Origin of the sequence: Photorhabdus sp. HUG-39, from assembly GCF_963878365.1 — a bacterium.
Classification (GTDB): domain Bacteria; phylum Pseudomonadota; class Gammaproteobacteria; order Enterobacterales; family Enterobacteriaceae; genus Photorhabdus; species Photorhabdus kayaii.
The window spans coordinates 1-57,671 of sequence record NZ_CAWNWY010000013.1; the positions used below are offsets into that span (position 1 = coordinate 1).

The 57,671-nt window shown below is 43.0% G+C and carries 56 protein-coding genes and 1 pseudogene (1 of these 57 running past the window's edge); 27 read left to right on the forward strand and 30 right to left on the reverse strand.

The window, feature by feature from the left end; translation table 11 throughout:
• Positions 1–194, forward strand: a pseudogene (locus AAC155_RS10405) (IS4 family transposase); the annotation flags it as partial.
• Positions 195–313: 119 nt separating this feature from the next.
• Here AAC155_RS10405 and AAC155_RS10410 read toward each other — a convergent pair.
• Positions 314–2,299, reverse strand: a complete 1,986-nt coding sequence (locus AAC155_RS10410) for a sigma 54-interacting transcriptional regulator (RefSeq protein ID WP_229015730.1) — start codon at positions 2,297–2,299, stop codon at positions 314–316.
• 304 nt (positions 2,300–2,603) lie between these two features.
• Here AAC155_RS10410 and AAC155_RS10415 point away from each other — a divergent pair, with 304 nt between their 5' ends.
• The 8 genes from AAC155_RS10415 to AAC155_RS10450 are packed head-to-tail and all read left to right on the forward strand — an operon-like array spanning position 2,604 to position 8,757.
• A complete protein-coding gene (locus AAC155_RS10415; protein ID WP_113042072.1) occupies positions 2,604–3,086 on the forward strand; it encodes an MSMEG_0572/Sll0783 family nitrogen starvation response protein in 483 nt (160 codons plus the stop codon).
• 29 nt (positions 3,087–3,115) lie between these two features.
• The gene (locus AAC155_RS10420; RefSeq protein WP_113042073.1) at positions 3,116–4,123 is read left to right on the forward strand and encodes a Nit6803 family nitrilase; all 1,008 of its coding nucleotides are present in this window, start codon (positions 3,116–3,118) and stop codon (positions 4,121–4,123) included.
• Between the two features lie 23 nt (positions 4,124–4,146).
• Complete coding sequence (locus AAC155_RS10425) at positions 4,147–5,259, forward strand: MSMEG_0568 family radical SAM protein (protein ID WP_113042074.1); 1,113 nt, start codon at positions 4,147–4,149, stop codon at positions 5,257–5,259.
• Positions 5,260–5,271: 12 nt separating this feature from the next.
• Entirely contained in the window at positions 5,272–5,835 is a 564-nt protein-coding gene (locus AAC155_RS10430) for an MSMEG_0567/Sll0786 family nitrogen starvation N-acetyltransferase (RefSeq protein ID WP_113042075.1), read from the forward strand.
• Positions 5,832–6,887 (forward strand): sll0787 family AIR synthase-like protein, encoded by a 1,056-nt coding sequence (locus AAC155_RS10435; protein ID WP_113042076.1) that lies wholly within the window; start codon positions 5,832–5,834, stop codon positions 6,885–6,887. The genes AAC155_RS10430 and AAC155_RS10435 overlap by 4 nt, the downstream gene beginning before the upstream one ends.
• Positions 6,875–7,165: an MSMEG_0570 family nitrogen starvation response protein gene (locus AAC155_RS10440; protein ID WP_113042077.1), complete on the forward strand. Its 291-nt coding sequence runs from the start codon at positions 6,875–6,877 to the stop codon at positions 7,163–7,165. Before AAC155_RS10435 ends, AAC155_RS10440 begins: the two co-directional genes overlap by 13 nt.
• A 12-nt stretch (positions 7,166–7,177) precedes the next feature.
• Entirely contained in the window at positions 7,178–8,509 is a 1,332-nt protein-coding gene (locus AAC155_RS10445) for an MSMEG_0569 family flavin-dependent oxidoreductase (RefSeq protein WP_113042078.1), read from the forward strand.
• An 8-nt stretch (positions 8,510–8,517) separates the two neighbouring features.
• Positions 8,518–8,757, forward strand: coding sequence for a hypothetical protein (locus AAC155_RS10450; protein WP_146748084.1), 240 nt, complete (start codon positions 8,518–8,520; stop codon positions 8,755–8,757).
• Here AAC155_RS10450 and dtpB read toward each other — a convergent pair.
• From dtpB to AAC155_RS10485, 7 genes are all read right to left on the reverse strand, one after another.
• Entirely contained in the window at positions 8,708–10,177 is a 1,470-nt protein-coding gene (gene dtpB, locus AAC155_RS10455; RefSeq protein ID WP_113042079.1) for a dipeptide/tripeptide permease DtpB, read from the reverse strand. The genes AAC155_RS10450 and dtpB overlap by 50 nt on opposite strands.
• 325 nt (positions 10,178–10,502) lie before the next feature.
• Entirely contained in the window at positions 10,503–11,021 is a 519-nt protein-coding gene (hpaC, locus tag AAC155_RS10460; RefSeq protein WP_112876798.1) for a 4-hydroxyphenylacetate 3-monooxygenase, reductase component, read from the reverse strand.
• 19 nt (positions 11,022–11,040) lie between these two features.
• The gene (gene hpaB, locus AAC155_RS10465) at positions 11,041–12,603 is read right to left on the reverse strand and encodes a 4-hydroxyphenylacetate 3-monooxygenase, oxygenase component (RefSeq protein WP_113042080.1); all 1,563 of its coding nucleotides are present in this window, start codon (positions 12,601–12,603) and stop codon (positions 11,041–11,043) included.
• A 430-nt stretch (positions 12,604–13,033) separates the two neighbouring features.
• Positions 13,034–13,774 (reverse strand): SDR family oxidoreductase, encoded by a 741-nt coding sequence (locus tag AAC155_RS10470; protein WP_113042148.1) that lies wholly within the window; start codon positions 13,772–13,774, stop codon positions 13,034–13,036.
• Between the two features lie 1,074 nt (positions 13,775–14,848).
• Positions 14,849–15,163 (reverse strand): hypothetical protein, encoded by a 315-nt coding sequence (locus tag AAC155_RS10475; protein ID WP_113042082.1) that lies wholly within the window; start codon positions 15,161–15,163, stop codon positions 14,849–14,851.
• Between the two features lie 227 nt (positions 15,164–15,390).
• Complete coding sequence (locus AAC155_RS10480; RefSeq protein ID WP_158536540.1) at positions 15,391–15,513, reverse strand: contact-dependent growth inhibition system immunity protein; 123 nt, start codon at positions 15,511–15,513, stop codon at positions 15,391–15,393.
• 45 nt (positions 15,514–15,558) lie between these two features.
• Positions 15,559–15,879, reverse strand: a complete 321-nt coding sequence (locus AAC155_RS10485; RefSeq protein ID WP_113042083.1) for a contact-dependent growth inhibition system immunity protein — start codon at positions 15,877–15,879, stop codon at positions 15,559–15,561.
• Positions 15,880–17,073: 1,194 nt separating this feature from the next.
• Between AAC155_RS10485 and AAC155_RS10490 the strand changes: the two genes are divergently transcribed.
• The 17 genes from AAC155_RS10490 to AAC155_RS10570 all read left to right on the forward strand — a co-directional run bounded on the left by AAC155_RS10490 (position 17,074) and on the right by AAC155_RS10570 (position 36,418).
• Positions 17,074–18,339, forward strand: a complete 1,266-nt coding sequence (locus AAC155_RS10490) for a DegT/DnrJ/EryC1/StrS aminotransferase family protein (RefSeq protein ID WP_205068547.1) — start codon at positions 17,074–17,076, stop codon at positions 18,337–18,339.
• Positions 18,340–18,362: 23 nt separating this feature from the next.
• Positions 18,363–19,016, forward strand: a complete 654-nt coding sequence (locus tag AAC155_RS10495; RefSeq protein WP_113027085.1) for a histidine phosphatase family protein — start codon at positions 18,363–18,365, stop codon at positions 19,014–19,016.
• A gap of 19 nt (positions 19,017–19,035) precedes the next feature.
• On the forward strand, positions 19,036–22,716 hold the full coding sequence (locus AAC155_RS10500; protein ID WP_113042084.1) for a hypothetical protein: 3,681 nt from the start codon (positions 19,036–19,038) through the stop codon (positions 22,714–22,716).
• A 7-nt stretch (positions 22,717–22,723) separates the two neighbouring features.
• Positions 22,724–22,855, forward strand: a complete 132-nt coding sequence (locus AAC155_RS10505) for a hypothetical protein (RefSeq protein WP_262405137.1) — start codon at positions 22,724–22,726, stop codon at positions 22,853–22,855.
• Positions 22,856–22,938: 83 nt separating this feature from the next.
• Positions 22,939–24,627, forward strand: a complete 1,689-nt coding sequence (locus AAC155_RS10510) for a hypothetical protein (protein ID WP_146748085.1) — start codon at positions 22,939–22,941, stop codon at positions 24,625–24,627.
• Positions 24,620–25,870, forward strand: coding sequence for an aminotransferase class III-fold pyridoxal phosphate-dependent enzyme (locus AAC155_RS10515; RefSeq protein ID WP_113042086.1), 1,251 nt, complete (start codon positions 24,620–24,622; stop codon positions 25,868–25,870). Before AAC155_RS10510 ends, AAC155_RS10515 begins: the two co-directional genes overlap by 8 nt.
• Positions 25,867–26,640 (forward strand): PIG-L deacetylase family protein, encoded by a 774-nt coding sequence (locus AAC155_RS10520; RefSeq protein ID WP_113042087.1) that lies wholly within the window; start codon positions 25,867–25,869, stop codon positions 26,638–26,640. The genes AAC155_RS10515 and AAC155_RS10520 overlap by 4 nt, the downstream gene beginning before the upstream one ends.
• Positions 26,625–26,900 (forward strand): DUF6137 domain-containing protein, encoded by a 276-nt coding sequence (locus AAC155_RS10525; protein ID WP_113042088.1) that lies wholly within the window; start codon positions 26,625–26,627, stop codon positions 26,898–26,900. The genes AAC155_RS10520 and AAC155_RS10525 overlap by 16 nt, the downstream gene beginning before the upstream one ends.
• Before the next feature lie 14 nt (positions 26,901–26,914).
• On the forward strand, positions 26,915–28,147 hold the full coding sequence (locus AAC155_RS10530; protein WP_113042089.1) for a 2-deoxy-scyllo-inosose synthase: 1,233 nt from the start codon (positions 26,915–26,917) through the stop codon (positions 28,145–28,147).
• Positions 28,148–28,305: 158 nt separating this feature from the next.
• The gene (locus AAC155_RS10535; RefSeq protein ID WP_113042090.1) at positions 28,306–29,217 is read left to right on the forward strand and encodes a radical SAM protein; all 912 of its coding nucleotides are present in this window, start codon (positions 28,306–28,308) and stop codon (positions 29,215–29,217) included.
• 16 nt (positions 29,218–29,233) lie between these two features.
• Positions 29,234–30,463: a glycosyltransferase gene (locus AAC155_RS10540; RefSeq protein ID WP_113042091.1), complete on the forward strand. Its 1,230-nt coding sequence runs from the start codon at positions 29,234–29,236 to the stop codon at positions 30,461–30,463.
• A gap of 36 nt (positions 30,464–30,499) precedes the next feature.
• Positions 30,500–31,207 (forward strand): radical SAM/SPASM domain-containing protein, encoded by a 708-nt coding sequence (locus tag AAC155_RS10545; protein WP_113042092.1) that lies wholly within the window; start codon positions 30,500–30,502, stop codon positions 31,205–31,207.
• The gene (locus AAC155_RS10550; protein ID WP_113042093.1) at positions 31,197–32,219 is read left to right on the forward strand and encodes a hypothetical protein; all 1,023 of its coding nucleotides are present in this window, start codon (positions 31,197–31,199) and stop codon (positions 32,217–32,219) included. The genes AAC155_RS10545 and AAC155_RS10550 overlap by 11 nt, the downstream gene beginning before the upstream one ends.
• 70 nt (positions 32,220–32,289) lie before the next feature.
• Positions 32,290–33,837 (forward strand): GMC oxidoreductase, encoded by a 1,548-nt coding sequence (locus AAC155_RS10555; protein ID WP_158536541.1) that lies wholly within the window; start codon positions 32,290–32,292, stop codon positions 33,835–33,837.
• 2 nt (positions 33,838–33,839) lie between these two features.
• Positions 33,840–34,844 (forward strand): ABC transporter ATP-binding protein, encoded by a 1,005-nt coding sequence (locus AAC155_RS10560; protein WP_113042095.1) that lies wholly within the window; start codon positions 33,840–33,842, stop codon positions 34,842–34,844.
• Between the two features lie 12 nt (positions 34,845–34,856).
• The gene (locus AAC155_RS10565; RefSeq protein ID WP_113027098.1) at positions 34,857–35,630 is read left to right on the forward strand and encodes an ABC transporter permease; all 774 of its coding nucleotides are present in this window, start codon (positions 34,857–34,859) and stop codon (positions 35,628–35,630) included.
• Positions 35,630–36,418 (forward strand): ABC transporter permease, encoded by a 789-nt coding sequence (locus AAC155_RS10570; protein WP_158536542.1) that lies wholly within the window; start codon positions 35,630–35,632, stop codon positions 36,416–36,418. The genes AAC155_RS10565 and AAC155_RS10570 overlap by 1 nt, the downstream gene beginning before the upstream one ends.
• 69 nt (positions 36,419–36,487) lie before the next feature.
• On the opposite strand, the gene phoA is transcribed toward AAC155_RS10570, so the two are convergent.
• The 18 genes from phoA to AAC155_RS10660 form a co-directional block, all read right to left on the reverse strand.
• The gene (gene phoA, locus AAC155_RS10575; protein WP_113042097.1) at positions 36,488–37,921 is read right to left on the reverse strand and encodes an alkaline phosphatase; all 1,434 of its coding nucleotides are present in this window, start codon (positions 37,919–37,921) and stop codon (positions 36,488–36,490) included.
• Positions 37,922–38,783: 862 nt separating this feature from the next.
• Positions 38,784–39,098 carry a hypothetical protein gene (locus tag AAC155_RS10580; RefSeq protein ID WP_113042098.1) on the reverse strand — a complete coding sequence of 105 codons (315 nt, stop codon included), beginning with the start codon at positions 39,096–39,098 and terminating at the stop codon, positions 38,784–38,786.
• A 77-nt stretch (positions 39,099–39,175) separates the two neighbouring features.
• Positions 39,176–39,346, reverse strand: coding sequence for a contact-dependent growth inhibition system immunity protein (locus tag AAC155_RS10585; RefSeq protein WP_158536543.1), 171 nt, complete (start codon positions 39,344–39,346; stop codon positions 39,176–39,178).
• A 126-nt stretch (positions 39,347–39,472) separates the two neighbouring features.
• Complete coding sequence (locus tag AAC155_RS10590) at positions 39,473–39,766, reverse strand: contact-dependent growth inhibition system immunity protein (protein ID WP_113042099.1); 294 nt, start codon at positions 39,764–39,766, stop codon at positions 39,473–39,475.
• 17 nt (positions 39,767–39,783) lie between these two features.
• Positions 39,784–40,653, reverse strand: coding sequence for an RNase A-like domain-containing protein (locus AAC155_RS10595; RefSeq protein WP_113042100.1), 870 nt, complete (start codon positions 40,651–40,653; stop codon positions 39,784–39,786).
• 2 nt (positions 40,654–40,655) lie between these two features.
• Positions 40,656–41,135 carry an Hcp family type VI secretion system effector gene (locus tag AAC155_RS10600; protein WP_113042101.1) on the reverse strand — a complete coding sequence of 160 codons (480 nt, stop codon included), beginning with the start codon at positions 41,133–41,135 and terminating at the stop codon, positions 40,656–40,658.
• A 270-nt stretch (positions 41,136–41,405) separates the two neighbouring features.
• Positions 41,406–41,717, reverse strand: coding sequence for a YjeO family protein (locus AAC155_RS10605; protein WP_113042102.1), 312 nt, complete (start codon positions 41,715–41,717; stop codon positions 41,406–41,408).
• A 606-nt stretch (positions 41,718–42,323) separates the two neighbouring features.
• Entirely contained in the window at positions 42,324–43,214 is an 891-nt protein-coding gene (gene hpaA / locus AAC155_RS10610) for a 4-hydroxyphenylacetate catabolism regulatory protein HpaA (protein ID WP_113042104.1), read from the reverse strand.
• A gap of 25 nt (positions 43,215–43,239) precedes the next feature.
• The gene (hpaX, locus tag AAC155_RS10615) at positions 43,240–44,616 is read right to left on the reverse strand and encodes a 4-hydroxyphenylacetate permease (protein ID WP_113042105.1); all 1,377 of its coding nucleotides are present in this window, start codon (positions 44,614–44,616) and stop codon (positions 43,240–43,242) included.
• Positions 44,617–44,835: 219 nt separating this feature from the next.
• On the reverse strand, positions 44,836–45,642 hold the full coding sequence (gene hpaI / locus AAC155_RS10620) for a 4-hydroxy-2-oxoheptanedioate aldolase (protein ID WP_113042106.1): 807 nt from the start codon (positions 45,640–45,642) through the stop codon (positions 44,836–44,838).
• An 11-nt stretch (positions 45,643–45,653) separates the two neighbouring features.
• The gene (gene hpaH, locus AAC155_RS10625; protein ID WP_049583187.1) at positions 45,654–46,457 is read right to left on the reverse strand and encodes a 2-oxo-hept-4-ene-1,7-dioate hydratase; all 804 of its coding nucleotides are present in this window, start codon (positions 46,455–46,457) and stop codon (positions 45,654–45,656) included.
• 4 nt (positions 46,458–46,461) lie between these two features.
• Positions 46,462–47,934, reverse strand: coding sequence for an NAD-dependent succinate-semialdehyde dehydrogenase (locus tag AAC155_RS10630; RefSeq protein WP_113042107.1), 1,473 nt, complete (start codon positions 47,932–47,934; stop codon positions 46,462–46,464).
• Positions 47,924–49,153 (reverse strand): Bcr/CflA family multidrug efflux MFS transporter, encoded by a 1,230-nt coding sequence (locus AAC155_RS10635; protein ID WP_191214828.1) that lies wholly within the window; start codon positions 49,151–49,153, stop codon positions 47,924–47,926. Before AAC155_RS10635 ends, AAC155_RS10630 begins: the two co-directional genes overlap by 11 nt.
• A 2-nt stretch (positions 49,154–49,155) precedes the next feature.
• Complete coding sequence (locus tag AAC155_RS10640; protein ID WP_113042108.1) at positions 49,156–49,542, reverse strand: 5-carboxymethyl-2-hydroxymuconate Delta-isomerase; 387 nt, start codon at positions 49,540–49,542, stop codon at positions 49,156–49,158.
• A 14-nt stretch (positions 49,543–49,556) separates the two neighbouring features.
• A complete protein-coding gene (hpaD, locus tag AAC155_RS10645; RefSeq protein WP_113042109.1) occupies positions 49,557–50,435 on the reverse strand; it encodes a 3,4-dihydroxyphenylacetate 2,3-dioxygenase in 879 nt (292 codons plus the stop codon).
• 64 nt (positions 50,436–50,499) lie between these two features.
• On the reverse strand, positions 50,500–51,966 hold the full coding sequence (gene hpaE, locus AAC155_RS10650; RefSeq protein WP_113042110.1) for a 5-carboxymethyl-2-hydroxymuconate semialdehyde dehydrogenase: 1,467 nt from the start codon (positions 51,964–51,966) through the stop codon (positions 50,500–50,502).
• Positions 51,966–52,727 (reverse strand): fumarylacetoacetate hydrolase family protein, encoded by a 762-nt coding sequence (locus AAC155_RS10655; protein WP_113042111.1) that lies wholly within the window; start codon positions 52,725–52,727, stop codon positions 51,966–51,968. The genes hpaE and AAC155_RS10655 overlap by 1 nt, the downstream gene beginning before the upstream one ends.
• The gene (locus tag AAC155_RS10660) at positions 52,724–53,356 is read right to left on the reverse strand and encodes a fumarylacetoacetate hydrolase family protein (RefSeq protein WP_113042112.1); all 633 of its coding nucleotides are present in this window, start codon (positions 53,354–53,356) and stop codon (positions 52,724–52,726) included. Before AAC155_RS10660 ends, AAC155_RS10655 begins: the two co-directional genes overlap by 4 nt.
• Before the next feature lie 507 nt (positions 53,357–53,863).
• Between AAC155_RS10660 and hpaR the strand changes: the two genes are divergently transcribed.
• Positions 53,864–54,316 carry a homoprotocatechuate degradation operon regulator HpaR gene (gene hpaR, locus AAC155_RS10665; protein WP_113042113.1) on the forward strand — a complete coding sequence of 151 codons (453 nt, stop codon included), beginning with the start codon at positions 53,864–53,866 and terminating at the stop codon, positions 54,314–54,316.
• Positions 54,317–54,357: 41 nt separating this feature from the next.
• On the opposite strand, the gene AAC155_RS10670 is transcribed toward hpaR, so the two are convergent.
• The 4 genes from AAC155_RS10670 to AAC155_RS10685 all read right to left on the reverse strand — a co-directional run.
• Complete coding sequence (locus tag AAC155_RS10670) at positions 54,358–55,101, reverse strand: 4'-phosphopantetheinyl transferase family protein (protein WP_113042114.1); 744 nt, start codon at positions 55,099–55,101, stop codon at positions 54,358–54,360.
• Positions 55,102–55,146: 45 nt separating this feature from the next.
• Positions 55,147–56,157, reverse strand: a complete 1,011-nt coding sequence (locus AAC155_RS10675; protein ID WP_113042115.1) for a fimbrial protein — start codon at positions 56,155–56,157, stop codon at positions 55,147–55,149.
• A 432-nt stretch (positions 56,158–56,589) separates the two neighbouring features.
• Positions 56,590–57,561 carry a fimbrial protein gene (locus AAC155_RS10680; protein WP_113042116.1) on the reverse strand — a complete coding sequence of 324 codons (972 nt, stop codon included), beginning with the start codon at positions 57,559–57,561 and terminating at the stop codon, positions 56,590–56,592.
• A 27-nt stretch (positions 57,562–57,588) separates the two neighbouring features.
• Positions 57,589–57,671, reverse strand: the 3' end of a protein-coding gene (locus tag AAC155_RS10685) for a fimbria/pilus outer membrane usher protein (protein WP_229015672.1). The gene runs 2,398 nt beyond the window's last position; 83 of the gene's 2,481 nt are visible here — the last part of the coding sequence; the start codon falls outside the window, past its right edge; its stop codon occupies positions 57,589–57,591.

A 57,671-nucleotide genomic window follows, 5' to 3' on the forward strand; every position in this document is an offset into this window, starting at 1 on the left:
AAGAAAAATGCCGTGTGCCGAAAAAAGCCCCGAGCTTGCATTGGGCCTTCATCAATCTGGGAAAACTGGCCGGCTGGTACGATTCCAAACGCACGGGTCGAGTCGGATGGGAACGACTTTGGGAAGGTTGGTTTCGGCTGCAAACCCTGATAGACGGCTATTTGCTGGCTAAATCAGTTGATTTGGAGATCTGATCAAGAGACAGCTTATATCCCCGCCCGCATTGAGTCCGCAGTTTTTTACGGGTTTTTGCCGCTAGTAAATAAGGTGCTAATACATATAAAACGTATTTTCCAAACTCAAGATAAGCTTTTTAATAATCAATACCCAATTTCTTTAAGCGTGAGATCAATGTCGTTGGGTTTATTCCCAATAATTTTGCTGCACCATCATCACCAAAAATTTTCCCTTTGCATTGTTTAACGGCAAGAGAGAAGTTTTTAATTTCCAAGTCTTTCAGTTGCTGCATGGTCAGCACGATTTCAATTTGTTGAAGTTTATTGTGAATATTCTGATGCGTAGTTTCATTTTGCTGTTGATCTTGTTCTAGCAAGTATTTAAAGGAAACAGTGCCTTGTTTCGCTATAATTAGGGCGCGTTCAATGACATTTTGCAATTCACGAATATTGCCAGGCCAGTCATATTGCAGTAATTCTAAAATATGCCTTTGTGAAAATGGGAGATAATTAATTTTACGCTTGTCACAAATCAACTTAGTAAAATGCGTAACCAAAAGTGGAATATCTTCTTTACGGTCACGTAAAGCCGGTGAATAAATCGGGAATACATTTAAACGGAAATACAGGTCTTCACGAAAGCGTTTGTGTTTAACTTCTTCTTTTAAATTGCGGTTGGTGGCGGCAATAATCCGCACATCCACATGTCGCGTTTTTTCTTCGCCGACTCGTTCAAAGGTCCCTTCCTGCAATACACGCAGCAATTTACTTTGTAGCTCGATAGGAATTTCACCAATTTCATCTAAAAACAGTGTGCCCTGATCCGCCAATTCAAAACGCCCGGCACGGTCACGCACAGCCCCAGTAAATGCACCTTTGACATGTCCGAAAAATTCACTTTCAAACAGTTCCGAGGGAATGGCGGCACAATTGACCCGAATAAGTGGTTGCTGTTTACGGTGACTGGATTGGTGAATAGCACGAGCAATCAGCTCCTTGCCTGTACCTGATTCACCATAAATCATCACATTGGCATCGGTTGAGGCAACCACCTTGATTTTTTCAATAATCTGTAAAATGGATACACTCCTGCCAATAATTTCATCATATTGATTTTCATGTAAAATTTCCTCTTGCAGATATTCATTTTGCTGTTCCAGTCGACTTTTTAAATCTTGTAGCTCTTCAAGGGCATGGGTCAATTGCCTTTCAGTATTCAGCCGATCGGTAATATCACGGAACACCACTACCGCGCCAATAATTTCACTGTCACGAATCACTGGGGTACTGGTGAATTCCACTGGAAAGCAACTACCATCACGACGCCAAAAAATTTCCTGAACCCCTTCATGCACAATACCGTCATGCACCGCTGCATAAATCGGGCACTCTTCTTCAGGATAAGGTTCGCCATTTTCATGGGTATGGTGATGAACCTTATGGATATTGTCACTCAATACATCTTCAGGTTGCAGCCCCAACATTTTAGCCCCGACAGGGTTAATAAAGGTACACAAACCTTGTTTGTTAATACTGTAAATACCGTCACCGACTGAACTCAGCAATAAATGCTTGCCTGTGTCAGAGTCAATAAACAGCTCTTGTAAGGCTTGCGATTCTTTTAAACCTGTACGAATGGCTTTATCGGTATTTTTATTGAGTTGGCGCAGTTCTAAATCTTTGACATCCACCAGCGACCATATCAGCAAGGTTTTATTTTTATAGGACAATGAAACAGAAGTAATATCCAATTGGATTTTTTCACCGTTTTTATCAAAGATATACAACTGATTGTTCCAGGCCCGACCTTTTGTCAAAGCTTCCTCGGTAAATACCACAAGGTACGGCAGTTGTCTGAAATGACCAAAAATGGAAGTCACCGTTTTTTGAATAATTTCATGACGTTCATATTGTAATAATTGGGTGGCGCTAATATTCACATCAATAAACTGGTTTTGATGTGGATCTAGCACAATTAATGCCTGTGACGTGTGTTCAAATACCAACGGGCGAATCGAGTCTTCATAAACTACCCAATCCGAGATAAAGTCAGTCGTATTCATACTATACCCGTCATCTTTCAAGTTGCCTCTTTGTTGGCTGCACTCACTCACCCCGGTCACATAGTTACCTATGCTCCCTAGGATTCACTCCCTGGCCGTCGCGATGCATCTTTAAATCCATAGGGTATATGAAATTTCATAATTTAAGCTATGAAATTTCATAATACTACGAAAAATCCTAATTCCCTAATAGTTCAATTTATCTCCATAGGAAATATTTTTATAAAAATTAAATGCTATTTTTCAATGTGATAAGAATTAACTTCCACGCCAAAATATAACTTGGCACAGCTCTCGCATTAATACAGTCAGACTAGACTACATGTTGGTTCATTCCCAAATAACATTGAACTAGGAGTTGGTTATGCCAAAGATTGATATCGAGCAATATAAAGACGGCGATTTTCTTGTTGATTATGAAGAAAAAGTGTTTGAGGACGTCAAAGCCCAACCAGGTGAAAAGGCATTGGTGATTTTCCATACTGTTGCATTTGAAGGATCAATTGGCTTGATCAATGTGTTACAGGCAAAACGTTTGTTGCGCAAAGGCTTTGAAACCAAAATTTTGCTTTACGGCCCAGGCGTGCAGTTGGGTGTACAACGCGGTTTTCCAACTTTAGGGGCGGAAGCTTTTCCGGGTCATTTAGCCGTCAACAATCAGTTGAAAGCCTTTATGGAAGAAGGTGGCGAAGTCTATGCCTGCCGTTTTGCGTTACAAGCGTTGTATGGGCAAACCGAAAAAGCGCTCATTCCAGGCATCCGTCCAATTAATCCACTGGATGTGATGGATTTAAAACTACTGATGCGTCGCGACAATGCCCTGATCATTGATACCTGGACTGTCTAAGTAAACATAAACTATGAGGGAATAAGGTTATGAACCGAATAATTAAAGCAGCCGCAGTACAATGTAGCCCAGTGCTTTACAGTCAAGCCGCAACAGTAAAAAAAATTTGTGACATTATTTTAGAGCTTGGAAAACAGGGAGTGCAATTCGCCGTCTTTCCTGAAACCGTCGTGCCTTATTACCCTTATTTCTCCTTTGTACAACCGCCATTTGCTATGGGTAAAGAACATTTAAAGCTATTAAATGAATCGGTGGTTGTACCTTCCGAAGCAACCTTAGCGATTGGTCAAGCCTGCCTTGAAGCCAACATGGTGGTATCGATTGGCATTAATGAACGTGCGGGCAGTACGATTTATAACGCGCAACTGTTATTTAATGCCGACGGTTCAATCATTCAGCATCGCCGCAAAATTACCCCAACTTACCATGAACGCATGGTATGGGGACAAGGTGATGGCAGTGGTTTACGTGCCATTAATTCTGCGGTGGGACGCATTGGTTCGCTGGCATGTTGGGAACATTACAACCCGTTGGCACGTTTTGCCTTAATGGCAGATGGCGAACAAATCCATGCTGCCATGTTTCCTGGCTCGTTGGTGGGGCAAGTCTTTGCCGATCAAATCCGCGCCACCATTCAACATCATGCTTTAGAGTCTGGCTGCTTTGTGATCAATGCCACCGCATGGCTGCATCCCGAACAGCAACAGCAGATTATGCAGGATACTGGCTGTGATATCGGCCCAATTTCAGGAGGATGTTTTGCCGCCATCGTTTCTCCCGAAGGCAAACTCCTGGCTGAACCGATCACACAAGGTGAAGGTTATTGCATCGCCGATCTGGACTTTAGCCTGATTGATAAACGTAAACGCATGATGGACTCGATTGGACATTACAGCCGACCTGAATTACTCAGCTTATTCATTGATCGTCGTCCAACACATGTATTACACGAACTGAAAGTTGAAACATCAGCTCAAAGTCATCTCGAAAAGCTCACAAAATTTAATCAAGAACATGCCGAAACCATATTGATGTAAACCCAATCGATAGGGGGTTAAAGATGTCTGCAATACAACGATTAACCAAACAACGATTAACCAATTTGCAATTATTAACCGATTTGCAATGTAATGGTCTGAAATGGGAAGGCAATTTTGGCTTATCCCGTAAAGGCGGCGCAGGGCCAAGCGATCATAAGGCACTGAGCCTTGACGGGCAGACCATGATGATTCCTGTGCTGAACCTTGCAGCACAAGATTCTCCCTACACCGCAAAGCCTGAACCGCACTCTGACAAGGTAATTGTCTTTAAAAACCGGATTCCCGTGGCGACCTTAACTGCACCAGCACGACCACGTTTTTATGATTTAAAAACCGCAGAAGGCATTGCCTATGAACAAATTGCGACCTTACATAGCCGTGATGTGTTGGCGACAACGGTATTACAGCATTGCATTCGTATGAAGGACAAAGCAACTGCCTGCCAATTTTGCTCAATTGATCAGTCTTTAAAAGAGGGTCGAACCTTGATCCGTAAACGCCCGGAACAATTGGCTGAGGTAGCGAAAGCAGCCGTTGAGCTGGATGGCGTCAAACAAATGGTGATCACCACAGGTACGCCAAATACGGGAGATCGTGGCGCCAAAATTTTATATGACTCAGTTAAAGCGATTAAGGCGCAAGTAGATTTGCCAATACAGGTACAGTGCGAACCCCCTGATGATTTTGCCTGGTTTCAACGTTTAAAAGATGCAGGAGCGGTGTCGATTGGCATGCACCTTGAGGCGGTAAGCGAGCGTGTACGGCAGAAAATGATGCCGGGCAAAGCCGAAGTATCATTGGAAAAATATTTTGCGGCATTTGAGACAGCCGTTGCGGTGTTCGGTCGAGGACAGGTCAGCACCTACATTTTGGCAGGTTTGGGCGATACCGAACTGGAAATCGTAGAGATGACCGCCAAACTGACTGAAATTGGGGTGTATCCATTTGTGGTGCCGTTTGTGCCGATTCGAGGTACACCATTAGAGCACCATCCTAAACCTGATCACACTTTTATGCAGTCGCTCTATCCGAAAATTGGACAACAACTCAAGCAACATGGTTTGAACTCGGAAAATACTCAAGCCGGCTGTGCCAAATGTGGCGCTTGCTCTTCGCTGAAAGCGTATGAATAAGGAGAATGTGATATGGAACTTTCTCACTATCCCTGGCTGCTTGAGCTAAATGCAGGGCTGAAACAATTTGTTAGCGATGACATTGCCATCAAAATTGTGTCGGAAGATTGGGAGCGTCGCCAATATTATCGTTTGCGTGAAGTGACCTTTCGCGATGAACAGAAAATCTTGCAAGAAGATCGTGACGAATACGATGTTAAAGCATTAGGCATTGTTGCCATTGAGAAAATGTTTGGTGAGCATGATCGAGTGATTGGCGCAGTACGGATTTTCCCGGATGGCGAACAGACGTGGTATGGCGGGCGTTTATGCGTAGAACCTTTATATCGACGTCGCCATATCATTGGTAAAGCGTTAATCAATACTGCGGTATCGACCGCCAAAAACTTGGGATGCCGTACTTTTTTAGCCACCGTGCAAAGTCAAAATGAACACTATTTCCAACGGTTGTGTTGGGATAGTTTACGTCAGTTGACCATTGCCAACATTCCACATGTGCTGATGCAGGCACAGATTGAAAACTATCCATTACCGCATGTCCCCATGCAAGCCTATATGCAAAAGGAGACGCGATGATGGAACTCAATCAATTACTCGAAATGTTAAAACATACACCTGCTATGCAGTCCAAGCAGGCGATTGCTCACCATGTTTCAATTAACACAACTTGCCATGTGGATTCATTGGATAGCTTATATGCCTATCCCGGAGATGACACGGCAGCAGTATCGCTAAATGGTCAATATGTATTGCACGCCTGTGAAGGCATGTTACCAAGCTTTGTTGCCAATCATCCTTATTTTGCCGGATGGTCAGCGGTCATGGCGAATATTAGTGATATTGCCGCAATGGGTGGTCGGGCATTGTCAGTGGTGAACAGTTTTTGGCATGCCAGTAGCGAACATGCCCAATTGTTAATGCAAGGCATGCAGGATGCTTGTCGTGCTTATGGTGTGCTATTGGTCGGCGGACATACCAGTATTGGGGTAGTTTATCAGCCCACTTTATCAGTTGCGATTCAAGGCATAGCACGAAAACTGCTCTCGGTGTTGCATGTCAAACCACAACAAAAAACTCTGATCGCTTTAAATCTAAAAGGGCAATTCCACCCCAATACCACTTATTGGAAATGCTTTGAGCGTGTGCCTGACCGCATTTTACAGTCACAAATTGCCTTGTTGCCGCAATTGGCGGAGGCAAATCTGGCTCATGCCGCCCGTGATATTAGCAATGCCGGCATTTTAGGCAGTTTATTGATGCTGCTCGAAGCTACGGCATTGGGGGCACACATCGACTTAGATGCTATTCCTAAACCTGAAAATGTGGGTTGGTTTAAATGGCTACAAATCTTCCCCAGTTTTGGTTTTTTACTGACTGCCGATGCAAATGAATGTGAAGAAATAATCGAGCTGTTTCACCGTCAGGGCATTGCCTGCGCGGTGATTGGTGAAACCAATGTCAGTGGAGTGGTTGCCGTGCAACAGCAACAGCGGCACGACATATTTTGGGATTTTAACCGCCAAGTATTTACCGGTTTTTGTTATGCCGATGCGTTAAAAAAGTTACAGGCTCAATCCGTACAGATTAAACCTAAAAATCAGCAGGAGTCGATGTTATGCCCAGTGTGAATTTTACTGTGAAATGGCCTAATGGGGAGCTGATTCAATATTACTCCCCCTCAACGGTGATTTATGAATATCTGTCCATTGGTCAGCGTTACCCAAGTATGCAGTTCTTGCATCAAGTTGAAAATGGTCTGCATGCCGCCTCAGAAAGAGTACTGGCACGTTATGGCTTTTTCTGTAGTTCGGCCGTGGACAATCTGGCGATAATCAAACGCCAAGCCAAATTCTTCGGGTTAAATCCAGAAGATCAAATTGAAGTTATTGAAATGAAGAATCAATGAGAGGGATATTCCATGTTAAGTATCCAAAATCAAATATTACAGCCAAATTATGATGTGGTGATTGTTGGTGGCGGTCAGGCTGGTTTATGTATCAGTCACTATTTGCAAAAAGCGGGCATTGACCATGTGGTATTGGAAAAAGAATCCGAGTTGACCCATAGCTGGCGCCATAAACGTTGGGACAATTTTACTTTGGTGACACCGAACTGGCAGTGTCTACTACCTGAACATCCTTATCAGGGGAACGATCCTGACGGCTTTATGAAAAAACCTGAAATTGTGGCATATCTTGACGAATTTATTGAAAAGATTAATCCTCCCGCCATTTTAAATATTCAGGTAAAACATGTGAAAAAAGTGGCAGCGCATGAGTTTGTCATTGAAACCAATCACGGTACAACCACAGCCAAACAGCTTGTCGTTGCAGCAGGCGGGTATCACACCCCGATTTATCCAAAACTAAGCGACTCTTTGCCTAAACATGTGAAAGTGTTGCATTCGGAAGAATATTTAAATGTAGATCAACTACCTAAAGGTGCGGTGCTGGTGGTCGGGTCAGGGCAATCCGGTGCACAGATTGCCGAAGATTTGCATCTGGCAGGCAAAAAAGTCTATTTATCGACAGGCAATGCACCACGTTGTGCTCGCTTCTATCGCGGCAAAGATGTAGTGAAATGGCTGTTTGATATGGGTTATTACGAAACGACTGTCAAACATCATCGTTATAGTGAAAAAGTACGTAACAGTACCAACCACTATGTCACAGGGCGTGACGGCGGGCGTGATATTGACCTGCGTAAATTTGCCTTAGAAGGTATGCAACTGTTTGGACATTTTGATGACTTCAAAGAGGGTCAATTCTGGTTTAAACCAAATTTATCAGAAAACCTGGACCTTGCCGATACCACTTATAATCGCATTAATGCCTCGATTGATGAATATTTAGAGAAAAACAAGATTGCAACCGACGAACCTGCATCGGTATATCAACCTGTTTGGCAGCCTGAGCAGGAAATCACACACATTGATTTAGTAAAAGAAAATATCACGTCAGTGATTTGGTGTATTGGTTTTAAACCAGATTATTCATGGATTGATTTAGATATTTTTCAAGCCAATGGTTATCCCAAACATGACCGTGGTATTACTATCGATCCTGATGTTACATTTATTGGTTTGCCGTGGTTATATACATGGGGTTCTGGACGTTTTCTGGGGATCGATCAGGATGCCGCCTATGTGGTGCAGCATATTGAGCAACAAGTAAATCAGCAAAATATACCTATACCCTATAGATTTCAAGATGTATCGCGACGGCAAGGGAGCGAGTCCCCGGGAGCATAGATAACTATGTGACCGGGGTGAGTGAGTGCAGCCAACAAAGAGGCAACTTGAAAGATGACGGGTATATGCCACCTATAATGGGTGCCCAGTTTTCTACAGTCATGAAGATGCCCCCACTATCACTGGTGATTGAGTGGTGGGAGCAAATCACACGAGCGGTATTTTCTCCTTTGGCGAGATTTTTTATTTTGGATCAAATCATATTTTTTGTTTTTCATTCATCATACGGTTTAGCCACGGCACGGTGACCGACATGATGATAGCGACAATGAAGGTAGCAATCCCAATTTTGCCAAATACGCTGGTATAAATTGGTAATGTTTGCAATGGGTCAGTAATACCTTTCGGTGCGGCGGTAAGGGCTGCGACATAGCCGCCGAGTAAGGAGGAAGTTGCTTGAGTTAAATACCACATCCCTAGAATAAAACCCATCAAGTACTGAGGAACAAGGGCCGCAATCATTGCCAGGCCCAATGCGCTGATCATCAATTCACCGATGCTTTGGAAGAAATAAACCAGAACAATAAACCAAGGGGAGGTCAAACCTTGTTCATCTGCAAACCACAAACCGGCAGCGGCGGCAGTGAGGAAACCTAAAGAGCACAGGAACATACCAACTGCAAACTTAGCTGGCATTGTGAGGTCTTTACCTTTAGCACCCCAGTGAGTATATAAGGCGGCGAGTATCGGGCTGGCAACAACGATCCAGAATGGGTTAAGCGCCTGGAAACTGACCGGATTAATGTCAAAACCAAGCAACTGATGATGAACGTTATGGATGGCAAAGAAATTGAGAGAAGTTGGCATCTGAGCATACAGAATGAAGAACACAATAGCTTGAAGCATCAAAATGAAAGCAACAAACATTTTGTTACGGCCAGCTTTATCCTGCTTTAATGCTTCACGGAAGAAGATAAATACCACGATAGCAGATAGAGTAATCAGCACAATATTGGCTATTTTCACGTTGTGCATCAGCCATGCACAGACGTAAACCATCACAACACTTCCTGCTAATACCATGGATAGGTTTTTATAGTTGATTCGTTGATGGTCAGGTTCAGAACCAATATGACGTACCGTATTGCGACAGAAAATATAGACTAACAAAGCAATAATCAGACCAATACCACAAATATTGTAGGTAACGGCATAACTAAATTTTTCCGCAATAACAGGAGCGAGAGCGAGTGAGAACAGCGAGCCGAGGTTGATTGACATGTAAAACAGCGTAAAAGCGCCATCCAGACGAGGATCTTTGGGTGGATAGCATTTAGACAGCAGGCTGGCTGGGTTAGCTTTGAACAGGCCGTTACCAACGGCAATCGTTCCCAATGCGTAGAAAATTAAATCAGGGTGTAGGATAGAAAGACCTGTCATAAAGTAGCCAATTGCCAGGACTATGGCACCCAACACAATGGTTCGTTTGGTTCCCAGTAAGTGGTCACCTACATAACCGCCAATCGAGATCAAACCATAAACTAACGCGGCAAATGCACCGAAGGTAATAAACGCTTGTTCCTGGGAAAATCCCAATTTTTGTACAAAATAGACAGCAAGAACGCCTTGTACACCGTAGTAGCCGAATCGTTCCCAAAGCTCGACGAAGAAAATCATAAAGAACGGCTTGGGTTGTTGTAATAAACCGATGGATGCGGGTTTATTCATAATTGATTGCCTCTGATTAGCATTATTGGTTGAAATACACTCGGAAATGTACAGTGACGTTCAGTGACATGATCTGTCGCTAAAGTGGTTTTTTTATGTACTTTATTCAAGTGATCGGAGGACAGTAGATTATTATATGGTTAAAATATGTTCTTGGTGGGCGATCACACTAATATAAAGATATTAGTATTGAATTTAATAGTATATTCATTAAGTGAATATCAAAAATAATCAGAAGCTTAATGGAAGTGTTGATAAAAAACGCTATTCAGGCCGTTTGGGGCCTGAATAGTGGAAGAACAATCACTGCCTGATGGAGAAGCAGTTAAACTGTGGCGGCTTCAATTTCCAACATAACTGGACGGAAATTACGCTTGAAATAGATGAGGCCGTGGCCCTGTTCGCTCACCGTGATATGTTTAATCTGAACCAGATACACGTTATGCGTTCCCACTTCTTGCACCTGTTCAATTTCACCTTCAAGGCTGGCGAGGGTGCCGGTTAACACCGGTTGGCCTAATGGCCCTGTCTGCCAGATATTCCAGCGAAAACGCTCTTCCATGCTGACTCCGGTCATACCGGCAAAGTGCCGTGCCATCAATTCTTGTTCATGGTTTAAAATATTGACACACAGGCGGCCATTTTCCTGAAAAACTGTATTCATAGCACTGCTGCGGTTAATGCATACCATCAGCGTGGGTGGCGTATCGGTGATTGAGCATACTGCGGTGGCAGTGATGCCACAGCATCCGGCATGACCATCGGTGGTGACGATATTCACCGCTGCTGATAGGCTCGCCATCGCATCTCTGAAACGCAGGCGATGTTCATTTTCTACAGACATATTGGCCTCCTGCTACCGATTATTTCAGCAGCGTATCTAACTGGTTAATATCGCTATTGTTGTGTAAATGTGGCCTACGCCAGCCATGCTGATCATAATCAGCAAGACAGCGATCAACCATATCCATCATTTTTTTCATATTGCCAGAGCCATGAGCATGGCGCAGACATTGCATCCGAATTTCATCCTGACTTCCGGCATAGTTGATTTCGTACAATTCGTGACGACCACCAAATTCACTACCAATGGCATCCCACATCAGTTTTAAAATCTTAATGCGTTCAACGTGATCGATACCGTTGGAACCCCGAACATACCGGGCGAGATATTTATCAATTTCTGGGTTATTCATATCACGTACACTGGATGGCAAATAAATTAGGCCGCTGGTAACGTTACTTTCAATAATATTTTTAATTTTCGTGTAGGCCATTGGTGCCATAACGCGATAAGTCTGTATTGCCTGAGTATCTGGCAGATAAGCGCCGCCTTTCCACGGCTTGGCTTCTGCCCACATTGCATCACTCAGTGACCAAAACAGGTTACGCCAGGCAACCACTTCACCCAGGTTAGCCTGAACACCACGGAATTCTATCACGCCAGTGCATTCCAAGCTCCTTTGTAGCAGAGCGGTAATAAAATCCAATTTCACCGCCAGCCGTACACAAGCCTGTAATGGGAACAAACTAGTGAAACCCGCTTGGATGGCCCAGTTGCGTGCACGGTCAAAGTCGCGGTAAATCAGGACATTTTCCCAAGGGATAAGGACCTTATCCATCACCAGAATTGCATCGTTTTCATCGAAACGGCTGGATAAGGGATAATCGAATGGGGAACCTGTTGCGCCTGCTACCAATTCATAGGAGCCGCGGGAGATCAATTTCACGCCTTCCGCGTCCATTGGCGCGACAAACATCAGGGCGAAATCAGGGTTATCCCCCATTACTTGCGCGGAGCCAAAACCGATAAAGTTATAGTGAGTCAGGGCTGAATTAGTTGCTACCACTTTTGCGCCGCTGACGATAATACCGGCATCAGTTTCTTTTTCTAGCTTAATATAGACATCACGTGTCTGATCGGCGGGTTTATGGCGATCGATTGGTGGATTGACAATGGCATGGTTAAAGTAAACGCCTGTTTCCTGAATACGTTTGTACCAGGTACGGGCGTTATCAGCAAACTGACCATAATATTCAGGAAATGCGCCGAGTACGTTACCGAAGGCCGCTTTATAGTCAGGCGAACGGCCCATCCAGCCATAGGTTTGACGTGACCATTCAGCGATAGCATCACGTTGTTGGCGCAGCTCATCCGCACTGCTAGCAAAGCGGAAGAATTTGTGAGTGTACCCGCCGTTGCCGGTATCGGTATTCCAGCACAAGGTATCATGGGTTTCAGGGGCATGCAGGGCATCGTACAACTGACCGATTGAAGCAGCAGAATTGCGGAATGCGGGATGTGTAGTGACATCTTTTACGCGTTCGCCATAAATGTAAATTTCGCGGCCATCTTGAAGGCTTTTCAGGTACTCTTCACTGGTGAAAGGACGTTTTTTGTCGGCGCGAAAATCTTCTGGTTTCATGTCTACCTCACAGTCGTCATAAAAAGCGCCTGTCTTGATATAAGATAATCAATATTGGCACATAGATGTTAATTTAATGTTTGTTTTGTGTTTCTTAATTGAAGCTTTAGAACGGCATTTCTTGAATAGATTTTCGGAAGGTTGACTGGTACTTTTCGTTGGAAAGGATGCTTTATTACTTAAAGTGTGATCCACACGGTATTTTTATGATTGTTATTTCAAGGTCTGTTTTTTTGTCGGCTGCACTCACTCACCCCGGTCACATAGTTATCTATGCTCCCGGGGATTCGCTCCCTTGTCGTCGCAATGCATCTTGAAATCCATAGGGTATAGAGTCAATTGAAAATATGGGGCATCTTTCATTTTCTGGTTTCTGTTCCATGTATCCAAATATTAGTAAATTCAGCTCAATCTATACTTGTTTTAAATGTTATTTCCCTCCGGCCAGATCAATAAAATTTCCTGTTACATATGAAGCTTCATCCGACAGCAACCAGGCGATAGCCTGTGCAACTTCTTTCGGTTGTCCACCGCGTTTCATTGGTAAGGAATTTTTCACCCGATCAACTCGATTTGGTTCGCCGCCATCAGCGTGCATATCGGTATAGATGAATCCAGGACGAACGGCATTGACCCGAATTCCCTGATCTGCCACTTCCAGAGACAGGCCAATAGTCAAAGTATCGATCGCCCCTTTTGATGCGGCATAATCTATATATTCGTGCGGTGATCCCAGTCGAGATGCTGCGGATGAAACATTGACAATTGATCCACCGTGACCACCATGCCGGAAGGACATTCTTTTAACTGCTTCCCGTGCACAGAGAAAACTGCCTATGACATTGGTGGCAAAAATATCATGCAAGCGATGAGCGGTTAATTGTTCAATTGATGCTTGTGATTTAAGAATCCCGGCATTGTTGACTAAACCTGTGATGCATCCGAGTTCGGCATCAATTCTTTGGAAGAGTTCTACAACTTGTTTTTCATCAGCGACATCGACCTGAATGGCGATAGCTTTACCGCCGATATTATGGATGATTTCTATGACTTCCTGATCTTGATTGGAGTGGTAGCCAATGCAAATGTGGTGTCCTTTCTCTGCCAAATAAAAAGCCGTTGCGCGACCAATGCCGCGTGATCCGCCCGTAATTAATGTAATTTTTTGCACAGTATTCTCATTTAAAGTTTTATACCCGTCATCTTTCAAGTTGCCTCTTTGTTGGCTGCACTCACTCACCCCGGTCACATAGTTATCTATGCTCCCGGGGATTCGCTCCCTTGTCGTCGCAATGCATCTTGAAATCCATAGGGTATATATTAAGAAATTAAATATCAAATGAACCAGTATTAGTAAAGAAAAACTGGATAAAAAGCAAATTCTTGCATATGGCATGGGAATATTTCCAATGTCTTTATTATTTATATAATTTTTTAGTTAAGAATAAAATAATCTAATTGCTATGTTATGGGTATTGTGGGAGTATATTTATAAAGATAGAAATTGACTTTTTATAATAATGAAAGTCATGAGAAAGCAACATTATATATTTTTGTTTTTATTGACGATAAAATGAATTTGTTTGTAATTAATGTTTTTAATGTTTTTAATGTTTTTAATGTTTTTAATGTTTTTAATGTTTTTAATGTTTTTAATGTTTTTAATGTTTTTAATGTTTGGTTAATAAATGACGCCTTTGAAGTATAACATATAATTAATCACCTTCAAAAGCGTTTTTTATTTGAATATTTTATGGATTCAAGGTTGATTTATTTATCCTTTTCATGGTGTTTATTCATATAATTTTGCATTATTTTAGATGACTCATTCAGATGTTCTAATACGGCGGAAATAGTNAATAACGTTTGATAATGATTTAGAATTTGCGATTCATTGAATTATCGTAAAAAATTAGAAATAAATATCCGCTTTGTGGATCTTTATGCTCTCAGGGAAAGATGGGAAAATAAGGATATAATGGACTAATCAGACAATAATTTCCAAAAGGAGCAGACTTCAATAAAGTCTCTAACTGAGAGATAAATTTGTCGTAAACCGATGGAATAATTTCCTACTGAAAGATTCGGAATGGCAAATATACCAATGAATTATTTAAATGAGTATAAATTTATTTACAGGGTCATTGCATCGGTTATCATTGAATGACGCCTTTGAAGTATAACATATAATTAATCACCTTCAAAAGCGTTTTTTATTTGAATATTTTATGGATTCAAGGTTGATTTATTTATCCTTTTCATGGTGTTTATTCATATAATTTTGCATTATTTTAGATGACTCATTCAGATGTTCTAATACGGCGGAAATAGTTTCCCATAACTGTGGATTAGCTGTGCCATAATAATGAGTTCTAAAACATCCTTTTATATTGTTAGCACCAAGGATAAGATTATTAATATTTTTTAATAACATTAGTGGTGCAATATTAAGATAATTTCCTTGCAGCTCATTGAATATTCTTTGAAATGATTCATAATCATTCTTATCAACAGCTTTTTTCATCTTATCTATGTACAGCCATTTTTCTCTCATGTCCATTATATTTAACCTCTTTATTTACTGTCACATTAAAAATTACTATGATTAGTCATCTTTTTTATCCAAATATTCTTGTGCTAATTTGGATACATGATTTAGAAAATCTAACGCCGTGGTGTCCCATAATTCAGGAACAAATTCATCGTAATTAAAGCTATGAAAGTCTTTTTCTACGTCATCAGAATTACGGGTGAAATTATTAATCTCTCTTATTAAACTTATTATGGTTATTGACAGTTTAGATAATCAGTTACTATTTCATCTATTGTTTCACCAAATAACTGATAATCTTGATGAAAATAAGTCAGCATTAAATTATCGATATATTTTCTTTCTATTTCTTTTTCCATTGAATTAAACCTCTTTGTTTATTTTTTTATTTAAGAATACTTTAATTATTCATCTTGTTCAGTGTGCTCGTTTAAATAATCTTGTGACTTATTTGACACATGCTTTAAAAACTCAAGTGCTGTCATACCCCACCATTCTGGGAGAACGTCAGCATCATGGTAATGATAATCAAATGTGCTTTCTACATCTTCGGAAATGTCAATAAGATCATTGATTTTTTCTATTAACCCTTTTATCATTCCCAGAGTTGCGACATGAAGAAAATCATTGATAACATCATCAAGTTCGGGACCTGATATTATATCGAAGTCCTGATTAAAATAAGCATGCATTAAAATATCTAGAAATGGATATTGTCCGGTCATTTTAATTGTGGCCTTTCATATTATTGCGATCTCCTAAATAAGCTATTCAAAATAGTAGATCACTTTACAAAACGCCTTGTACGACAAGGGGACAAGCTATACATAGCAACACCATGAGTTAGTGTTGGTTATTCGGTATCAAACTTCCGTTGCTCAGTCATTAATTAAATTGACTACTGTATCGGTATTACGAAATGCTATTTAGTTGGAAAATAGTTTACTCAGCGTATATACCCGTCATCTTTCAAGTTGCCTCTTTGTTGGCTGCACTCGCTCACCCCGGTCACATAGTTTGCTATGCTCCCGGGGATTCACTCCCTTGCCGCCGCGATGCATCTTGAAATCCATAGGGTATAGAGCTGGCTAATTTGAGTTCTAGAACTCGAAGCAAGCGAGTGAACCGAAAAACCATTTTTTTCCAAAATAAGAAGAAATGTGAGATAAAGTTATAGAGACTTTCATCGGGCGTGAAAACTGCATTTTGTATATAGATCTAATTATTTAATGTATGACATTGATTATTAAGATTAAATATATTGTCTGGAGTGTAATTCTAATTGGTAATATCATATTTGAATTTATGGTATTTATGTGTGATTAATTAATTATGACGTGAATCACGATATTGAAAATTAGATTATTAATTTATTGATTTTTTTGTATGGTTTGTATTTTTATACATAGTTTAAAATAAATTATAGATTGAGGAATTAAAAAATCTAACGAGATAATACATCTTCTATTAAGAAGCAGAATGCCAAATGTTAATATTTTTCAAATCTTACGATTTTATTTAAGTTAAACTTAAAAATAGTGTAACACCTTGTATTAAAGTGAAAGCCTATAGCTATAACTGAGTTTAAGGACTGAGTGTAGCGGTGCTATTGGTTATTTAACTTAGAGCCTATCTCAATAGGCGTAATTGTTGCAGGCAGTTTGAACATGGACAGCGCGGAAAAACCGGAGCGTACACGTAGTACGTGAGGATTTTGAGCACTGCCCAGGTTCGCTCTTTATGGCAAAGAAGGGCAAATAAAATAGCCCTATTGAGATAGGCAGTTAGTAAACCGGTGGTAATTCACATAGGATATTCTATGTAAATGAAAGAGAGACATATCCCTTATAGCTTAACGATACCTATGGATTTTTCGCTGGATTAATATCACTTCTTATTTGAAAAGGAGATTACTCATCGTGTCTAAACTGGCAATACATGGTGGCTCTTCCATTCGAACAATGTCTTGGCCTGGGTGGCCTACAAGTTCTCCCGAAACTGTAGATAATCTACTTTCTGTTTTAAATAGTCAGCGTTGGTCAATAAGTGGACCATACCGTGGGGTACCTTCTTTTGAACAGCGTTTTGCTGAAGCTTATGCACGTTACACGAATGCTAATTATTGTGTTCCTGCTTCCAGTGGTACTGCCAGCTTGACTATGGCTTTAGAGGCAGTAGGGGTCGGAGCTGGTGATGAAGTCATTGTACCTGGTTTATCTTGGGTCGCTTCAGCATCAGCTGTTCTTAATATTAATGCTATTCCAATGCTAACCGACGTGAATCCTCAGACAGGGTGCTTAGATCCAAATGCGGTTGAGGAAGCAATTACTTCTCGCTGTCGTGCGATTACAGTTGTACACCTCGGTTCTGCGGTTGCAGATCTGAATGCCTTAATGCATATTGCAGAAAAAAATAATTTGCCACTCATTGAAGATTGCTCTCAAGCACACGGTGCTCGTTTTGCTGGTCAACATGTGGGGACATTTGGTATTGCTGGAACGTTCAGCATGCAACACAGTAAGCTGTTGACCAGTGGAGAAGGTGGAGCAGTACTAACTCAAGATGAGCAAATTGCTAGACGATTAGCCCATCTACGCGCCGATGGACGCACATTAAGCAGTGTACCACCACCGTTGGATCATATGGAGTTATTAGAAACCGCTGAGTTAATGGGTTCAAACTATTGCTTGTCTGAATTTCATGCCGCAATTTTGTTAGCTCAATTAGAAAAACTTGATACCGAGAATGCTATCCGGCGCTGTAATGCTGAATATTTGGATGAACTGATGCTGCAAATTGGCTGTTTTCCTCAGCAAACCACTCTGGGTACCACTGAGCGTGTCTATTATAGCTATGTCATTGGGTTACCTGAATCTGTCTTAGAGAAGGTTTCAGTAGAAAAACTGGCAGAAGCCCTGTCAGCAGAGCTGAATTTACCTTGTAAGCCTATGTACGCCGCATTAAATCAATGTACGTTATACCAACCCGCGAGTCGGCGGCGTTTCGTATTAAGCAAAGACTTTCAGTCATCCGTTCAGCCGCAGCGTTTTAGTCTGCCAATAGCGGAGGCATTCTCCCATAGCCACATTGCCTTGCCGCATCATTTTTTACTTGCAGAAGAAACAGACATGCTTGATGTCCAGCGTGCTCTGGAGAAGGTAATGAGCCATGCCGAGCATCTATGAATCACTAAAAGGCCAAAACTATTATGACGTCAACACATTGCCATCGTTTTGTGTTCATCCGACACGCAGAAGCAACATGCAATCTACAGGATGACCATGTGTTAATCAGTTCAGTTTTGCCTGATTCACCATTGACGGAAATGGGCCAGCAACAAGCACAATTATTAGCAGATAATTTTCCCAAGGAGTTAATCGGAGACAAGATATTTAGCAGCCCAATGGTCCGAACAATGCAAACGGCCAAATTTCTCACTGCACGGTACAATTTACCGTTGATATCTGATGAGCGTTTGGAAGAAGTGCGTATAGCACCTTCACTGATACCGCCATTAAGTTTGCCGGAATGGGATGCAATGCTGGAAGAACGTTTGAATAGTCCCACAATTAAAGTAAGACCTGAAGTAGAAACTGTTATTGAACAACGAGCACGAGTGACCGATTTTTTGCGTCAACGGCACCAACAGCGTGGCCGGGAAATGGTCACTCTGATCGTTTCCCATGCATTCACTATAGAGTTAGCAATGTTTGTGTTGCTAGGGCTGGAAATCTCCCTATTACAACGCTGGCATATGCGTATTAGTAATACAGCATTGCACGTTATAGAGAATGAAGAGATAGGTGGAAAATCTAGGCTTGTTCTTGTTAACGCGAAAAATCATTTGAGATTATGGCTTTAAAGGTAAGAAGATAAAACGTATGGCTGCAAAATTTGAACGATTACAACAACTTTCCCGGCACACTGATTTTTCAGCATTGGTTCCACCTTTAGTGGGATTTGCGGCTGATAAAGCGCTTGCCATTGTAAGACATTATCCGCAAGCAGATACCGCACTGCTACGCACCCTCTACAGTCAGTACATCACTGAGCACCCCGATTGGATAAAACAGGTTGAGAAAGTTTGTGGCCCTGCCCCCTGGATTATTCGCAGTGCGGGTTTAGAGGATGGTGATGCTTTCGTGAATGCTGGAGGCTATGCCAGTATCATCTGTCATTGTCCGGCAGATTTTAGTGATACGCTTTCTACGGTGGCTTTCAGTGGATTTGAACTTCAATCCATTGAACAGCAACGGTTAAGTGATCCGGGTTATCAACCGCAGCCAATCACCTGTTTTGTGCAAAAATTGATTGAAGGTACGCCATCTACAGTGGACGCCTTACAGGCTCCGTATCTGACAGCCGATGCATGCCATAATTTAAATAAAATTATCAATCAATTACATCAATATTTCTCTGAAATTGCGTTAGACACTGAGTGGGTTTTGGAAACGGATCATGGCCTGGTTTCCGTGACCGGATTGACTTTACATGCCTCTGAAGGTATCCGGGGAGAACTGGCGTTCGGTTTTGGTTTTGCGTCTGCACAATCCCCTGGCTCAAGGGTAAACTCTGTGGCCTATCATTGGCCAACGTTAGCTGCACCTCTGTGGTATGGCGCTCAATTATGTCAGGTTCGCGTGGATAAGATTTGGTTAGTACAGGCACGCCCCGCTCCGGGTTATGTACTTGAGCGTCAGGTTGAGCAGTTAACCACTGAAGTGAAAGAAGAGCTGGCACGTAGTATGCGGGTGGTTCCCGTAACAACATTGCTGCATCCTGCAAAGCCTAATTTAGGCGTTTTCCTTTCGGCATCCACATTAGACGATGCTTGGTCTCGTTATTTGCGTCTTCCTTTGCCAGTGCGATCCACTCTTGTGGCTGTCTTCGTTGAATCAGGCGTTGCCAGTGAACATGCTGGCATCATGTTCCGTCAACAAAAATTGCCCGTTTTTCTTACCCAGTTAACCAATATCCCCGCAGTTCCTTTGGTCATTATTGATAGTGTGGGAGAGCAAGCCTACTTTAGTGCACAAAAGCCGCTTATCGAATTGGAAACAGAAACCACTGAATCGGTTAATTTGCCCGCTGCTGTACAGCATATTTTTGACGATAGAGAATCTCTGCCCATTACGGCGCTGTCTTCTCAAGATCTTTCGGATGTTTTGCAACGTGCGCTGGCTGGCTTACCGGTATTAGAGGAAAAAATCGGTACTTCACTCAGGCAACGTACTCTTTTTCCAATGGACACGTGGTTACAGCATGGTGACATTGTCCGAAGCCCAAGTTTAACAGGTTGGCTCCTGGCACAAGTCGGTGAGAAAGCGATGACGCTCTACCCTGCTCATTGGTTGGCAACCGATGTAACAACAGATTATCTCTGTGCTTTCAGAGCCAAAACCGATACGCAGTCGGCATTACCGAACTTATGTAAGGCTATCCCAACATTGGCAGATAAGGTCAGCCAACTCAATGACCTGCGCCTGCTGATGTTATTTATCAAAGCCGAATCATGGATTGAGAGAATTCCCGCGATGCCATTGGCGCAATGGGTTGATGTTGCGATAACGTCCCCAAATGGGGATGGGCGTCTGCTACTGGCGTGTCTACTTCATGTGCTCGCAGATACAGACATTATTCCCATTTATGAAGATGCAGACCGGATCAACATCTTACACGCGTTAACCCAGGCAGCAGGCTCTACACTTTCTGTTCACGAACTGTTTGAAGTTATCCATCATCGTCAATTGTCACCGACTGCACTGGCAAATCTGGTTTGTGCGCCCAAAGCGTTTGCTGACTATGTGGCTTTCCTGTCTCCACTTAAGCGCTTTAAAGCAGCCGCAGCACTGGCAGGAGCGAGTGAAGCCGCTGATTTGCTACAAGCTACGGATAGCCTGATGAAAGAGTTACATCAGGCGAAATTACCCACCTTGAGGGCACTTTGTCGCATAGATTTAGTGGATACTTACGATCAGGTACTCAAGGCGGTATTAGCCGATGTGGTTGATAGACACGAGCTGAGCACGTATCAAAATTATCTAGATCTGCTCAGCGATTGGATGGAGTTTGCTCAGCTATCAACGCTTTCTGCCACAGAAAAATCGGCATTAAGCGCTTTCCAGGGATGGGTAGAGCATGTTCGTCATAACCCTATGCCGGACACTTTTTTTCTTGAATTAAAAGAAGATGTTGTAGAAATCTTGGGGGATGATTTCTTACGTTGGCAGGTTTTAATGCCTGTCGCCGGTAATATGACACCGGAACAGCTACCGATAGAAAATGCTCACCAGTTACACAATCTATTGCATCAATGGATGCTGGTTCGTTTCCGGGCTGAATCGGGGCCTGATCTACCTGCGCTTTTACATAAATTGATCAATATCGCTGATGGTTTTGGTGATGCCCGCTCTTGCCTTTTAAGGTTAACTAATAACCTCTTTGAGATTTCTCTGCCTTTTGTCGTACATAAGGCCAGTTTCCTCTTTAATGAGAAGGAATTGGTTGTTGAGTTCTGCGAGCTTCCGAATGCCCCGGAAGAGGAGATTGGTCGCTTATATGTCTTCGATGCATTGGCATCACGTATTTCAGAATGGAAACCACAATGGCAGATATCATCAAATCGGGTCTGCCAATTAGGCACTTGGACACTTTTCTTACGTTTAAAGCGTGCTGATGGCTTACATTGGCAGAGACAGGATCTTGAGCAACTGGTGCTTTGGTTGCGAGTGCTATTCGATACTGCTTATGATTTCTCCTATGTGCCTAATGATGAAGTTTCCCATGTGCATGACATGCTGGGACATTCTCCCTGGAGTGATCTATTCCACGCTTATGTTAATTACCGGGCTGTGATTGATTTTTCTGTTCAGCGTATCACAGTTTATTCGTTGCCCTTTGCCTCAACGCTCGCTGCACTCTGTCTGAATGAATCTATACGTGATGAGGTCACCAGCGCTTACCTTGCTGGTTTTGACCATGCCTGGGATGCTTTTCACCGAATTATTGAGAAGCTGGAAAAAACAGAGGATGACCAAGAACAGTGGGAATGCCTTCACACCACCGCAGGGCAGATGGGATTACTCCTTTCAGCAGTATGGCCAGAGCAGACGTTGATGCGGATGGTACAAAAACCACTCTCCCCGATTGGGGCTGAACGGATCGCAGTCAGCTTGTTACATCGTCGAGATTTGTCGGCTACATTGCAGCAGTTGGTTACTGCTCCAAAAAATGCCGGATTGCGTAATTTAGTTTTGCACCACGTTCCTGAAATCGCGGTAAATGCAGGTTCTGCTGCCTCAATCGCAGGTGAAATCGCGATTTGGCAAAGTCAGTTTAAACGCTGCAAAGAGTACTTGCTTGCCTATCATGCAAATGTACTCTCTGAGGGCCAATGTCAACAATTTGTCAGACAACTTAGTCTTATCCCTTATGGCATCACAGAGGAAATTGAAACGTATATTCAACGTGCTCTGGCTCCTATAGCCACAGAGGAGAAAGGCCGTTTTAAATTGTCTGAAGTTGATCCGATTGCGATTATTAGCACTATGCGGACAAAATGAGGGCAGAATGACTAAATACCTAGGCAAGGTTGCTAGAATACAGATTACTCCCTCAGAGTTAGTGGCGAAGTTATTCGCCACTGAATATGTGATGGTTATGTATCAGCCTGCGCTCTGGGACAAATATGGAGCGACCTAAGTCTTCTTGCTGAAGCCAGTCAACAGCCGTTATCTGTCCGCCGTCAGGCCAAATGTTCTGCTACACATGCGCAACAGGCCGCTTTGTCTATCGCTTGTGGTCATAAAATCACGGCTGAAACGGAGTGTTCTCAACAAATAGGCATTGTATTGCAAGGTCAATTTTCTCCCTGGATGGATCTACTGACCCGTATTTTGGCACTCCCCTTGCCAGAGTGTTATGGCTATGATGTAGGGGATACCGAAGTCTGTGTGGATGATGCAATCCGTTTCGCCCGCCAGTTTGCCTCCGGGCGTTCCATCGTGGTTGTCGGTCTCCGCAGTGGTGGGAGTTTTCTTATTCCACGTTGGGTTGCAGGATTAACTCAGATTAATGGTGTGCCCCCTGCATGGCTAACACTGCGCCCTTTAAGGCATATTAACGCCTATTGTCAGTACCATCCTTCAGAGTTGGATACTCTATTTCGTCTTCTTGACGCACAATCTGAACGTCCAGACGTCGTGATTGTTGATGATCAACCCGATACAGGCAATACCGTTGAAAAACTTGCGGAATGGTTAGCCTTCAAAGCAGAAAACATCTGGTTTGCCAGCATTGGGCATGTGAGAAAAATCACAACATCAGCTTCATGGTCAACCGTATTTGTGCGATCACCACTGATGACACGTGAACGGCGTTCACTCTGGCAACTGTTGTTAAAAAATGATCACCGCCATTTTCTTTCTACATTGACTTCTGCGATACCAGCGTCTGATTTACTGAATTCGACAATAATAAATAACGCGGATACACAGATCTTTATCCATTGCCCAACAATGGAAAAAAGATATGGCTTGGATGAGGCTTGGTTGCCTTGGAACTCGCCAGCAATGGAAAAATATGCAAGAAGGTTGATTAACCCCAAAAAAACTCCCTTGTTAGTCACGGATAAACATGAAACGCCATTGTTGCACCTGAGATTTATTGGGGAAAGCACCTATGGACTCACGGAATTCAATCGGGTGAAGCAAGCCAATACTGCCCATCCTGAGGCGTGGTTTCTTGATGGTTATCATATTGCTCAACATCTTCCGGGATTGCGGCCATTACGGGATCTTATGGCTGAAACACCTCATGAAAATCATCAGGTTTGGCTTACACAGTGCAACGCTGTTATTCAGTCTGTCAGCCAATCACCATTAATAGATATTGTCGGCCAGCTACCTCAGATTCCAATAGGAGCAGCCATTCGTAATGCATGGGAACGCCTGCAACACAAAGTGGGTAAAAGTAAATTGAGTGAACACAAAGTACCTGACTTACCCATTTGGCTCGATTCACTCAATATTCCTCCTTTTGCAGGAAGTACCCGACCAATACGCTCTTCCCTTAGCTATGCCTTTGGTGATTGGCACTGGCAAGTTGGCAAGGATGGGCATCTCTACCGTTTTCATCAGGAGGCTAACTGGGGAGGGATAAGCTGGCCAGAATTGGAGATAGCTGTTTTTCTGTTGGTATATCAACTGCCGCCCGCCACATTACAGCTGATGTACAACAGTAACCAGACAGAGAATGATAATTCACCAGTGATATTCACTTCCTTACCTGTTGCGCTGCTTTTACTACTTGACGGTTTCCGCCGGGAAGTACGTCAATTTAGCTCTATAGGTAAGATGCGATTATGTGAAGATCTCACCTTGTTATTCCAAACTTTTATCCAGTACCACAACTTGATTATTGAAAGCATCGCGAATATGCAACCGACTGAAATATCGGGGAGTGTTTATGAGTAAACCTGAAAAAATCGCCTCTGCTATTGGCGTACCGGCACCAAACTTACGTGCTCTATCCGCAAGTGGTGCTATCGTCAGACTGAGTGATGGAAAAGACTATATTGACCTGATGAATGGCAAAGGTAGCATCACGTTGGGACACCATCATCCGGTAGTCACAGAAGCAATAATCTCCAGTTTAAATAATGAACAGGGGTCTTCCACCTGCTGGTCAGAGCCTTTTGAAGCTCTCGCAGAAATCATTGTTGCTGATAGTGGTATCCCAAATGGGCAAGTTGCTTTTTTCAGCTCAGGAACTGAAGCCTGCCGTGCTGTTGTCCAGTGTGCCCGGAAGATAACAGGCAAAAAAATCATCGCCAGCGCAGGTTACCACGGTTGGGGGGATTTATGGGCTTCGCCTTCCCATTTTTTGCAGCCAAATGAAAGCAGCATTATCGATTTCTATTTCATCCCTGAGTTACTGGCTGATGTGTTAGAAAACTATCATGGCGAAGTCGCAATGGTGATGATTTCTCCCGACTATGTACATCTCAAACCAGAAACATTAAAAAAAATAGCCCATCTTGCCCGTGAATATGGCGTTCTATTTTGCAGTGATGAAGTCAAAAATGGCTATCGTTCAGTGACTGGTTCTGCGTTACAACAGGTTATTGGCGAACAGGCTGATTTTTATACCTTTGCCAAAGGACTATGCAATGGGCAACGCTTATCCTGCCTCGTCGGGCCAACTGAAATGATGCAAAAAACTAAACATATGACCTATACCGCTTACTTTGACACAGTGCCTATTGTCGCTGCTTTAGCCACATTGAAATATATGCATGACGAACAAGGCTACAAACGTCTGGTCTCGTGTGGGTCAATGCTGGCAAACACATTACGCACACTAATTGCGCAGGCAGAGTTGCCAATAAAAGTCATGGGGGATGGACCATTACTGCAATTTATCTGTGCAACGCCAGAATTGGATGAGGCTTTCTATACTGCTTGCGGTAAACACGGCCTGTTACTGTATAAGTTTGATAATCAAGCTGTTTCGCTGGCAACTGAAGCTGTTTTAACGAAATTGGAGATCCACTTCAAACAGGTATTTTCAGAACTTGCTCTACACTTCTCTACGCAGCACCAAATCCATGTCTCTATCGAGCGACAAATGGAAGCTGCATTCAATATGATCGACGGTGCCAGTGATATTATGCCTGCTGCCGATGCTATCCATTGGTTACAAAGGTATGCCTTATGAGCAGAATAAAAGACTGGTATGGTAAACGTCTGACCTTAATTGCTCCACATCCCGATGATATTGCTTATTCGATAGGTGGTTTTGTCTCACAACTGGCGGCTGTATCCACATTAGAGGTTGTGACCGTATTTACCCAAAGTCGATGGGCGCTCCCTAAATCCCTGCGTGATGCGGGTTCCGACGTTATCAGTAAAATACGCATAAAAGAAGAGCAGACTTTTTGTCAAAATTTTAAGATGAAGTTATACCCTCTTGGGCTCTCAGATTCCAGCCTGTCCGGCTATGACGATGGGAGTGAGCGCCAATTGCAGTTTACTCAGGGACAACTTACTAATGACATACGAACTTCAATCGTATTGGAGATGCTACAGCAGGTCTTGGGAGAGTCCAACCCTGATGTTGTGATTGCGCCAGCCGCCATTGGTCATCATATCGACCATCAGATTGTCCATCATGCCATTTGTTCACTACATAATCATCAATGGCAACTTGCTTTTTACGAAGACCTGCCCTATGCAGCTGAATTTACACTGGATATTTTGGAAAAACAGTTGACAGAGCGAAAATTCAGCATACTAGAAGCCATCAGTATTGATCAAACATTAGCAGATAAATTCTCAGCACTATCTAATTATGCCAGCCAAACCGATCAGGAAACGATTGATGCAATTATTGTCCATGCACAACGTCTGGCACAAACATGTTTCCATACCGGGCAAGCAGTTTACCATGCAGAAAGATTTTGGGAGAAATCATGTCAATATCAGTAGGTTATATTCGTCAATTAATTATCAAAATCGCCTGTGAGACAACGGGAGATGACGCAGAAGAACTAATCAAGCGAGGACGGTTAGAGATCCCTGCACGGGATGCCATTGAATTTATGGTACGTCTGGAAGCACTCCTTGATTGCACTCTGGGTTGGTCGAAATACGAACATTTGTCAATGGAAATTAATAACCTCGCAGAAATAATAAACAAGAAGCTTAATACACAATCATCTGATGAACCAATGCCATTATCACCTTAATCATAGGTAAAAAAATGATAAATACTGAAAAAAATGGTATTGATATACCTTTTAATAACAATAAATTACATGAAAAAAGCAATGTGTCATCCTGTTTACTTCAAGATAATGCGTATTCTATGCATAAAATTGAGTTGCATTTTGAAGATGTTGCTTATCCTTTCTGGGTAGGGAGCCACTGCACAGAGGAAATTTCGGTGCATTTAGCTGAGATGTCGGCGTCTTCTCTGCATATCATTACTGACGATACCGTAAACCAGCTTCATGCTGCTCCTTTCGTACAACGGCTAACTCTAAAAACAAAGGTGCCGGTTTGGGTCTGGTCAATTCCAGAAGGAGAAGCAAATAAGTCACTCAATACATTGGATTATCTGGCAAATCAATTGCTTAATACGGATGTTGATCGCAAAAGTGTTATTGTCGCGATGGGAGGGGGGGTTATCGGCAATATAGCAGGGCTGCTGGCCGCGCTACTATTTCGTGGTATTCGTTTCGTGCATATCCCCACTAGCCTGATTGCAATGAGCGATTCTGTTATTTCTCTAAAACAAGCGGTGAACATGCCACAAGGCAAAAATCTGATGGGTTGTTTTCATACGCCAGAAGCGGTTTTTGCTGATACTGCTTTCTTGCTGACGTTGCCGTCCCAACACTTGCGATCTGGATTATGCGAAATCATTAAAAATGTGCTGATATTGGAAACTGAGAATATCCCATTTTTAACTAGGACACTGAATGCAGAAGCGCATTACGACGAACAAACACTTGCATGCATCGTTCAGGCGGGGGCTCTCACCAAACAAAAAGTCATGGTTAACGATAAGCGGGAGAGACATCATGCCCTTGTATTCGAATATGGTCACACTGTAGGGCACGCTATCGAATTAAGCTGTAATGGAAGACTGACTCATGGTGAATCTGTGGCGCTTGGCATGATAGTCGCAGCTGAAGTTTCTCACACCCTTGGTTTATTGACATCACAAGCACGTGATATGCACTACCGCCTGATTCACCTTAACGGCGTCGATATTAAGGCACCTGTAGGAACAACCCTGGAAGCCATTATGCAGATACTGCAATCTGATAATAAACGTGGTTATCTGCGCGCGAAGCCCAATGAAATTCCGATGATTCTGTTAAATGAATTGGGAACCCCCCTTTGGAGTGGTGAAGGGTATCCCTTAACGCTTGTGCCTGTTGATTTAGTCGAATCAATGTTGCGCCAGCATATTTTTCAAACAACCTAAAATTTAATCAGAATCTGATTACAGCCTGTCATGACAATTGTTCAACGTAGCGCAGCAAAGAAATTAAAACCTACTGGTACTAATATCAGGGTTCTCAGTTTCTAGAGGTGCTTATAAATGTCGAACTATACGCAGTAATCAGGTTCTTAGGGGGTATTATGTCAGACTTAATCAATATCATTCATACTATTCAACCACCTTCATCTTGGCCCCCCGTGACTCGCCGGGTGCGTCGTTATCGTAATATCGGGATAAAAACATCCTGTAATCTACGTTGCAGTTATTGTGAGATAAAGCGGGCTAGAGTGAACACAGAAGCTATTATTAATTCATTAACTCGCATTTTGGAGCGCTTTAATCCGCATGATGTTTTCCTTCGGGTTGAAGCCGATGGGGAAATTACACTTTACCCAAAAATACTCGATTTTTTGGCCGAATGTGTTCAGAAAAAAGATTATTCCATCGAAGTACTCACCAATGGCACACGCCTTCCCGCCTGTCTTCGTCCTGGTTTGCTCTGGGTCATTTCTATTGATGGACATACTGAGCAAATGAATAAGGCACGGGGTTTAAGACAAAAACAGATAGATATCATTTTAGACCATGCCGTGAGCCTTTCTGCCGAACTACAATGTGTCTACCACGGCCAATCCGTCGAAGAAATCAATGATTTTATCGATACCTTGCAGGCTCGTGGTTTCACTGGTCGCCTGCATTTTTTACCCCTGCTAGCAACTAAAGGGCGGCCACTGACAGTGCATTTGAATTATGAACAGCTTCATAAAGCCTCTTTTTTGGAATGTAAGGCTTTCTTCGACCGTTGGGATTACATCTACCAACATGGGAGACGTGGTGATTTCGTCTGTGACCAGATTAAGAATGGTTTCAACTATTACATTGATGGCGAAAATATCTCAATGGTGAAGTGTGATTCTTACTCTCCTGTTCCCAAGTATCTGGAAATTGAAGGATTGCAAGAAGAGCAGGAATACGACCACTTTCCTTGTGGTACTTGTCTTTCTAACCAGGAGTTCAACAACCAGCGTGATCGTATGACACTTAATAAATAGGAAAAGAGGACAAGATATGCGTGTATTGCGATTAACGCCTTTTTTTCATCACCCTGATGTAAAGAGTTGGCCTGCTGAATATGACTCTGTCGGTGGAATGCAGATTCAGATCTGGCGGCAGGCTATGTGGCTGGCAGAGCGAGGAGTACAACAGCATGTGATGACTATCGGTTTTCCTGGTCTGCCACACCAACGTACTTTACACACCAATCTCTGTGTAGAAAGAACTTATCTCCGGTTACCTGAATTACGTTCGGAGTTGACTGGATTAAAAGGATTAACTCAATCCTGGGCACTGGCAACGTTGTTAGCTATTCGCCCAAAAATGCGACAGGAACCTTTTGATCTTATTCATCTCCATCTTGATGGGCAAATCCCTGCGCTGTTAGTCGCTTATCTGGTTCCTAAGTTGCTATCTTGTCCATTGATACTCACTATCCACTGTTCACGACTGTCAGTTTATCAGCCGATGTCAATTTGGGATCGTATGACACATAAATTGGCTCGCTATCTGGAGCGTAAGGCGGTAAACATTGCCGCAACAACCATCGCACTGACTGAACGTACAGCCTCTGTTATTCGTCCATATGCTCGTCGTGTGGAAATTATTCCTGATGTTGTCGATCCTAAACAATTCCGGCATCCCGGTGAATCAGCAATTCAGGCTTTTCGACAGAAATATGGATTAAAAACAAAAAACATTGGCTTTATTGGGCGTATAGCAAAAGAAAAAGGCTGGACACATTTTGTTGCTGTGGCTGATCGTCTGCGTCATCTTGACCTGCATTTTTTAGTCGTGGGAGATGGTCCGCAGCGGCATAGACTTGAAGAGACTATTGCTCAACATCAGCTAGAGTCCCAATTTACTATCACGGGATTTATCCCTAATGATCAGGTGGCAACCGCGATTGCGGCTTGTCATGTCATTGTCATGCCGTCAGAACACGAAGAGTTTGGTGGTGTTTCCATTGAAGCTACTGCGGTAGGGGTGCCGGTGGCTGCCTATGCCGTTGGCGGTATTAACGAAATACTGGGAAAAATTTCTCCTGAACTGCTCGCTCCTGCTGGAGACATGAACCAATTGGTTAACTGCATTAATCGTGCTCTAGCCCAGCCTCAACAGGCTCCCATTGTAGAAGAGAGTGATAACAACAAAAATCCGATAGAAATCTTTGCACCAGACGCTGTATTGCCTCGATTAAAGAGTATCTATCACGAGCTAGTCGAGCAATCTGTTATCAAATAACAGTATCCAACCAAATAACATATAAGGATAGCGTATATGTTTTCTATGGTAGAGATTGAAATCAATTCACGATGCAATCGACGTTGTGTGTATTGCCCTAATGTAATAGCGCCACGCGATGCACCTAACAGAATGAAATCTGAGCAATTTGAGCGTATTATCGACAGATTGGAAGAGGCAAATTTTACCGGGAGACTTTCTTATCATTTTTATAATGAACCGCTGCTGCATCCTAAATTACCGCAATTTGTTGCCTGGGTCACTGAACGGCTGCCGGAAGTCAGACAAATATTGTATAGCAATGGCGATTATCTGACGGATGAGAAATATCAGCTGTTACATAAAAATGGCATTAAACAGTTTATTATCACTCAGCACGATAGCAAACCTGGAGCGCCCAAACCTGATCTTATCTGGCTTATTCCTGATCAGTTACAGTTAACCAATCGCGCGGGCAATGTGATCGCTGGGCCAGAAATCGTCTCGAATCTTCCCTGTTTTGCGCCATCAGACATGTTGATTATCACGATCACAGGGAATGTAGTACTTTGCTATGAGGATAACAAAGAAGAAGTGGTTCTCGGTAACGTCTTTGACACCCCTATCATGGGAATCTGGAATTCACCTCAGTTTCGTCGGGCTCGTAAAGCACTCTCATGTGGAAATCGAAATGCAACGGACATTTGCCGTCGTTGCAATAATCGTTCACATCAAAAAAGTGAGGCGTTCGATTATGTCCTTTAAAAAAACGTCACAATATGTGGTATTGATAGAGCGGTATCCAGACAATTTTGATCGGCGGGGATGGGGGGGAATAGAAACGGCCTATTGGAATCTTGCGCATATCCTGCCCTGCTGTGACGTTGAGGTCATTTGGTATTCTGCTCAAGAATACCCAACCTTTGATAACTTAGCAGAGCAAGTCTCGTCCCAAAATATCACGGCTATCATTCCTTTAATGGAAAGTGAGTTATTTCGCGTCGGCCAACAAGCGCCAGAATCGCTGAGACAGCGTACTATCCGGGTCTGGCATGATGTCTCGTTGCTCACCGACTCCCATGCCAATTTATCTGCCTGCCATGCCCATCAGCCCGGAGCAAATGCCGCTGATTGCGTCGCCATTGCCGCTGCGCCAGACGCCTATGCCGCCGATATCTTTTTTTATGAGGCACCATGGACATATTGTTTTCCCAAACGACATTACATTCCTTGGGCGGCGGATCATATCCCCGCCCGTGATTACCATTCCCCCAACGGTCCGGTGGTCTTATTAGCGGGTAAGGTGGCGCTTGAGAAGCTCTCTCCGGTTGTCGAGGTTTGTCTGGAGAAGGGATTGCATCTGCATATCCTCTTTAATAACTGGTCGAAACGGGGCAAAGAAGCCAGGCACTATTTTAATGGCTTAAATTTGGGTGAACGACATAAGGTTTTCGATTATTACGATCTGGAACACGATCACGAGATGATTTTTGGCGGAGCCAGTGCTGCACTAGTATTAAGTGATTATCACGAGACATTTAACTTTCTGTCCGCCGAAGCCGTACAACTGGGTATACCGGTTGTGGCTTATGCCCATTCGGGTGCTACACGCCGTTTTGCCGCTCATCTTGTGGAAGATAACAAGGCTTTACTTGATTGGTTGAAAGAAGAGGGTATTGCGGGGCTGACTCCAGTTCCCCGATCTCATTGGTCATGGAATGACGTGGGAGCCGTTTATAGCCAATTGTTACACCACATGGCAGTGCGCCACCGATGAAAACAACCTCCTTAGACCTTTTTAGTGATGAAAAGAAGTGGTGATAATGGACCCTGGAGAAAATCATAAGATGTCAATTCAAGAAAAATTACAGCTAGGTGCACGCCATTTTCATGGATTAAAACAGGCACCTGCAGAGTTAGTTGCCGACGCTTGTGTGATAGGTAGTGGTGCTAGTGGTGCGGTAGTTGCGAATGCACTGCAAGCATGTGGTTGGTCGGTCATTATGGTTGAAGAAGGAAACCTACTTACGCCTAAAGTAACACAAGAAGAGGTAGATAGTTCTTCTCCCATGGCAGAGATTAAAGGGGAAAATGGCTGGGAAGAGCGAGGATGGTCCTGGAGTACGAGAAATGTAGGTGGGGGGACGCTCTTTTATGGAGGTGCATCTTTCCGTTATCAGGATTGCGATTTTGATGCTCGCTCCTGGTTATCAGGTATTGGGCTTGATATTGCTTGGCCAATTCATCTGACTGATTTAGAAAAATACTATGCCATTGTTGAAGAACAGTTGCGTGTCAGTGGTGGGCCACACACAGCATCCGCAAAAGAGGGAGGCAATGCCCTCCCAAGGTCACTGCCTGCGGATATCATGGCAGCGGCGGCAAAACAGCTCGGTTATCATCCGTTCACAACGCCGATGGCGATTGATCCTAAACTCTGCACACAGGAAAAACACTGTATTGATTTCCAATGCCCCAGCGGTGCTAAAAGTGATGTCCTGAATATCTATATTAAGCGTTTGGTCAACCACTGCAATTTTACCCTCCTTTCAGGTATCCGGGGCGTGGCGCTGGAACAAGAACGCTCAGGGCAAATCAGTACGCTGCGTTGTCTGGATCTGGAAGATGGCAGTATTCGTCATGTGAAAGCACGGTATTTCTTCGTTGCCTGTAACGCAATACAGAGTGCGGCACTTTTATTGCGATCAGTCACCCCTTTTGCGCCCAATGGTATTGGTAATCGGCATGATCTCGTTGGTCGTGGGCTATGTATGAAACTCAGCCAGCGTATACGTGGTGTAGTGCCAGTAACTGATGCCATGCGTAATCATGCTGTTGGGCTTCGTGGCCCTTTCTCTACGTTGGCGATTTTGGACCACTATCTTGATGCTCGTTGCCCTGGTGGAATGGGAGGATTAATTTACGAAGCTCGTACCATCCCTGTCCCCGACGAGTTCCCCGAACTACTACCCTTAGAATTAGAAACCATCATTGCAGATACCCCTGCCTATGAAAACCGGGTGAAACTCTCTTCCCGTTGTGATGTTTGGGGGATACCTAAAATCATGATCGACTATCAAACAGCCTCTCATGATTTGGCTCGTCTGTCCTATATGGCTGAACGCGCTGTCGATATTCTTCACGCCGCAGGTGCCACACAAATTCATTCTAAGCGTACACGTTCTGAAGAAGGGAGTACTCACCTGCATGGCACATGCCGCAGCGGTACAGATCCGGCACGTTCTGTTTTAGATCCTAACTGCCGGGTTCACGAACTCGAAAACCTTTATATTGTAGATGGCAGCTTTATGCCTTTCCCCGGTGGGCTCAATCCCACACTCACCATTCAGGCAAATGCATTACGTGTAGCACAACATGTTGTTGGAGTTGACTGAGCATGATCCGAGCAGAAGAAGTTTCCAGAATTTATCAGGTGCATCAACGTAACGAAAGTTTCCGTTCCGCGCTCAATTCACTCTGGAAAAGGAAATATGAAACCGTCGTCGCACTAAAAAATGTCAGCTTCCAGATAGAAAATGGTGAAAGGGTAGGGATACTCGGCCCCAATGGTGCCGGCAAAACCACATTGGTCAAGTTACTCAGTGGGTTATTACATCCCAGCAGTGGCCGAATCACCGTCGAAGGACATACTCCCTATTTGCGCGAAAAAACTTTTTTACACAGTGTTGGTCTTGTAATGGGTAATAAGGGGCAATTGATCTGGGATTTGCCTCCTATTGATACATTTGAAATGATACGGGTCCTGTTCGAGATTCCCGTGGCCGTACATAAACAGACTCTGAAAGAGTTGGGCGACTTACTGCAACTGAACACCATCATGACCAAACCCACTCGCCAGCTCTCATTAGGGGAACGTATGCGGTGTGAAGTGGTTGCCTCGTTGATCCATCAACCCAAGGTTCTCTTTCTTGATGAGCCGACGATTGGTCTTGATGTCGCCATGCAAGCTGCTCTGCGTGATTTTGTTGCTGAATATAATCGCCGCCACAATGCTACTATTCTGTTGACGTCACACTATATGGAAGATGTGCGGGTATTGTGTCAACGCATTATCATTGTTGATCGTGGCACGATTTTCTATGACGGCGATCTGCGAACCTTCACGGCGAAACAAAATCCTGAAAAAATCGTCTCGTTCTCAATGAATCGCCAGATCAATATTCCCGATTTTTCACGCTTTGGCTCGCTCATTTCACAAACTGAAGAACGTTCTCAAATTCGAGTTCACCGCGATCATGTCCCTAGACTCGTACATTTTCTGGTTGAACAACAATTGGCAGTTGACCTCACCATAGAAGATCTCCCATTGGAAGAAATACTGCGCCAGATTTTTGGTCATCCCAACCAGAATAAAACCGAACAAAAACAAATTCCTGAATAGAGGCGAACCGACATGCTTTTCGCTCTTATAAAAGTCCGATTATTTGAAACATTCTCATTTCGAGCCGAATTTCTGCTCTGGCTCGTCACACTCAGTATGCCATTAATCATGCTGGTTTTTTGGCGTTCGGTAACTCAAGATGGCTCTTTTCAAGGTTATACCGCAGAGGATTTTAATCTTTACTATGTTGCCGTTCTCGTGACCACTATATTAACCAGCTGTAACAACGTCTGGGACATTAACGAAAATATCCGCCTTGGTGAACTTTCTGTTTGGTTGATGCGCCCCATTCATCCTTTTATCAACTACTTGGCAATTACTATTGCCGAACTGGGATTAAGCCTAATTGTTGCTTTACCTATTTTTATATTGGCACTGATAATGAGCTTACAGAGCCAACCGCTAAATTTACCGCAATTAGGTTTGCTGGCACTGGCGTTATCAGGTGCCTTCCTTATTAATCAAAGTATCCACTTGCTGATCGGGAGTTTGACCTTCTGGATCGAGCGTTCATTAGTTGTACATAAAATATATGTTGCGGCCAGTAGTGTACTATCAGGATATATGTTTCCGTTGGCCTTATTACCAGAGTGGGCAGGTCAGATAGCAAATTGGCTGCCATTCCGGTTTGTGATTTCACTGCCAGTAGAAATATTAATTGGAAAACATTCCCTGTTTGTCGCTGCTCAATGGGTAGCCTGTCAGTTCGCACTGGTGGCTTTGCTGTTTGCTGCCGCATTTTTTGTCTGGCGGCGAGGTGTCCGCCGTTACTTGGCGTTTGGGTAATGATGCATTCTCTTGTAGTCATTCGTATGGCGTTTATCTTGAGTATAAAACGCTCGATACAATACCGTTGGGACTTCATGATAGATGGTTTGCTTTCACTCATCATGGCGATACTACAACTGTTACCGCTTTTCATTTTGTTTAATGAACGTGGTACCGTTGCAGGCTGGTCATTCGAGCAAATGCTGGTATTAATGGGCTGGTATATGATGTTATATGCTGTTGTTGAAGGCTTGATTGCTCCCAGCCTTGCTGCTGCTGTTTCAGGTATTCGAACGGGTTTATTTGATTATATTTTAATGCGGCCCGTCGATTCACTTTTTCTCTGTTCACTTGTCGATATTAGGTTATGGAAAAGTATTGATTTTTTCTTCGGACTTGGCTTGGCTATTTACGCTTTTATACAGCTTGATACTCAACCTTCGTTCATGGATATCATGATGACAGTCATCTTATCGCTTGGTGGGCTTGCCACGGCTTACGCGTTGTTTGTTCTTGCTATTGCGGCCTCTTTTGCATTAGTTAGAGTGCAAAATTTGACCAATGTTCTTTCTTCGTTATTGGGTTTTGCTCGTTGGCCTATTCATCTATTTGGTATGCCCTGGCGGTTAATCTTTAGTTTTCTGATCCCCATTGGTGTCATGACCAGTTCCCCAGTTATGGCATTGTTAGGGATGTTGAACTTGCCTTTGGCAATGGGATCGCTGGGAATAGCCATCTTTTTCTTTATTGTGGCACGATTAGTTTGGAAGCGTGCATTGCGTGGATATCGTTCGGCTTCTAGCTGAATAAATAAGATCACTCGCGCAACGTTATGCTGTGCGAGTTTGATCATGTAACAGGCTGTTTTATCTATATTATTTCAACCCCATCGCATCCCGTATGGTAAAAAATAGATCCGTCTGGTCGGTTAATCCAGCAATATTTGCAGCGTGTGGACCATAAGCTGCTACACGTAATTGTGTACCAGTATGTTTCTGAGAAGTTGTTTCTGAATTACCATAACTGACCGTGATAACGGCCCTGTCTTTGGTAATCAGTGAGCGGGTCAAACCGGGGGCTTTAACATCAGGTTCAATAATCTGACTGGAATGTCCATGATCCGCAGTAACAATTACTAGTGTATCCCCATGTTGTTTAGCGAATCTCAAACCGGCTTGTACTGCTTCATCTAAAGCAACGACTTCACCGATTTGTGCGCAAGGATTGGCGGAGTGCTCATAATCATCAGTCAACGCACTTTCCACTTGCAGGAAGAAGCCATTTTTATTGACTTTCAGTAGATCAATAGCTTTTTCGGTCATCTGTACTAATGTCGGCTGCTGCGAACTCCGTTTGGTGTTCAGTTTGCATTTCACCGGGGCTTCGTTAAGATTTCCATGATAAATCGCTTTCGGCCCCTCCCACATTCCGTGTAAAACTTCTTCATTAAATAATCCCAATAGCGGTTTTCTTTGATTCGCTTCTTTCACTGCGTTCAATGATGTTATATCTGTTACCCATTGATACCCTTGCTCCAGCGCCTGCTGTTTTAGCGTTTTTCCTGTATTGACACCGGCCACTGATTGCTGGGAAAAGATATCGATTCCTCCCCCTAACGTGACATCTGCACGTGCCGTCAGAAGTTGTTCCGTGATAGAACCTTTCCCCCTTTTTTCGAGGGCATCAGTGGGGCACATTTCCGACGTTTCTGTTGGGCCATAGCATTCACGCTGCGTGACATGCGCATACAGTGCTGCGGATGTTGCATCCTGAACTTCAGCCGTAGTGACATTACCGGTTGCTTTTTTGTTCTTTTTTGCTAGCTCCAATAAGGTCTGATGGGGTTTGTTAAAAACATCAATGGATAATGCCCCGTTGTAAGTTTTTACTCCAGTAGCCCAAGCAGTGGCTGAAGATGCTGAATCCGAAACATAATTGGGTTTCTTGGTATCTTTATTTAATGAGTAATGTGTATATTGTCCAACTAATGGCATTGCATCAATTCCCTTGAAAAATCCTCCTGCCCCTTCTGCGTAGTTACGAGCTAATGTAATTTCAGAATCTCCCATACCATCACCAATAAACAAGATAACGTTCTTGACTTTCTTATTATCTAATGAATCTCTAAGCGCTGCGGTTTGTTCTTGTGTAACTCTGCGTGCTCCACCAAATTTTGTTATGTCACCTTTTGATATACGATATTCAGACGGGGGTTGTTCTTTACTATTGATGGCCAATGTAGGTAAACATGTTCCTAGTGTTAATAATGTTACAAGAAACATAATTAATTTCTTAAATTTTTTAGTCATCTTATTTTTCCTATGAAAATTTAATTTTATTTGAGGGTTTGATAGTGAAGAATTTACCAAGCTCCCCTTAGATAAATGAAAATAAAGCTGAAAAATTTAAATAACTGATTTTAATTTTATTATATCATGACTTTGGTTTTGCTACATTTGTAGATATTCCGTATCACTGAGAACTACATCTATCATGTGGGTTTTTCAATCTCTTTTATCTGTTATGTGTAAACTGCTTTGAAGAGGAAAATTTACTTTGCTCATCTGAGCATGTTTTTTCGTTGGATTTATCAGAAGTTATGGCTCTTATTATCTGTTTTTTAACCTATTATGTAACAATTAGGCTTGAGTAACGTCAAAAGAACGTAATATTGACATGGGTTGGACGCAAAACGCTATATACAATAATCATTAAATTGAGCGAAAAATAGGTAGCGGAAGTCACAGTCAAGGCGTTATACCCATTAAAATCAAGGGGTAAAACAATAACGTTTGATAATGATTTAGAATTTGCGATTCATTGAATTATCGTAAAAAATTAGAAATAAATATCCGCTTTGTGGATCTTTATGCTCTCAGGGAAAGATGGGAAAATAAGGATATAATGGACTAATCAGACAATAATTTCCAAAAGGAGCAGACTTCAATAAAGTCTCTAACTGAGAGATAAATTTGTCGTAAACCGATGGAATAATTTCCTACTGAAAGATTCGGAATGGCAAATATACCAATGAATTATTTAAATGAGTATAAATTTATTTACAGGGTCATTGCATCGGTTATCATTGAATGACGCCTTTGAAGTGTAATATATAATTAATCACCTTCAAAAGCGTTTTTTATTTGAATATTTTATGGATTCAAGGTTGATTTATTTATCCTTTTCATGGTGTTTATTCATATAATTTTGCATTATTTTAGATGACTCATTCAGATGTTCTAATACGGCGGAAATAGTGTCCCATAACTGTGGATTAGCTGAGCCATAATAATGAGTTCTAAAAAATCCTTTTATATTTTTAGCACCAAGGATAAGATTATTAATATTTTTTAATAACATTAGTGGTGCAATATTAAGATAATTTCCTTGCAGCTCATTGAATATTCTTTGAAATGATTCATAATCATTCTTCTCAACAGCATTTTTCATCTTATCTATGTACAGCCATTTTTCTCTCATGTCCATTATATTTAACCTCTTTATTTACTGTCACATTAAAAATTACTATGATTAGTCATCTTTTTTATCCAAATATTCTTGTGCTAATTTGGACACATGAAGATGACGGGTATATACCCTTTTATCATTCCCAGAGTTGCGACATGAAGAAAATCATTGATAACATCATCAAGCTCGGGACCTGATATTATATCGAAGTCCTGATTAAAGTAAGCATGCATTAAAATATCTAGAAATGGATATTGTCCGGTCATTTTAATTGTGGCCTTTCATATTATTGAGATCTCCTGGTAACCGAAATCAATAGAATTACTTGAAATATATAAACCATTCTTATTTATTAAACTTCCTTGTTTGTTGCTATGTGAAAAAATTTTTAGTTACTTGCCTTTATCCAGATAATTTTTTGTTCTTTTTGATACATATTTTAGAAATTCAAATGCTGTGGTATCCCATAATTTAGGGCAAAAGCTAGAACTAGAATAGAGAGTTTGAAAGTCTTTCTCTATATTTTCTGAATTATGGATAAGAGACTCTATTTCCTCTATTAATTCTTTCTTCATTGCTTCATTCGTGGTATCAAGGTAGTCATTTATGACATCATCAAGCTCAGGGCCAGATATTATGTCATAGTCTTGATTGAAATAAGCAAACATTAAACGATTTAGTTCCATTTTTATTTCCTAAGATTTTAGTATGCTGGGAACGCTGTTAATATATAATACAGTTTACCATTAAATTCGGAATGGATTAAAACTATTCTAACTTTATATAATTTTTGTATATTTTGAGAGCCATTAACAAGGCCAAAACCAACAGGTGTACTTGAAGCATATTCTATCTCTTGTTTTACTCCTTTTGGAGTATGTTTTAGTAAGGTGGTTATTTTTATCTGATTATTTTTTAAGGCTTTTGAAATCACTTTCTCTGCCACATCTTGATTGTAAAATGTACTTGCTTCTTTTAATCTTCCTTTACTGTTTAGTATTCTAGCCCTTAACTCCTGCTCTGATAACCCAACATGTTTAGCCAAAGTATGTCCACCCGGTTTTAAACCTGTAGGCGATTCATGTTCAATTAACTTAATTCGTCCTACTCGTACAGAGGCAACTCTAACTGCGCCCGCTATTGAAGCAAATGACAATGGTACAGCAATATCGACAGTAAGCCCTATTTCAGAAGCGGTGTAATCATCAGCCCCAAATTCTTTTGCTAAATTTACCGCCTCGCGATAAGTTTCCGTCGTGGTTTCTCTGCCGGTAATTATTTGACTGGCAGAAGCATTCATTACATCAAGGCTGTGTGCGCCGATAATAACACAGGCAGCTTTAGTTAGGGTTGAAGGATCGGGCGCTAGACAAAGAGCGCCAGCGCCAATCAGTTCAACGACTCCTGCCGCTAAACTCGCTCCACCTAATATTCTGTTACTCCAGGTCTCTTCCTCGGTAATGGTATTATCCGACAGGATCGCCGCAAGTTGCACAGGTGATAAAACAATTCGTAATCCATTCTCAGATTCTGAATCAACGGGAGTATCAGTTAAATAAGCGGCATTATTCATCGTCAATAAATCCTGTCATCCCAGAAGCTATAAGAACCGGTTGAACAAGCAAGATTGTTCCACGTGATATCTTTGTAAGTAAAACAGATGATTTCCTGTGGTATGCCGGCATTATTATCTCTGGAATGCGGATAATTGCTTTTTATGCTGGATATCAAGGCGTGGCCTAGCCTGATAGAATAGTTTTTTTCTAATCCTCCGGTTAGTGATGTGCGATAATTTTCAAATAAACATTCCAGCTCTTCATTGTCATCGAAGCTTCGCGCCAATAAAGGCGAAGATTTATCGATGGGTTTTACTACCATAACCGGATGATGGGATACGTGTTGTTCCCTTGTCATTAAATGTTGAAGCGAGTAAATAAAAATCTCATTCTCATGACCGTGCTGGTAATGATTTCCTATGGAGTTTAAGGAGCCGCAGCCAGAGGAGATCAACCCCTGTTTTTTGCCTTTCAATGTTAGATAAATGATATTTGCCATACTGGTTGCTCCTCTAATGTGCTTTTTTTATCCTGCTGTAGGGTGTGTGCAAAAAGCAATCAAAAATTTATAAATTTAAGATAATTTACATTTATAAGGATAATTTAAACTATCAAAATGAAAAAAGAACTTAATGAAGATAGCATCAGAGTATTAAGAGGAACGTAAAAATCTGAACTGTTCAAGGTGTCGTATTTATAACAATCGCATAGCGTGAGTTGACATTCAGGTAACACCCAGTGGCCGCTACCCGAATAATTTGAAACTATCCTAAACGCATACGATTAATCTGATAAAAAACCGCCACATCCAGTATCCTAGCAAAGCAAATGTAATGACATTAAGAGAAAGTGATTTGAATCTTTTCTTCACGGTTGCATAAATTAAGGGTGACATAATCAGTAAGCATGTTGGAGCAAATACATCGCGATTACCATCTATCAGCTCTCTGTAAACAGTACAGAGATTATCTATATCCTGACCACCGATATAATACTCTTCTTCTAAGTATGACATCATATATATAAATAACGCACAAAAGATAGCATAAGTGATATTTAAAGCTATAGCTGATTTGCTCATTATGAAATTCTCACGATTAAATGCGTTGTCTTGGTTTTAATCCTGCAAATAATAAAACAGGTGTTTTTTGGGGATGGGCAGATTTTGTTATTAATTTCTTATTGTATTGTACATGGGGTATCCCATGTGCCCATAAATAATTTTGACTATTTACATCATGTAGATTGTTGGATAGCCATTTATAACGTATGAAATCGGTGGTGCCAAAACAGGGGGATCTGAGTTTATCTGCCGTATAGTGAAGGCGTTGCATATGTTGTGTTTCCTTTTCTTAAATAAATTTATACCCGTTATCTTTCAAGTTGCCTCTTTGTTGGCTGCACTCGCTCACCCCGGTCACATAGTTATCTATGCTCCCGGGGATTCACTCCCTTGCCGCCGCGATGCATCTTGAAATCCATAGGGTATATTTATATAGGCACTCCGGTTGCCATCATTTATCCTTCAAAAAGTTCCAGTGAGTTACAGAATCTCAGTATATTCAGAATTTTAATTCTTGGAAGAGGTTTTGTAATAAAAATGAGTCGGTTTAGCACGAATTAATAGCACGAGGTTTGCTGAACAAGCAGAATAAAATGCCGGGCTTGGAATAATTAGCATGGATATTTATTTTTCGTGAATATTTCTTTCTCGCCAATAACTAGGTGAGCAACCAACTAATCGATTAAAGAAGCGGGCAAAATAGGCTGGATCTTTAAATCCGAGCTGATAGGCAACTTCAAATACTGGGCAATCACTGAATAATAATAGCCGTTTAGCTTCACGCAGTTGACGGTCGAAGATAAGTCGTTTCGGTGGACGGTTGGTAAACCGATGGCACATATCTTTTAACCGCGATTCTGTAATATCTAACTTATGAGCATATTCCGGTACGGAAAGATGATGATGATAATAATTGTCTATTAATTGGTTAAAGCGCTGAAACAATTTAATTTCTCCTCGTACGCCATTCATCGGGTGATCATCAAGAGGAATATTGCGCAATAACAGGGTAAATATAGCTTGTGCCAGGAATGTCAGCGATTGCTCTCGACCGATAAAGTTATTAGATGATTCGCGGGCGATTAACGCCCAATAGTGATTAAAAGCGGCTAGCTCTTCCGGTTTATCGGCGACGGATAAGCAAATAGCCGGAATATCAAGAATATCTTTATTAGCCGGATAGAGTGATTCCAATAACGGTAATATCAGATCTTGCCGTACAGTAAGGACATATCCGTCACTGTCATCTTGAGTGAAAAAAGCGTGAGGAACGGAGGGCGGAGTCAGGATAAACAGCGGTGCCTGTACAGAATAATGTTGAGCATCCAACTGTAATTCAATATGGCCGGTGATCAAAAAATGAAGTTGGAAGAAACCATCGTGACGATGAGCTTGCATATTACGACCAAAAAATGCCGCCATCCGGCCAAAGGTCTGATAATGCACATCATCAGTGCCTTGGGTTTCATCATAATCCTTGCTGATATCAATGTTGGCAATGATAGGTTCAGCCATGATGGTTTTTCCTTTTTATTGAAAATTATGACGCTATTATCTGTCTGGCGTGTTTCATTGGGATCAGCCAAATAATGGCTGCGCCAACGACCAGCAATCCGGCAACGAAATAGAGTCCGGTATTAAAGCTTCCTGTCTGATCTTTCAGCCAGCCGATTAATAACGGGCTGAGTGCTGAACCTATGTTACCTGTAGCGCTAATAACGGCAATGCCGATCGCCCTTGCGCGTAAACTGATAGCTTGATCCGGCGTTGTCCAGAAGACCGCCATTGCGGTAAATGAACCGGCTGAAGCCATAATAATCCCAGTGAGCTGAATGACACTGTGGTGAGTCAATGAGGTCAATATCCAGCCCGCAGCGGCGAACAGATAGGGTAGCGCCGTATGCATTTTACGTTCTTGTAACCGGTCTGAACGGCGACTCCAGTAAACCATCCCGATGATGGTACAAAACTGAGGAATAGCGGTCAGAATGCCGATCATGATGTTACTGCTGCCCTGATTGAAGCTTTGCACAATCTGTGGCGTCCAGATATTAATCGCACTCAAGGTATTGGTTAGACAGAAGTAGGCCAAGGTATACATCAGCATGATCGGCGCGAAAATCTCACGCCATATACTGCGTTTTTGCATTGTCTGATAAGTTGATGAGCTTGCTGATTGAACCAGAGCGGGCTGGTCGTTATCCATCATCTCTTGTAAGCATTTTTTGTCTTCATCTGTCAGCCACTTAGCTCGCTTGGGTGAATCATCAAGATAGAACCAAACGACAATTCCCAGTAGTACCGAAGGAAAACCTTCCAGCAGGAATAACCATTGCCAGCCGTGAAGGTTCATGAGGCCATCCATTTCCAGAATATAACCGGAAGCCAGAGAACCAAACGCCATCGTCACCGGCATTGCCACCATAAACAGCGCGTTGGCACGGGCGCGATAGTAAGCCGGGAACCAGTAAGTCAGATACAACAGGATACCCGGCACGAAACCTGCTTCGGCGATACCGACTAGCATACGCAAGATATACAGACTGGTTGGTCCGGTGGCGAACATGGTAGCAGTGGAAGCGATCCCCCAGAGCACCATAATCGTGGCTATCCAGCGTCGCGCTCCGACAATGCTAAGCATGATATTGCTAGGAATACCGAAGATGACATAAGTGGCATAGAACAGCGTTGCCGCCAAACCGAACATGGTTGCGTTCAGTCCAAGATCTTTGCCCATTGTCAGGCCGGCAAACCCGATATTAATTCGATCCAGAAACGAAAATACAAATAAGACGAACAGGAAAATAATCAGGCGACGGAATAGCTTATTAATGACGGATTGCTGTTGTGCCGTTAGCGGTTTATGTTGACCAACCGGAAGCTCCGGCTGTTGCACGGCAGTTGATGAATCGCTCATTATCATTTTCCTTAATTACTGTTTTATGTGTATTACGTTGTCTAGGAAATTAAATGCTTGTTGAGTAAATCAGTTGTTATACCCGTTATCTTTCAAGTTGCCTCTTTGTTGGCTGCACTCGCTCACCCCGGTCACATAGTTTGCTATGCTCCCGGGGATTCACTCCTTTGCCGCCGCGATGCATCTTGAAATCCATAGGGTATATTATGATTGCTAAGATTAATAAACACCGGATAAAGGTGCTACCGGCGGCTCTTTATCCGCGATAAATCGTGCTGCCAGTGCTTCCGCTGTCCGAGCCAGTAAAGTTGTATCAATACCAACAGCAACGAATAGAGCGCCGAGTTTCAGGTAATGCTCGGCGACATTGGGTGCTGACATCAGAATGCCCGGCGCTTTACCCGCTACTTTGATTTGGGCGATTGCCTGCTCAATTGCGGCTTTCACTTCAGGATGTTGCGGATTATTGGTAAAGCCCATGTCGGAACTTAGATCCGCCGGACCGATAAAAACACCATCCACACCGTCTACTTTGAGGATCTCCGGCAGGTTACCGAGTGCTTCACGGGTTTCTACCTGAACCAGAACGCAGATTTCATCATTGGCGCGATGCAAATAATCAGGAATTCTGTTCCAGTGGGAAGCTCTTGCCAGAGCGCTGCCCACACCACGGATACCTGCCGGTGGATAACGGGTTGCGCGAACCGCTTCGTAAGCCTGCTCGGCGTTTTGTATCATGGGGATTAATAACGTTTGGGCGCCGATATCCAGTAGTTGTTTAATGATGACCAGATCATTCCAGGGTGGGCGCACAATGGGATGACTTGGATAAGGAGCGATGGCTTGCAATTGGCTTAAAATCGTCTGAACATCGTTCGGTGCATGTTCGCCATCAATAAGTAGCCAGTCGAAACCGGCTCCGGCCACTAATTCAGCACTATAGGGGTTACAAAGCCCTAACCATAGACCGATTTGTGGCTGGCCTGCTTTTAATGCCTGTTTAAATTTATTGGTTAACCGATCCATATTTTTCCTCCTTAAACAAAACGACAACTGATAGCACCGATGGGGCCATAATCCACATGGAAGGTATCCCCTTTATTTGCTGGAACCGGGCGGGTAAAAGAGCCGCTGAGAATGATTTGTCCTGCCTCAAGCTGAACACCATGTGGGGCCAGTTTGTTTGCCAACCATGCGACACCGTTAGCCGGATGATTAAGTACCGCAGCCGCGACACCGGATTCTTCAATCACGCCATTGCGATAGAGCAGAGCGCTGATCCAGCGCAGATCAAACTCGTCGGGTTTAATTGGTCGGCCGCCCATAATGACGCCGCCGTTGGCGGCATTGTCAGAAATCGTATCGAACACTTTGCGTGGACGCTTGGTTTCCGGATCGATGTTATGGCAACGGGCGTCGATCAATTCCAACGCTGGAATGATGTAATCGGTTGCATTGTAAACATCAAACAGTGTGCAGTTCGGGCCACGCAAAGGTTTTGCCAGAATAAATGCCAGTTCGACCTCAATACGGGGCACAATAAAGCGATCACAGGGAATATCACTGCCATCAGGGAAAAACATATCGTCCAGCAGAGCGCCATAATCTGGCTCACTGATTTGTGAACTGGCTTGCATAGCCTTTGAGGTCAGGCCAATTTTATGGCCTTTGAGTACGCGACCTTCGGCAATTTTCAACTCCACCCAGTGACGCTGAATAGCATAAGCATCGTCGATGGTGATTTCAGGGTAATCCAATGAGATCTGGCGTATTTGTTCACGGCTTTTTTCTGCTTGATGCAGACGATGTGCAACCTGTGATACGACTTCTTTCTGTAACATGCGGTTAAACTCCTGTGTCCTCTATGCCACCAAAGCAGAGGTATTTCACTTCCAGATAATCTTCGATACCGTAACGAGAACCTTCACGTCCCAAGCCCGATTGTTTAATGCCGCCGAAGGGGGCGGCTTCATTAGAGATCAAACCTTCATTGATCCCGACCATGCCGCTCTCCAGCGCTTCTGCCACACGGTAGATCCGGCCGATATCGCGGGAATAAAAATAAGCCGCCAGCCCAAATTCAGTCTCATTTGCCAGATGAATGGCTTCTGCTTCATCACGGAATTTGAACAGGGGAGCAATAGGGCCAAATGTTTCTTCTTGGGAGATAAGCATGGATTCATTGACATCAGCCAGTACGGTAGGTTCGAAGAACAGACCGCCTAGAGCGTGTGGTTTACCCCCGGCCAATATGCGTGCGCCGTGGGAAATGGCGTCACTGATGTGTTCCTCGACTTTATCGACGGCGGCTTGATTGATCAGTGGGCCTTGTTGTGATTTGGCATCGTTGGCCGGGCCAACCTGCAACCGATTAACGGCTTGTGCCAGACGTTCGGCAAAAGTGTCATAAATGGTTTCCTGCACCAAAATTCGATTAGCGCAAACACAGGTTTGACCGCTGTTGCGGAATTTAGCTATCAACGCTCCCTGTACCGCGGCATCAATATCAGCATCATCAAAAACGATAAATGGTGCATTGCCGCCCAATTCTAGTGATAGCTTTTTCACGGTATCGGCACTTTGTGCCATCAAGAGCTTACCGACACGGGTTGAACCAGTAAAAGAGAGTTTGCGAACAATCGGGCTTTGGGTCATAACCCCGCCGATGGTTTTTGCATCGACGCCAGTCACCACATTGAATACCCCTGCGGGAATGCCGGCTTGTTCCGCTAGCGCGGCCAGAGCCAGAGCGGAAAGTGGGGTTTCCGAGGCGGGTTTTAGGATCACCGTGCAGCCCGCTGCCAGAGCAGGGCCAACCTTGCGGGTGATCATGGCGTTGGGGAAGTTCCACGGTGTAATGGCCGCCACAACGCCAATAGGTTGTTTAATCGTGGCAATCCGGCGACCGGGCAAGGGGCTTGGAATGGTTTCACCGTAGGTACGTTTACCTTCTTCCGCAAACCATTCGATGAAACTGGCACCATAAGCGATCTCGCCCATAGCTTCTGTCTGTGGCTTCCCTTGCTCCCGGCTCAACAATTCAGCCAGTGCCTGTTGATTTGCCAGCATTAACTGAAACCAACGTTGCAGGATCTGGCTGCGTTGTTTGGCTGTCATGGCTCTCCAGGCTGGCAGGGCTTGCTGAGCGGCTGCAATTGCGCGTTCTGTTTCGGCCGCCCCCATATTACTGACGTGGGCAATAACTTCACCATTTGCCGGGTTAGTCACCTTAAAAGTTGCTTGGTTGTCGGCATCAACCCACTGCCCGTTGATATAAGCTTGTTGACGCAGTAATTCCGTATTTACATTATTTGTCATGATTTTTTTCTCCTGAAGACACTTGTATGAGTGGTTTTCGCCGGTAGAAAGTGGCTAGCTGTTGGCATAACCAACACAATCCAGCACAAACCGTCATTACAAGGGCCATAGCAAAAGGGGTTTCATCTTGTAGTAAAGAGACGGCAACACTGGCAAGTGCTGCCATAGCAAATTGTGCGGAAATCGCGAGCGCGCTGGCGCTGCCGGCAAGTTGGCCTCGATGTTGAAGTAATAAAGAGAGGCTGTTAGTACCAATGGCATTAACCAGCGAGATAAACAGTACGATCAAAATGACGATCACCGTCAGACTTTGCTGATAAAAGATAACCAGTAAGATGCCAAACAGTAATTGAGCACTGGTTTGGATAAATAACAGACGAGAAAGATCGTAGACTTTTAGTAAACGGACATTGAGCAGCACTATTGCCATCATGCCGAGTGCATTACAGGCGAACAGTAACCCATAGTAATTCGCCGGAACCTGAAAATAGTTGATATAGACGAAAGGGGAACCACTGATAAATGCGAACATAGCCGCACAAGTAAATGCCAATGTGCCGATAGTTGCCATAGCTTCACCGTCAGTCAGTAACTTGCCGTAATTTTTAAAAGCGGTGATAAGTTTTCCATTGTTACTCTGAGCGGGCAGCGTTTCTGGCAAGAAAAATAGTAATAATATTCCACTGATACAACCGAACAGGCCCAATAACGCAAATATGGCTTGCCAATTGAAATAGGTTAACAATAAGCCACCAAGTAATGGGGCAATAAGTGGCGCTATCATGGTCACTAAAGTCATGAGTGATAGCACGCGTGGTAATTCCTGTGGGCCATAGATATCACGGGCGATCGCTCGGCCCATGACCACCGCGGCGCCGCTGCCAAATGCCTGTAATGCGCGCAGTAAAATCAGGTGTTCAACGTGTGTCACCAAGGTACACAACGCACTGGCAACGACAAATAATGCGATACCGCTGAGCAGCAGTTTTCTTCGCCCTAAATGGTCGCTCAGTGGGCCGTATAACAGCATACCGATACAGAAACCGGCGAAAAATGCGCCCAAAGTATGTTGCATCTGCCCTTGTGTTGCCTGTAATTGCCTTGCCATTTCCGGCAAGGCTGGCAGGTACATATCGATCGACAGAGGCCCGAAGGCCACCAGTGCGCCTAATAAAGGGATTAACCAGCGAGGAGGATGCGGATGAAAGGGCTTCGGCATCACTACTCCTTACGAAACAAGGCGTGGACGTTGTTTTGTTTGTAGTTCAATACCGGGTCTAATTCTTCCATCGTAAAAGAGAGGGCAAGGTAACGTTGTGCCATCAGCGAGGCAAAATGTTGTTTGATCAGAGTGAACAGTATCTCACCAACCTGTTGACGGCTTTCAAGGCTGCGTCCTGCGCCGATTTTCAGTGTCATATGGACGAAGGCGTAATCATGTTGACCATCGGCCATTTGCCAAGTATCCAGCCAGATGGCGCGGCTGCGTATGCCGCCTAATGGGAAAATACCGGTATCTGCCAGCGCCTGATTCACTTTGACAAACAATTCAGGCAAATTGGCTTGTTCGCGGATATTTTCCGTACATTCAGCATAAAAATGTGGCATTAGGTTGCTCCTAATCAGGGGATCGCGGGTTTATCGGTGATGTAATCAGGTAGTGGAAATACGGCGTTGACTTGCCCGGTACCAGAACTCGCAAACAGTTCAGTCAGAAACTCCACTTTACCGTCATATTTATCCCAACCGAGTAGACCTAATAACATCACCGTGTCGTGCATATTGCCTTCGCCATAACAATAATCTGCATATTCCGGCAGCATCTTGCAGAACTCTTTGAATTTGCCCTCTTTCCAAAGTTGAACCACCCGATGATCCATCTGTTCATCAAATTCTCGGGTGTAGCTATTCATGCCCTCTTCAGCGCGTTGATCATCAATAAAGCGGTGAGAAAGGGAACCGCTGGCGAGTACAGCAACGGTGCCATCATATTTCTCAATCGCTGTCAGAATTGCCTCTCCAAGACGACGGCTATCTTCAAAAGCATGGACAGTGCAGAATGCGGAGACCGAGACAACTTTAAAATGTCGGTCACTGTTCATGTAACGCATTGGTACCAGCGTGCCATACTCCAGTTTCAGGCTTGAGATTTCATGCGCCTGAGCGCGTACGCCGACATTGCGTGCCTCTTCTGCGATCATTTGTCCCAATTCAGGGTTACCGTCATATTCATAACTCATATCCCGGATGAAGTGGGGTAATTCATTACTGGTGTAAATGCCGGAGAAATGGTCGGCGCAATTGATGTGATAGGCACTATTCACCAACCAGTGCGTATCAAACACAATAATGGTATCGACACCCATTTCGCGACAACGGCGACTGATCTCTTTGTGACCATCAATCGCTCCCTGACGGCAACCGTGATGCTTTCCCGGTAGTTCAGACAGATACATGGATGGCACATGTGTAATTTTGGCTGCTAACGCTAACTTACCCATAAAATCCTCATTTGATATCAGGACGGCGAACCGGAATTCGCCGTGGTTAACGCTGACGGAACGGTTATACCCCCCAACGTGGGATTGGATGATCCCCCATAGAGATACAGACGTTTTTCATCTCAGCAAACACGTCAAAACTGTATTCACCGCCTTCACGGCCAGTGCCAGAGGCTTTCACGCCGCCGAAGGGTTGACGCAGGTCACGGACGTTCTGGGTGTTGACGAATACCATGCCAGCTTCAATATTGCGGGCCAATCGCAAGACTTTGCTGACATCCTGCGTCCAGATGTAAGAAGCCAGACCGTACTCCACGTCATTTGCCAGGCGCAGACCTTCTGCTTCATCTTTGAATGGCAGCAGGCAGGCGACAGGGCCAAAGATCTCCTCCTGAGCAACCCGCATACGGTTATCAACATCCGCCAGCACCGTTGGGCGCAGGAAATGGCCCTCTTTCAGGTGTGTCGGCAAATCGATGGGCTTGTCTGGGCCACCAGCCAGCAACGTTGCACCTTCCTCTATTCCCAGACGGATGTAACCGGAGACTTTCTCCCAATGCGGCTTGCTGATAAGTGCACCGATCTGGGTGGTTGGATCTTGTGGATCACCCACCCGCAAACGATTAGCGCGTTCCACAAAACGCTTAATAAACTCAGGGTAGATACTTTCCTGAATGAAAATGCGTGAACCGGCGGTACAACGTTCACCATTAATAGAGAAAATGGTGAACAACGCGGCATCCAGTGCGCGATCAATATCCGCATCTTCGAAGATCAGAACCGGAGATTTACCCCCTAGTTCCATTGAATATTTTTTCAAGCCGGCATTTTTCATAATCTGACGACCCGTTGCTGTGCCGCCGGTAAACGAAACTGCCCGTACATCGTGATGTTTCACCAGTGCGTCACCCGCGGTAGCACCATATCCCTGAACCACATTCAGCACACCGGCAGGGATACCCGCTTCTCGTGCCAATTCTCCTAAACGGTTTGCGGTTAATGGGGAAAGCTCTGACATTTTCAGTACTGCGGTGTTACCTAGTGCTAAACAGGGGGCAACTTTCCAAGTGGCGGTCATAAATGGCACGTTCCACGGAGAAATCAGTGCACAAACACCGACGGGTTGCACCAATGTATAGTTGAGCATCTTGTCATCAACGGGATAGGTACGGCCGTTCATTTGCTGACAAATCTCAGCAAAGAAGTTGAAATTGTGAGAAGCGCGAGGGATCAGCACATTTTGTGTCTGATGAATGGGCAAACCGGTATCTTTGGTTTCCATTGCGGCGATTTCAGGCACATTCTCATCAATCAGTTCACCCAAACGGCGCATCAGGCGTGCACGCTCTTTCATCGGCAGATCTGCCCATTTGGGAAAGGCTGCCTTTGCGGCGGCAACGGCTTGATCAACCTCTTCTTGACCGCCGGAAGCGACTTCTGCCAGCACTTCGCCGGTAGCCGGGTTTGTGGTTTCAAAATAGGTTTTACTGCTGACGTTTTTGCCGTTGATCCAATGGTTAATTACGGTCATTACAGACTCTCCTCATACTCTTGCTGGCTGACAATACGGTTGACCAGACGCCCTACACCTTCAACTTCAACAATAACTTCATCTCCCGGCACCACATCGGATAATCCTTTTGGCGTGCCGGTGGCGATCATGTCTCCCGGTTGCAGCGTCATAAAGTCACTTAAATAAGCGATCAAGAATGGAATATTGAAGATCAAATCAGCGGTTGTGCCGCGTTGACGCAATTCACCATTAACCCAGGTGCTTAATGTCAGATTATGCGGATTGGGTACATCTTCTTTATCGACGAACCACGGACCGATGGGGGTCAGTGTATCGCGGCTTTTTACCCGGAGATTAGGGCGATAGTAGTTTTCCAGATAGTCACGGATTGCGTAATCGTTACAGACGGTGTACCCGGCAACGTAATCCATCGCTTGTTCTTTAGTCACTTTGTGGGCGGTTTTGCCGATGACAACCACCAGCTCGGCTTCATAATGCATATATTCCACATTATCAGGGCGAACGGAAACCTGACGATGACCGGTTAGCGTATTGGCGGCCTTGATAAAAACCAGCGGTTCTTTGGGAGGCTTAAATTCCAGCTCAGTGGCGTGATCAGCATAATTCAAACCGAGGGCAAACAGGGTACCGTTTGCGGGTGGCAGCCACTGAACGGATTCGCCGTTGATTTTACTGCCATCAGGCAGACAGACATTTTCCTGTTCATCGACGGTAACAATCAAATCGCGACCTTGATAGTGAACTCTTGCGTGTTTCATGCTTTTTCTCCCACTTGCACAACCTGATTTTCCAGTGATGGGAAACCTGCTGCTCGAATAACAACTTTGTCGCCCGGTTTGATAGCCACGCGTTGGTGTGGCGTTCCAAGCAGGATCACATCCCCCTCTTTAAGGGTTGCGAAATCACTCAATGCTGCAACTAATTCCGTGGCTGAACGTACCAGATCGGCGGTTGACCAGCGATCGACTTCCTGACCATTGATTTCGGTAATAATATCTAACGCATCAATGGATTTAGGATGGATCATTTGGCCTATGGGGCAAAAACCATCACGACACTTAGCTTTAATTGCCGGACGATAAAAAGCGGTTTCAGGCAGGCTGACTTCATTAGCTAATGCATAACCTGCGATATATTCGGCTGCGTTTTCGATAGCAACTTTGCGGGCGGTTTTACCTATTATTAATGCCAGCGTTGCACCGCTTTGAACCTCTTCACCTACCGGATGGGGAATCGCTTCACCGGAGGTGATAACGGTATTGCGTGATTTAATGAACCATACTGGTGTCTTAGGCAAAGTGTTATAAGGTGTTTGCTGAAATGAGTCATGCCAGAAATCTACCTGGCTCTGGTGGTTGAGGGCTACGGCGAAGACAGTGCCTTTCATTAACGATTCCTCATAAACTTAAACGGGCGGTTTTAAGATGCACTTATTAATATATTAATAAACTACAGGGCGAGTTGTTGCAATATGTTAATGTGTTTGTTAATTTTAATTGTGATCTCAGTAACAATATCTCCCCTAAATTTGTTTTTTATCATTATTAATCAATATATTAATCTTTTTATGGATAAAGTACTTACTTCTTTATTAACCTTTTATTAACCTAATTTTAAGAGTTTATTTTTATTTACTTATTAATATTTTTATGATTTTTTCTTTGTGGTTGACTGAGGGACGTGCTAGTCTTTTTTACTGTGTTTATAGAGTGAGATATACCCTATGGATTTCAAGATGCATCGCGACGGCAAGGGAGCGAATCCCCGGGAGCATAGATAACGATGTGACCGGAGTGAGTGCAGCCAACAAAGAGGCAACTTGAAAGATAACGGGTATAATACTTTCAACAGAGAGTAAATCAGTGATTAACTAAAATAAGAGCCTTCATTACCCATGCATGAATCTCTGACAATTGCATTACTTCAAGCGCGAGAAACCGCGATGGGTTTTTTCCGCCCAATCCTTAAGAGTCATAATTTGACTGAACAGCAGTGGCGTATTATTCGTGTACTGTCTGGTAATCGGTCAATTGATTTTTATGATTTGTCTTGCCAGACCTGTATTCTTCGTCCAAGTTTGACTGGGATATTAACTCGTATGGAGCGTGATGGCTTGATCTTTCGTCTTAAACCGATGAATGACCAGCGCAAACTTTATGTTTCTTTAACACCGGATGGCCAGAAACTTTATGAAAAGGCGAAAGAGCAGGTAGAACAGGGATATCAGGCGATTGAAAAAGCTTTTTCGCCGGAAAAGCTGGTTCAGCTTTCAGCGTTGTTGGAAGAGTTAATTGCTGTTGGTAAGAACTCACTGATAAATACGGAAAAGGATGAGGGTAATGAATAATAGTGAAATTGCTGAGCAGAATCAGCAATTATCAGTTTTATCTATTGAATAATTAGCGTTAATATTTCCTGTGGGGAGATAATAAATTGCCCTCGAAATAGTGTACCTGTTGGGTAATGATGGGTGAGAGTTTCCCGCAACGCTAATGTTATTTCATTATTTTCGAGGGATAGAGCAGTAATTTCAGCCGCTTCAAAACCAAAGAACCGTTTTACTTGTGGATAGAGTGCCTTATACAAACTCTCTTTTACAGAAAAGGCAAGGGTAAATGCTTGTTCAAGTGGTAAATGACAATGTTTCAGAAGTTGAATTTCCTTGTCATTCACAATCATTTTTGTGATTTCATCTATATTTTGACGATCGACGATCGCTTCTACATCGACACCAATTAATCGGTTATGAGTTTGCGGTGCAGCCATCACAATTGCACAATGAGATGAATGAGAAACAGAACCGCAAATACCTTCCGGCCAAATTGGAGCGCGATCATTACCGGAGATCAAATTAAATGCTGGTTGCCCTAATTGCGCTAAAAGTTGTCTGGCGCAATAACGTGCTGCCAGATATTCAGCCCGCCGCTTTTTGACGGCTTTAGCTAATGTATCAGGGAAGGGAAAATTTAATTGATTGAACAATTCATCGTGATAATGTGAAAGTTCAAAACGAGCTTGCCAGAAATGCACTTGGGGATGTTTAACAACTGTTCCATACTCGATTTGAGTCATAAATCCGTTGTCATATTCTGGCAGTGATGCTTGATTGGTGTGTATAACTGTCTGTTCCATGTTAATTATCCAGATAAGGAAATACTGTCCAGTTTATACTGAATATCACTCATATTGAACGGTAAAATGTGCTGTAGCGTTAGCTTTTCCGCCTGTTATTCTATCATCGGTTTGGTAATAGCGGGCAGTGAAAGGTAAATTATAACGAGAATTCCTGTCAGAATGACCGACAACAAATGGCTTTCCAACAGGAACGGGCGTTCCCATATATAAGATTTGCACACCAACCCCTTTTGCTGTATTCGCTGCATTAGCTCTGTTTAATTGAATAATACTCTCTGGGGCGCCACTGATTGTTCTTGCTGAAAATGTAATTGTAGGTTCGATTTTTTCTGTACATTCAATGCCGATATTAAAATCAGCATGGCCGGCAGTTGTTCCTTTTCCTTTAAATGAAGAACTATAAACATCATGAAATCTAACGGTTTGATCGCCAGATAGCGCCATGCAACCTTGAGCAGTAACATGATATCTTGTTTTGTTTCTTATGGTTATTAGACGGATGCCGTTCGATGTTTGTAATAGGGAAATTATTCCAGCGTGCAATGATTTTCCCGATTTAATTGCGCCTTCTTTATAGAGATAAACATCAATATCACCGATATCTTTCCAGGTGATTTTTTTCTTTTCTGGCGGGTAATAGATATAACTTCTGCCATCCGTCGTGGGATATTTCATATTATTTAGGTTCCCAGTAGGAGCAACAAAATATAAATAGAGATTCTCTATACCTGTTGTTAGCTTTCCTGTCCCATGCTCCGTATTACCTGACATGCCAGGATAAACACTTTCACCAAAAACCAAATATCCGTTGTCATCACATGAAAAAATAGGATCATTTATATTGAGCCCCATGCTGCTAGCTAATTGTTCAGCACTAAATCTGGCAACATGAATACTTTTAGTATTTAATGTATTTAAGTTTAATTTAAGTGAACTTAAGTCAAAATATACAGTGCCGTTACCCGTTGTGGATTCTGAAATACAAGCAGCATGTATTTTATTGATATTGAAAAGTAAAACAGCAGAAATTAATAATCGTAAACAAGATTTCATATCTATGCCTATTGAGATTTATTCTTAATTACTGACAACGCAATTTACTAATAACACCATTTATTAATAACACAATGAAGCGAGAGTAATGCCATCCGGTATAATTTATTAGTGAAATTAATATGGCAGATTTATTTATAGTCTAAGAGACTATCCCAATAGGCGTAATTGTTGCAGGCCGTTCTTAATAAATAAACAGTGAACACGGACAGTGCGGAAAAACCGGAGCGTACACGTAGTACGTGAGGATTTTGAGCACTACCTAGGTTCGCTCTTTATGGCAAAGAATGGCAAATAAAATAGCCCTATTGGGATAGGTAGTAAATCAGGTTTTAATTCTGCTGCATCATTAACATCACTGAAGAAAATGTCTCTTTTTTCTCATGTTATCGTGATGTTAATAATTTAAGTCAAGTTGGATGGTTTGTAAAGCTATTTGTATTCAAATGTGAAATGTACTGTTGCATTAGCTTTTCCGCCGGTTACTTTATCATCTATTTGGTAATATTGGGCAGTAAGCGGTAAATAATAAAGATCTTTTTGACCTCTCCATTCAGTTATAGTAAGAGGTGTATCCATATAAACAGGATTATTGTTATGTAACAATTGAACACCAATACCTCTGGCGGTTTTTCCCTCGCTGTATTGATGTAGTTTAACAATGCTATTTAGACTTGGGCTCACTACTTCTCCTGTGAACTTAATAGTGGGGATATTTTTATCTTTGCATTGAATGAGAATAGTAAAGCTATTACGAGGGCCAGAAGTAGAGCCTTTCCCTTTAAATAAAGAAGTATTCATCCTTCCAAGTTTTATTTCTGTATAGGGTGTGGATGTCATACAGCTTTGACTGCCAATGATATTGTCCTTGTTATATTTGATATTTATTAATTTTTTACCATCACTTGTTGATAAAGAAGATATCAACCCTTTTTTTAGTATGGAGCCTGATTTGATATCACTCTCTTGAATAAGATTAATTGTTATTTTACCGATATCTCTTAACGTTATTTTTCTATTGATGCCATCATGAGAGTTACCCTTCCCATCTCCATCATAAGATATAGAAAAATATAAATTATCTACACTGGTTTTTATCCTACCACTCTCGTTAGAGAACCCTATTCTACCTGATGTTGTTGCGAAAGATATATTTTCATTATTATCACAGCTAGCAATGGGGGAATCGGCTTTAATTCCTATTTTGTTAGCCAGCTCCATAGGACCATATTCAGCGATGATAATAGATCTTCGATTATTAAAGTCTGCATTGATAATTTCGTTTATCTCAACATTTAAATCAATCGCTTTAAAATCTCTGTGTAATTTACATGAGGCAATTGATCTTGTAACATTGAATAATGTTAGTAACAATATTGCCAATATAACTAATTTATTTTTCATACTTTCCCTGAATAAATACTACTTTAATCACCGACAACGCAATGAAGTCAGAATAATACCATTAATTTTCTGATATAATTTACTATCGAATTGAATATGACAGCTTTGTT

Coding starts and splice junctions, on each gene's coding strand:
- AAC155_RS10415 (WP_113042072.1), top strand. CDS start 2,604: ATGCCAAAGATTGATATCGAGCAATATAAAGACGGCGATTTTCTTGTT.
- AAC155_RS10420 (WP_113042073.1), top strand. CDS start 3,116: ATGAACCGAATAATTAAAGCAGCCGCAGTACAATGTAGCCCAGTGCTT.
- AAC155_RS10425 (WP_113042074.1), top strand. CDS start 4,147: ATGTCTGCAATACAACGATTAACCAAACAACGATTAACCAATTTGCAA.
- AAC155_RS10430 (WP_113042075.1), top strand. CDS start 5,272: ATGGAACTTTCTCACTATCCCTGGCTGCTTGAGCTAAATGCAGGGCTG.
- AAC155_RS10435 (WP_113042076.1), top strand. CDS start 5,832: ATGATGGAACTCAATCAATTACTCGAAATGTTAAAACATACACCTGCT.
- AAC155_RS10440 (WP_113042077.1), top strand. CDS start 6,875: ATGCCCAGTGTGAATTTTACTGTGAAATGGCCTAATGGGGAGCTGATT.
- AAC155_RS10445 (WP_113042078.1), top strand. CDS start 7,178: ATGTTAAGTATCCAAAATCAAATATTACAGCCAAATTATGATGTGGTG.
- dtpB (WP_113042079.1), bottom strand. CDS start 10,177: ATGAATAAACCCGCATCCATCGGTTTATTACAACAACCCAAGCCGTTC.
- hpaC (WP_112876798.1), bottom strand. CDS start 11,021: ATGTCTGTAGAAAATGAACATCGCCTGCGTTTCAGAGATGCGATGGCG.
- hpaB (WP_113042080.1), bottom strand. CDS start 12,603: ATGAAACCAGAAGATTTTCGCGCCGACAAAAAACGTCCTTTCACCAGT.
- AAC155_RS10475 (WP_113042082.1), bottom strand. CDS start 15,163: ATGGACATGAGAGAAAAATGGCTGTACATAGATAAGATGAAAAAAGCT.
- AAC155_RS10480 (WP_158536540.1), bottom strand. CDS start 15,513: ATGGAAAAAGAAATAGAAAGAAAATATATCGATAATTTAATGCTGACT.
- AAC155_RS10485 (WP_113042083.1), bottom strand. CDS start 15,879: ATGACCGGACAATATCCATTTCTAGATATTTTAATGCATGCTTATTTT.
- AAC155_RS10495 (WP_113027085.1), top strand. CDS start 18,363: ATGACGTCAACACATTGCCATCGTTTTGTGTTCATCCGACACGCAGAA.
- AAC155_RS10500 (WP_113042084.1), top strand. CDS start 19,036: ATGGCTGCAAAATTTGAACGATTACAACAACTTTCCCGGCACACTGAT.
- AAC155_RS10505 (WP_262405137.1), top strand. CDS start 22,724: ATGACTAAATACCTAGGCAAGGTTGCTAGAATACAGATTACTCCCTCA.
- AAC155_RS10515 (WP_113042086.1), top strand. CDS start 24,620: ATGAGTAAACCTGAAAAAATCGCCTCTGCTATTGGCGTACCGGCACCA.
- AAC155_RS10520 (WP_113042087.1), top strand. CDS start 25,867: ATGAGCAGAATAAAAGACTGGTATGGTAAACGTCTGACCTTAATTGCT.
- AAC155_RS10525 (WP_113042088.1), top strand. CDS start 26,625: ATGTCAATATCAGTAGGTTATATTCGTCAATTAATTATCAAAATCGCC.
- AAC155_RS10530 (WP_113042089.1), top strand. CDS start 26,915: ATGATAAATACTGAAAAAAATGGTATTGATATACCTTTTAATAACAAT.
- AAC155_RS10535 (WP_113042090.1), top strand. CDS start 28,306: ATGTCAGACTTAATCAATATCATTCATACTATTCAACCACCTTCATCT.
- AAC155_RS10540 (WP_113042091.1), top strand. CDS start 29,234: ATGCGTGTATTGCGATTAACGCCTTTTTTTCATCACCCTGATGTAAAG.
- AAC155_RS10545 (WP_113042092.1), top strand. CDS start 30,500: ATGTTTTCTATGGTAGAGATTGAAATCAATTCACGATGCAATCGACGT.
- AAC155_RS10550 (WP_113042093.1), top strand. CDS start 31,197: ATGTCCTTTAAAAAAACGTCACAATATGTGGTATTGATAGAGCGGTAT.
- AAC155_RS10555 (WP_158536541.1), top strand. CDS start 32,290: ATGTCAATTCAAGAAAAATTACAGCTAGGTGCACGCCATTTTCATGGA.
- AAC155_RS10560 (WP_113042095.1), top strand. CDS start 33,840: ATGATCCGAGCAGAAGAAGTTTCCAGAATTTATCAGGTGCATCAACGT.
- AAC155_RS10565 (WP_113027098.1), top strand. CDS start 34,857: ATGCTTTTCGCTCTTATAAAAGTCCGATTATTTGAAACATTCTCATTT.
- AAC155_RS10570 (WP_158536542.1), top strand. CDS start 35,630: ATGATGCATTCTCTTGTAGTCATTCGTATGGCGTTTATCTTGAGTATA.
- phoA (WP_113042097.1), bottom strand. CDS start 37,921: ATGACTAAAAAATTTAAGAAATTAATTATGTTTCTTGTAACATTATTA.
- AAC155_RS10580 (WP_113042098.1), bottom strand. CDS start 39,098: ATGGACATGAGAGAAAAATGGCTGTACATAGATAAGATGAAAAATGCT.
- AAC155_RS10585 (WP_158536543.1), bottom strand. CDS start 39,346: ATGACCGGACAATATCCATTTCTAGATATTTTAATGCATGCTTACTTT.
- AAC155_RS10590 (WP_113042099.1), bottom strand. CDS start 39,766: ATGGAACTAAATCGTTTAATGTTTGCTTATTTCAATCAAGACTATGAC.
- AAC155_RS10595 (WP_113042100.1), bottom strand. CDS start 40,653: ATGAATAATGCCGCTTATTTAACTGATACTCCCGTTGATTCAGAATCT.
- AAC155_RS10600 (WP_113042101.1), bottom strand. CDS start 41,135: ATGGCAAATATCATTTATCTAACATTGAAAGGCAAAAAACAGGGGTTG.
- AAC155_RS10605 (WP_113042102.1), bottom strand. CDS start 41,717: ATGAGCAAATCAGCTATAGCTTTAAATATCACTTATGCTATCTTTTGT.
- hpaA (WP_113042104.1), bottom strand. CDS start 43,214: ATGGCTGAACCTATCATTGCCAACATTGATATCAGCAAGGATTATGAT.
- hpaX (WP_113042105.1), bottom strand. CDS start 44,616: ATGAGCGATTCATCAACTGCCGTGCAACAGCCGGAGCTTCCGGTTGGT.
- hpaI (WP_113042106.1), bottom strand. CDS start 45,642: ATGGATCGGTTAACCAATAAATTTAAACAGGCATTAAAAGCAGGCCAG.
- hpaH (WP_049583187.1), bottom strand. CDS start 46,457: ATGTTACAGAAAGAAGTCGTATCACAGGTTGCACATCGTCTGCATCAA.
- AAC155_RS10630 (WP_113042107.1), bottom strand. CDS start 47,934: ATGACAAATAATGTAAATACGGAATTACTGCGTCAACAAGCTTATATC.
- AAC155_RS10635 (WP_191214828.1), bottom strand. CDS start 49,153: ATGCCGAAGCCCTTTCATCCGCATCCTCCTCGCTGGTTAATCCCTTTA.
- AAC155_RS10640 (WP_113042108.1), bottom strand. CDS start 49,542: ATGCCACATTTTTATGCTGAATGTACGGAAAATATCCGCGAACAAGCC.
- hpaD (WP_113042109.1), bottom strand. CDS start 50,435: ATGGGTAAGTTAGCGTTAGCAGCCAAAATTACACATGTGCCATCCATG.
- hpaE (WP_113042110.1), bottom strand. CDS start 51,966: ATGACCGTAATTAACCATTGGATCAACGGCAAAAACGTCAGCAGTAAA.
- AAC155_RS10655 (WP_113042111.1), bottom strand. CDS start 52,727: ATGAAACACGCAAGAGTTCACTATCAAGGTCGCGATTTGATTGTTACC.
- AAC155_RS10660 (WP_113042112.1), bottom strand. CDS start 53,356: ATGAAAGGCACTGTCTTCGCCGTAGCCCTCAACCACCAGAGCCAGGTA.
- hpaR (WP_113042113.1), top strand. CDS start 53,864: ATGCATGAATCTCTGACAATTGCATTACTTCAAGCGCGAGAAACCGCG.
- AAC155_RS10670 (WP_113042114.1), bottom strand. CDS start 55,101: ATGGAACAGACAGTTATACACACCAATCAAGCATCACTGCCAGAATAT.
- AAC155_RS10675 (WP_113042115.1), bottom strand. CDS start 56,157: ATGAAATCTTGTTTACGATTATTAATTTCTGCTGTTTTACTTTTCAAT.
- AAC155_RS10680 (WP_113042116.1), bottom strand. CDS start 57,561: ATGAAAAATAAATTAGTTATATTGGCAATATTGTTACTAACATTATTC.